The organism is Cytobacillus sp. T106 (genome assembly GCF_040492155.1).
Classification (GTDB): domain Bacteria; phylum Bacillota; class Bacilli; order Bacillales; family Cytobacillaceae; genus Bacillus_AB; species Bacillus_AB infantis.
Map to the genome: position 1 here is coordinate 1 of NZ_JBEUMK010000006.1, position 57671 is coordinate 57671.

General features: G+C 45.2%; 52 protein-coding genes, 1 tRNA gene, 1 riboswitch and 2 other annotated features (1 of these 56 running past the window's edge). Of the genes, 42 read left to right on the plus strand and 11 right to left on the minus strand.

What is annotated here, in order from left to right; translation table 11 throughout:
* Positions 1-440 precede the first annotated feature (440 nt).
* A complete protein-coding gene (locus ABU165_RS12600) occupies positions 441-1064 on the minus strand; it encodes a LysE family transporter (RefSeq protein WP_318060407.1) in 624 nt (207 codons plus the stop codon).
* Between the two features lie 148 nt (positions 1065-1212).
* Between ABU165_RS12600 and mgtE the strand changes: the two genes are divergently transcribed.
* The 4 genes from mgtE to ABU165_RS12620 all read left to right on the plus strand — a co-directional run bounded on the left by mgtE (position 1213) and on the right by ABU165_RS12620 (position 6602).
* Positions 1213-2559, plus strand: coding sequence for a magnesium transporter (gene mgtE / locus ABU165_RS12605; protein ID WP_318060406.1), 1347 nt, complete (start codon positions 1213-1215; stop codon positions 2557-2559).
* Positions 2560-2623: 64 nt separating this feature from the next.
* Positions 2624-2803 carry an H-type small acid-soluble spore protein gene (locus tag ABU165_RS12610; protein WP_022544063.1) on the plus strand — a complete coding sequence of 60 codons (180 nt, stop codon included), beginning with the start codon at positions 2624-2626 and terminating at the stop codon, positions 2801-2803.
* A 144-nt stretch (positions 2804-2947) separates the two neighbouring features.
* Positions 2948-5746 (plus strand): sensor histidine kinase, encoded by a 2799-nt coding sequence (locus ABU165_RS12615; protein WP_318060405.1) that lies wholly within the window; start codon positions 2948-2950, stop codon positions 5744-5746.
* A 64-nt stretch (positions 5747-5810) separates the two neighbouring features.
* Complete coding sequence (locus ABU165_RS12620) at positions 5811-6602, plus strand: CheR family methyltransferase (RefSeq protein WP_083783141.1); 792 nt, start codon at positions 5811-5813, stop codon at positions 6600-6602.
* Between the two features lie 168 nt (positions 6603-6770).
* Here ABU165_RS12620 and ABU165_RS12625 read toward each other — a convergent pair whose 3' ends face one another.
* On the minus strand, positions 6771-7985 hold the full coding sequence (locus tag ABU165_RS12625; protein WP_009795545.1) for a fused response regulator/phosphatase: 1215 nt from the start codon (positions 7983-7985) through the stop codon (positions 6771-6773).
* Positions 7986-8277: 292 nt separating this feature from the next.
* Between ABU165_RS12625 and ABU165_RS12630 the strand changes: the two genes are divergently transcribed.
* The 4 genes from ABU165_RS12630 to ABU165_RS12645 all read left to right on the plus strand — a co-directional run bounded on the left by ABU165_RS12630 (position 8278) and on the right by ABU165_RS12645 (position 11249).
* The gene (locus ABU165_RS12630) at positions 8278-9498 is read left to right on the plus strand and encodes an MFS transporter (protein WP_318060404.1); all 1221 of its coding nucleotides are present in this window, start codon (positions 8278-8280) and stop codon (positions 9496-9498) included.
* A gap of 197 nt (positions 9499-9695) precedes the next feature.
* On the plus strand, positions 9696-10004 hold the full coding sequence (locus ABU165_RS12635; protein WP_009795548.1) for a hypothetical protein: 309 nt from the start codon (positions 9696-9698) through the stop codon (positions 10002-10004).
* Between the two features lie 115 nt (positions 10005-10119).
* Positions 10120-10383 (plus strand): DUF2188 domain-containing protein, encoded by a 264-nt coding sequence (locus tag ABU165_RS12640; RefSeq protein WP_022544061.1) that lies wholly within the window; start codon positions 10120-10122, stop codon positions 10381-10383.
* A gap of 122 nt (positions 10384-10505) precedes the next feature.
* Positions 10506-11249 carry an SGNH/GDSL hydrolase family protein gene (locus ABU165_RS12645; protein ID WP_306010266.1) on the plus strand — a complete coding sequence of 248 codons (744 nt, stop codon included), beginning with the start codon at positions 10506-10508 and terminating at the stop codon, positions 11247-11249.
* 90 nt (positions 11250-11339) lie between these two features.
* Here ABU165_RS12645 and ABU165_RS12650 read toward each other — a convergent pair.
* Both ABU165_RS12650 and ABU165_RS12655 read right to left on the minus strand, forming a co-directional pair.
* Positions 11340-11422, minus strand: a tRNA-Leu gene (locus ABU165_RS12650).
* A gap of 73 nt (positions 11423-11495) precedes the next feature.
* Positions 11496-12584, minus strand: coding sequence for an aromatic acid exporter family protein (locus ABU165_RS12655; protein WP_306010265.1), 1089 nt, complete (start codon positions 12582-12584; stop codon positions 11496-11498).
* 158 nt (positions 12585-12742) lie between these two features.
* Here ABU165_RS12655 and ABU165_RS12660 point away from each other — a divergent pair, with 158 nt between their 5' ends.
* The 5 genes from ABU165_RS12660 (at position 12743) to ABU165_RS12680 (ending at position 19623) form a co-directional block, all read left to right on the plus strand.
* The gene (locus ABU165_RS12660; RefSeq protein ID WP_306010264.1) at positions 12743-14209 is read left to right on the plus strand and encodes a response regulator transcription factor; all 1467 of its coding nucleotides are present in this window, start codon (positions 12743-12745) and stop codon (positions 14207-14209) included.
* Positions 14210-14348: 139 nt separating this feature from the next.
* Positions 14349-16025 carry a urocanate hydratase gene (hutU, locus tag ABU165_RS12665; protein ID WP_306010263.1) on the plus strand — a complete coding sequence of 559 codons (1677 nt, stop codon included), beginning with the start codon at positions 14349-14351 and terminating at the stop codon, positions 16023-16025.
* Entirely contained in the window at positions 16022-17284 is a 1263-nt protein-coding gene (gene hutI, locus ABU165_RS12670) for an imidazolonepropionase (protein ID WP_318060403.1), read from the plus strand. Before hutU ends, hutI begins: the two co-directional genes overlap by 4 nt.
* A 1-nt stretch (position 17285) precedes the next feature.
* On the plus strand, positions 17286-18278 hold the full coding sequence (locus ABU165_RS12675) for an agmatinase family protein (RefSeq protein ID WP_148949221.1): 993 nt from the start codon (positions 17286-17288) through the stop codon (positions 18276-18278).
* 13 nt (positions 18279-18291) lie between these two features.
* Positions 18292-19623 (plus strand): YjiH family protein, encoded by a 1332-nt coding sequence (locus ABU165_RS12680; protein ID WP_318060402.1) that lies wholly within the window; start codon positions 18292-18294, stop codon positions 19621-19623.
* A 46-nt stretch (positions 19624-19669) separates the two neighbouring features.
* On the opposite strand, the gene ABU165_RS12685 is transcribed toward ABU165_RS12680, so the two are convergent.
* A complete protein-coding gene (locus ABU165_RS12685) occupies positions 19670-20779 on the minus strand; it encodes a type I phosphomannose isomerase catalytic subunit (RefSeq protein WP_306010260.1) in 1110 nt (369 codons plus the stop codon).
* 217 nt (positions 20780-20996) lie between these two features.
* Between ABU165_RS12685 and ABU165_RS12690 the strand changes: the two genes are divergently transcribed.
* The 7 genes from ABU165_RS12690 to ABU165_RS12720 all read left to right on the plus strand — a co-directional run bounded on the left by ABU165_RS12690 (position 20997) and on the right by ABU165_RS12720 (position 30512).
* Entirely contained in the window at positions 20997-22292 is a 1296-nt protein-coding gene (locus tag ABU165_RS12690) for a Gfo/Idh/MocA family protein (RefSeq protein ID WP_318060401.1), read from the plus strand.
* A gap of 221 nt (positions 22293-22513) precedes the next feature.
* The gene (locus ABU165_RS12695) at positions 22514-23455 is read left to right on the plus strand and encodes a carbohydrate ABC transporter permease (protein WP_306010258.1); all 942 of its coding nucleotides are present in this window, start codon (positions 22514-22516) and stop codon (positions 23453-23455) included.
* Positions 23456-23460: 5 nt separating this feature from the next.
* Positions 23461-24297 carry a carbohydrate ABC transporter permease gene (locus ABU165_RS12700; protein WP_224906332.1) on the plus strand — a complete coding sequence of 279 codons (837 nt, stop codon included), beginning with the start codon at positions 23461-23463 and terminating at the stop codon, positions 24295-24297.
* 41 nt (positions 24298-24338) lie between these two features.
* Positions 24339-25679: an ABC transporter substrate-binding protein gene (locus ABU165_RS12705; protein ID WP_353762663.1), complete on the plus strand. Its 1341-nt coding sequence runs from the start codon at positions 24339-24341 to the stop codon at positions 25677-25679.
* A gap of 135 nt (positions 25680-25814) precedes the next feature.
* Positions 25815-26924 carry a glycoside hydrolase family 88/105 protein gene (locus ABU165_RS12710; protein ID WP_371931636.1) on the plus strand — a complete coding sequence of 370 codons (1110 nt, stop codon included), beginning with the start codon at positions 25815-25817 and terminating at the stop codon, positions 26922-26924.
* Between the two features lie 242 nt (positions 26925-27166).
* On the plus strand, positions 27167-28969 hold the full coding sequence (locus ABU165_RS12715; protein ID WP_306010256.1) for a sensor histidine kinase: 1803 nt from the start codon (positions 27167-27169) through the stop codon (positions 28967-28969).
* Positions 28962-30512 (plus strand): response regulator, encoded by a 1551-nt coding sequence (locus tag ABU165_RS12720; RefSeq protein WP_318060399.1) that lies wholly within the window; start codon positions 28962-28964, stop codon positions 30510-30512. Before ABU165_RS12715 ends, ABU165_RS12720 begins: the two co-directional genes overlap by 8 nt.
* A gap of 140 nt (positions 30513-30652) precedes the next feature.
* On the opposite strand, the gene ABU165_RS12725 is transcribed toward ABU165_RS12720, so the two are convergent.
* From ABU165_RS12725 to ABU165_RS12735, 3 genes are all read right to left on the minus strand, one after another.
* Positions 30653-31696, minus strand: a complete 1044-nt coding sequence (locus ABU165_RS12725) for a ribonucleotide-diphosphate reductase subunit beta (RefSeq protein ID WP_022544058.1) — start codon at positions 31694-31696, stop codon at positions 30653-30655.
* Positions 31697-31713: 17 nt separating this feature from the next.
* Entirely contained in the window at positions 31714-33945 is a 2232-nt protein-coding gene (locus ABU165_RS12730; protein WP_022544057.1) for a ribonucleoside-diphosphate reductase subunit alpha, read from the minus strand.
* Positions 33946-34079: 134 nt separating this feature from the next.
* A riboswitch (cobalamin riboswitch) is annotated at positions 34080-34276 on the minus strand.
* 222 nt (positions 34277-34498) lie between these two features.
* Positions 34499-34882 carry a hypothetical protein gene (locus ABU165_RS12735; RefSeq protein ID WP_009795560.1) on the minus strand — a complete coding sequence of 128 codons (384 nt, stop codon included), beginning with the start codon at positions 34880-34882 and terminating at the stop codon, positions 34499-34501.
* A gap of 227 nt (positions 34883-35109) precedes the next feature.
* Here ABU165_RS12735 and ABU165_RS12740 point away from each other — a divergent pair, with 227 nt between their 5' ends.
* From ABU165_RS12740 to ABU165_RS12750, 3 genes are read left to right on the plus strand one after another with little or no spacing between them, the layout of a single operon-like run.
* Positions 35110-35862, plus strand: a complete 753-nt coding sequence (locus tag ABU165_RS12740) for a DeoR/GlpR family DNA-binding transcription regulator (RefSeq protein ID WP_009795561.1) — start codon at positions 35110-35112, stop codon at positions 35860-35862.
* Positions 35859-36770: a 1-phosphofructokinase gene (pfkB, locus tag ABU165_RS12745; RefSeq protein ID WP_318060398.1), complete on the plus strand. Its 912-nt coding sequence runs from the start codon at positions 35859-35861 to the stop codon at positions 36768-36770. Before ABU165_RS12740 ends, pfkB begins: the two co-directional genes overlap by 4 nt.
* A 13-nt stretch (positions 36771-36783) precedes the next feature.
* Complete coding sequence (locus ABU165_RS12750) at positions 36784-38658, plus strand: PTS fructose transporter subunit IIABC (RefSeq protein WP_306010252.1); 1875 nt, start codon at positions 36784-36786, stop codon at positions 38656-38658.
* Between the two features lie 53 nt (positions 38659-38711).
* On the opposite strand, the gene ABU165_RS12755 is transcribed toward ABU165_RS12750, so the two are convergent.
* A complete protein-coding gene (locus tag ABU165_RS12755; RefSeq protein ID WP_318060397.1) occupies positions 38712-39245 on the minus strand; it encodes a DJ-1/PfpI family protein in 534 nt (177 codons plus the stop codon).
* Positions 39246-39402: 157 nt separating this feature from the next.
* On the opposite strand from ABU165_RS12755, the gene ABU165_RS12760 reads away from it, so the two are divergent.
* From ABU165_RS12760 to ABU165_RS12785, 6 genes are all read left to right on the plus strand, one after another.
* On the plus strand, positions 39403-40200 hold the full coding sequence (locus tag ABU165_RS12760; RefSeq protein WP_318060396.1) for a DUF2935 domain-containing protein: 798 nt from the start codon (positions 39403-39405) through the stop codon (positions 40198-40200).
* Positions 40201-40291: 91 nt separating this feature from the next.
* Positions 40292-40642: a hypothetical protein gene (locus ABU165_RS12765; RefSeq protein WP_009795566.1), complete on the plus strand. Its 351-nt coding sequence runs from the start codon at positions 40292-40294 to the stop codon at positions 40640-40642.
* Between the two features lie 102 nt (positions 40643-40744).
* A complete protein-coding gene (locus ABU165_RS12770) occupies positions 40745-40981 on the plus strand; it encodes a hypothetical protein (RefSeq protein WP_009795567.1) in 237 nt (78 codons plus the stop codon).
* Positions 40982-41127: 146 nt separating this feature from the next.
* A complete protein-coding gene (locus ABU165_RS12775) occupies positions 41128-41250 on the plus strand; it encodes a hypothetical protein (RefSeq protein WP_009795568.1) in 123 nt (40 codons plus the stop codon).
* Between the two features lie 2 nt (positions 41251-41252).
* Positions 41253-42017, plus strand: coding sequence for an alpha/beta fold hydrolase (locus ABU165_RS12780; protein WP_318060395.1), 765 nt, complete (start codon positions 41253-41255; stop codon positions 42015-42017).
* A gap of 122 nt (positions 42018-42139) precedes the next feature.
* Positions 42140-43588 (plus strand): methyl-accepting chemotaxis protein, encoded by a 1449-nt coding sequence (locus tag ABU165_RS12785; RefSeq protein ID WP_224950791.1) that lies wholly within the window; start codon positions 42140-42142, stop codon positions 43586-43588.
* Between the two features lie 75 nt (positions 43589-43663).
* On the opposite strand, the gene bcbE is transcribed toward ABU165_RS12785, so the two are convergent.
* Positions 43664-44935, minus strand: coding sequence for a bacillibactin exporter BcbE (bcbE, locus tag ABU165_RS12790; protein WP_148949231.1), 1272 nt, complete (start codon positions 44933-44935; stop codon positions 43664-43666).
* Between the two features lie 168 nt (positions 44936-45103).
* On the opposite strand from bcbE, the gene ABU165_RS12795 reads away from it, so the two are divergent.
* From ABU165_RS12795 to ABU165_RS12850, 12 genes are all read left to right on the plus strand, one after another.
* Complete coding sequence (locus ABU165_RS12795) at positions 45104-45748, plus strand: MOSC domain-containing protein (protein WP_318060394.1); 645 nt, start codon at positions 45104-45106, stop codon at positions 45746-45748.
* A 59-nt stretch (positions 45749-45807) separates the two neighbouring features.
* Positions 45808-46055, plus strand: a binding site (T-box leader).
* 42 nt (positions 46056-46097) lie between these two features.
* Positions 46098-46344, plus strand: a binding site (T-box leader).
* Between the two features lie 73 nt (positions 46345-46417).
* Complete coding sequence (gene trpE, locus ABU165_RS12800; protein ID WP_094768951.1) at positions 46418-47821, plus strand: anthranilate synthase component I; 1404 nt, start codon at positions 46418-46420, stop codon at positions 47819-47821.
* Complete coding sequence (locus ABU165_RS12805; protein ID WP_318060393.1) at positions 47805-48416, plus strand: anthranilate synthase component II; 612 nt, start codon at positions 47805-47807, stop codon at positions 48414-48416. Before trpE ends, ABU165_RS12805 begins: the two co-directional genes overlap by 17 nt.
* Positions 48388-49413 (plus strand): anthranilate phosphoribosyltransferase, encoded by a 1026-nt coding sequence (trpD, locus tag ABU165_RS12810; RefSeq protein WP_318060392.1) that lies wholly within the window; start codon positions 48388-48390, stop codon positions 49411-49413. The genes ABU165_RS12805 and trpD overlap by 29 nt, the downstream gene beginning before the upstream one ends.
* Before the next feature lies 1 nt (position 49414).
* Entirely contained in the window at positions 49415-50203 is a 789-nt protein-coding gene (gene trpC / locus ABU165_RS12815; RefSeq protein WP_101548354.1) for an indole-3-glycerol phosphate synthase TrpC, read from the plus strand.
* Positions 50200-50829, plus strand: coding sequence for a phosphoribosylanthranilate isomerase (locus tag ABU165_RS12820; RefSeq protein ID WP_318060390.1), 630 nt, complete (start codon positions 50200-50202; stop codon positions 50827-50829). The genes trpC and ABU165_RS12820 overlap by 4 nt, the downstream gene beginning before the upstream one ends.
* Positions 50826-52034, plus strand: a complete 1209-nt coding sequence (gene trpB, locus ABU165_RS12825; RefSeq protein WP_009795579.1) for a tryptophan synthase subunit beta — start codon at positions 50826-50828, stop codon at positions 52032-52034. The genes ABU165_RS12820 and trpB overlap by 4 nt, the downstream gene beginning before the upstream one ends.
* Positions 52027-52815: a tryptophan synthase subunit alpha gene (gene trpA, locus ABU165_RS12830; protein ID WP_148949233.1), complete on the plus strand. Its 789-nt coding sequence runs from the start codon at positions 52027-52029 to the stop codon at positions 52813-52815. The genes trpB and trpA overlap by 8 nt, the downstream gene beginning before the upstream one ends.
* Positions 52816-53018: 203 nt before the next feature.
* Complete coding sequence (locus ABU165_RS12835; RefSeq protein ID WP_009795581.1) at positions 53019-53807, plus strand: ABC transporter ATP-binding protein; 789 nt, start codon at positions 53019-53021, stop codon at positions 53805-53807.
* Entirely contained in the window at positions 53791-54552 is a 762-nt protein-coding gene (locus ABU165_RS12840; RefSeq protein WP_094768947.1) for an ABC transporter permease, read from the plus strand. The genes ABU165_RS12835 and ABU165_RS12840 overlap by 17 nt, the downstream gene beginning before the upstream one ends.
* 11 nt (positions 54553-54563) lie before the next feature.
* A complete protein-coding gene (locus ABU165_RS12845; protein WP_009795583.1) occupies positions 54564-55559 on the plus strand; it encodes an aliphatic sulfonate ABC transporter substrate-binding protein in 996 nt (331 codons plus the stop codon).
* Between the two features lie 324 nt (positions 55560-55883).
* Positions 55884-56834, plus strand: coding sequence for a YeiH family protein (locus ABU165_RS12850; protein ID WP_232217698.1), 951 nt, complete (start codon positions 55884-55886; stop codon positions 56832-56834).
* 100 nt (positions 56835-56934) lie between these two features.
* On the opposite strand, the gene ABU165_RS12855 is transcribed toward ABU165_RS12850, so the two are convergent.
* The gene (locus ABU165_RS12855) at positions 56935-57543 is read right to left on the minus strand and encodes a methyltransferase domain-containing protein (RefSeq protein WP_318060389.1); all 609 of its coding nucleotides are present in this window, start codon (positions 57541-57543) and stop codon (positions 56935-56937) included.
* A gap of 123 nt (positions 57544-57666) precedes the next feature.
* Between ABU165_RS12855 and ABU165_RS12860 the strand changes: the two genes are divergently transcribed.
* Positions 57667-57671 carry the beginning of an MBL fold metallo-hydrolase gene (locus ABU165_RS12860; protein WP_253617320.1) on the plus strand. It continues 805 nt past the right edge of the window, so the window shows 5 of its 810 coding nt (coding positions 1-5); it begins with the start codon at positions 57667-57669; its stop codon lies beyond the right edge, outside the window.

Here is a 57671-nt window from a genome sequence, read left to right on the forward strand (position 1 = left end):
AAAAGAACAGTCTGTGGGACTGTTCTTTTTTTTGCGATTTTTTAGTGGAAAAGGAGAAGTTTATATAAACAGGATTGCTCTTGAGTAAAAATTATCGGCCGGGCGGACGAGCTGGTTTTTAGATTGCAATAATGGGGAGAGCAGCGGCTTAAAGCGTGAATCTCATCAATTGGCCCGATAATCTACCGAATTTGCGGATTATTCTACCATTTGAAAGATTAATTTACCGACTTTCCCATTTAATTTACCATATGCCTTAAATCTGACTAGTGCCAGCAGCTGCATCCCCTGCACAGTCGCGAACAGAATCACTTACACCAAACCAACCGTCCAATCTGCTATGCTTACAGCAAAATGAACGCTATTTCTGATCTCCACATCAATCACCGCTGATTTTTCAGCTTCCAGGGAGACTGCACTTTCCTGAACTTCTATGATTGTTAGAAAAACAGCTTATATGCCTCATACCCGAAATAAAGTCCAAACCCGATAAGGGAGAGTCCGGAAAAGATAGAAATGAGCGTGAGTATCCTGCTGGTCATGAACCTTCTGAAGCTGCTTGCTACCGCTGCCATTGTCAAATCCCATAACAGCAGCCCTATAAAGATTGCACAGCTGTATATCAATATCTGGCTTTTATCATATTCTGCGGCTGTTTTAGCCAATACAGAGCCATATATGCCAAGCCAAAAAAGAATGGTCAGGGGATTGGAAATGGACATAAGAAAGCCGGAAATAAAAGACTTTGCTGCCGATTCGTCTTTAAGGCGGTCGTTTGATACTACCTTTCCTGCTGTTAAAAGGCTTTCAATTCCTGTATAAACGAGCACAAAAAAACCAAAAAGCCATAAAAATGATTTTACGAAAGGAATCTCAAGAAAATTCACGACCCCCATGTAGACGGCAACCATATATACTCCATCTGCTATCATTGCTCCCAATCCGACAAGCCAGGCGTGGAAAAAGCCGTTTTTGATACCCTTGTCCAGCTGAGCTGCATTTATAGGGCCAATAGGAGCTGCCAGGGAAAGCCCTAAAAAGATATAGCTTAAAAATATGCTCAAAAAAAACAACTCCTTTTCATTTGCTGCTTGTACAATTCTATTCAGCAATATAGGTTTGTACGACAGAAAATTGGATTAAAACTGCGGCTGGCTTTGCGAAGACAGAAATGGGGAATAGTAGAAGCGAAGCCAAAGGGGTTGATAATTGATGATTGATGAACAATATTTGGTAAAATTGATCAAACATTTAAAAGAAGCGGATAAACAGCAATTCCAGGGACTGATTGCGGAATTGCAGCCTTATGATATTGCCAGGCTGTATGAGGAGCTTCCGGAGAAGCATCGCTCGAGATTCATCCTTCTGCTTGATCCCGAGCAGATTGCAGATCTGCTTGAAGAGCTTGAAAGGGACGAACAGTATGGAGTTTTAGTAAAACTTGGTGTGGAAAAATCGGGCCAGGTCATGGATCTGATGGATAATGACGATTTGGCCTTGCTGTTAGAAGGCCTTTCACCTGGAAGGATAGAGGAGCTCCTGGCTGGTATGAAGCAGGAGGAATCCCAGATTGTCCAGAGCATCATGAATTACCCGTCTGAAACAGCAGGCAGGATCATGACGAACCGGTTTGTGTGGATTCCGGAAAGCTATACGGTCAGTGAAACAGTTGCAAAAATGAAATCTTTTGCTGTATTTTCGGAAACAATCAATTACTTATATGTGATAGATGGAGACAAACGTTTGACAGGAGTTGTTTCTTACAGAGATTTGATTCTAGCAGAGCCTCATGAACAGATTAGGGATATTATGTTCAGCAGGGTGATTTCTGTTCATGCGGAAACGGATCAGGAAGATGCAGCCATGCTGATTGAACGCTATGATTTCCTGGCACTGCCTGTAGTAGAAGAGAATGATCGGCTTGTAGGCATCATTACGGTGGATGATATCATTGATGTGGTTATCAGGGAAGCTACAGAGGATATTGAAAAGCTCTCAGCTTCCGGAAAATCGATTGATTTTGACACTAAAGCTTTCGTGGCTGCCTATCGGAGGCTGCCATGGCTGATTCTGCTGCTATTTATCGGACTTGTTTCGGGATCGATCATCAGCAGCTTTGAAGAGACGATTTCCAAGGTGGTTGCACTGGCTTTCTTTATGCCGATGATAGCCGGGATGACAGGGAATACAGGAACACAATCTCTCGCAGTTGTTGTAAGGGGGCTGATCAGCCGAGATGTTGATCGGGAGCTTGCAGCAAAGCTGATTCTCAGGGAGCTTGCTGTCGGGATTATTATTGGGGTGACTTGCGGCATTCTGATATCTGTGATCGCATATATCTGGCAGGGTAATGGATTTTTGGGCCTGGTGGTTGGCGGCTCTCTTATTATCACCTTGATTATAGGAACTCTAGCGGGGACAATAGTGCCGCTTGTCCTCTATAAGCTGAATATTGATCCGGCAGTGGCTTCCGGGCCTTTGATTACAACCTTGAATGATATTATCTCGCTATTCGTTTATTTCGGCATTGCAACTGCCTTTATATCAAAGCTGATGTGAACAGGAATAAATATCTTCCAGCTGCGAAATGCTAAACCGACAAAACTTTTTTGGAGGGATTGCTTTGAACGCAAACCGTGTGAAACAGATCCTTTCTTCATCTGCAGACATTGAAGTCACTTATAATGGCGCATCAGTATGGATTGACAGCCTCAATGAAGATGGCCGGACTGCAACAGTACATTTGAGAGGTCCGCTTGAAGAAAGGTCGACAGTAGAAATTGGAGAATTACTGGAAAAATAAGATGGACGCCGCTCAAAAGTGAGCGGTTTTTTTATTTTTTTCTTAAAAAGATGTTTGAAACATAAAAGAAAGGGTATAAAAAGAGGTCGGATTCTGTCCGCTTTTCTATTTATAGGCATTCAGTGCTGAATTAGGGGGGAAATTATGAGTTTTAGAAAGAAACAGTTCCTGGGTTTTGGGATCATTATGCTATTTGTGGCAGCGATCCTATTCTTGACAGTTTATTTTATGAATGGGATGAGAAGCAACCTTAGGGAAATCACTGAGGACAGATATGAAAAAGTTAAAACAGCTGGTGAAATCAGGCAGGGATTTACCCAGTCTGACCAGGTGATTCTGCAGCTGATTAACAGTGAAAAGGCTGCCGATGCGGAAAGCAAAGAGAGAATTGAGGAAAACAGAAACGCAATTCTGCAGGGCATAGCATTTCTTGAGGACCGCCTCAATCGTGAGGAGGCACGGGATCTGCTCACGCAGATCCAGATTGAATACTCCGCCTTGATCAACACAGAGGATGATCTGATAAGGGCGCTGGATGGTGATGTACCTGCAGCAGATTTGCGGAGGCTTATGGAAAGCCGTCAGGAGCAGAGAGACAGCCTTAGTGAAGACTTATCTGACTTCAGTGCTTTTCAGGAAAGCCTGATGGGTGCTTCAGTGGAGAAGTCGCGTGATACATATGATCAAATGATAATCAGCATTATAGCAGGGTCCATCCTTTGTCTTACTGCTGTCGTGGCAGCGGCTTTCTGGGTGATTAGAAGCACATCCATGAGCCTGAAAAAGATAATCAATGTCATATCCCGGGTGAATTATGCCGATCTTTCTTCCCTTCCCAGGGTAGAAATTAATACAAAGGATGAAATAGGCGAAATCGGTCTTGCTTTCAATGAGATGGCTGCATCGCTTGAAGACTATAGTTTAAAAGAAAAAGACTATACGAAACATATATCTGAACAAAATTGGCTGCAGACGAATATTGCAGACATCGCTACGATGTACCAGGATATAACGGATATCAGGACGCTGGGAGAAAAATTTATAGCAGAAGCAGCTGTTATTCTGGATGCTTCTGCCGGGGCGTTTTATTTGCGCAATGGCGAAGGCAGGGACATGAAGTTCCTTAAGCAGGCGAGCTATGCGGGAGATGGAAAAGATGCTGGCAGGGAGGAATTCTACCTTGGCGAAGGACTCATCGGACAGGCAGCCTTGGATAAGCGGACCAGGGTGCTGAAGGAGATTCCCGACGACTACTCTCTTGTCAGTTCCGGACTTGGGGAAATGAAGCCTAAAAGCATACTGATTGCCCCGGTCCTGTTTGAAGGGAATGTCACTGCAGTCGTAGAGTTTGCTTCCATCAGGGAGTTCACAGCTCTTGAAGAGAAGCTTCTGACACAGCTGCTGGATACGCTCGGTATTACAGTCAACAGTGTGCTCGGAAGAATGGAAATCGAGCGGCTGTTAAAAGAATCCCAGATGATGACAGAAGAGCTCCAAGTACAGTCAGAAGAGCTCCAGACTCAGTCTGAGGAACTTCAGGTCCAGTCAGAAGAGCTGCAGTCGCAATCGGAAGAGCTTAGGATGATCAATGAACAGCTTGAAGAAAGAACAAGAGATGCAGAAAAAAAATCCCGGGATCTGCAGCAGGCCAATAAGGATATTGAAGAAAAAGCAGAACAGCTGTTATTGAGCTCAAAATATAAATCTGAATTCCTGGCCAATATGTCGCACGAGCTCAGAACCCCGCTGAACAGCATCCTGCTGTTGTCAGAAATGCTGTCAGAGGGGCAGGGTGAAGAGATACCTGAGGAGCAAAAGGAAGTAGCTAAAGTAATCCACTCATCAGGAAAAGACCTGCTTTCTCTCATTAATGACATCCTGGACTTATCTAAGATTGAGGCCGGAAAGCTGGATATGCTCTTTGAAGAGATGAATTTGAGCGAATTGCCTTCTTATCTGGAATATAATTTCAGCCACCTTGCACAAAAGAAGAATCTGGACTTTAATATTTCAATTGCTGAAGACCTTCCCGGAATCATGTATACTGATCAGCAAAGATTCCAGCAGATTATCAAGAACCTGCTTTCTAACAGCTTTAAATTCACAGAGAAGGGCTCTGTTTCGATCGAAGTAAATCTTGCTGATCCTGAAAAGACAAAAAATCTGCCTTTAAAATCAAAAACTGATTTTTGGACAGAGATAAAAGTGTCTGATACAGGAATAGGCATTCCTGAAAGCAAGCAGTCGATCATCTTTGAAGCATTTCAGCAGGGAGATGGTGCATCTGTAAGGAAATACGGAGGCACAGGGCTTGGCCTTTCCATATGCAGGGAATTTGCAAAGCTTTTGGGAGGCTGGATATTCGTGGATAGCGAGGAAGGGAAGGGAAGTACCTTTACACTGTTTATACCTAGCCTTCCTAATGGCCTTGAGGAAGAACAGCATACTGCAGCACACCTCGAAATAGCCGCTTCGGCTGCCGCAGAAGAAACAATTACAGACACGGGTGTGGAGGAACCGGAAGTTCCTGCGGGAATTTCAAAGGAAATCCGTCATATCTTTAAGAATAAATCTGTGCTAATATGTGATGATGACAACCGCAATATCTATGCGCTTGAAAAAGCGCTTAAAGCTGAGGGCATGGAAGTTACCACAGTGCAGAACGGGCAGGAATGCCTGGAAATGGTCGGGCAGAAAAGGGATATTGACATTATTCTGATGGATATTATGATGCCTGTTATGGATGGGTATGAAACAATGCAGCGGCTGAGATCCATGGATGGACTTGAACAAATGCCGATCATTGCATTGACTGCAAAAGCGATGAAAGGGGACAAGCAGAAATGTCTGGATGCAGGTGCATCCGATTATATCAGCAAGCCCCTGAAGCTTGATCAGCTCCTGTCCGTCATGCGGGTGTGGCTGACAAAAGCTTCAAAGTAAATTGGAAAGGGGCATATGTGTGAAAAAGGATGTGCTTAAGGCGGACGAACGGGAAAAAATTGAGATGGATCTGCTCCTTGAGGCGGTCTACCTGATTTCCGGCTATGATTACCGCCAATATATGCGCTCCTCTGTGGAAAGAAGGATACAGCATAGAATGAGGCTGGAGCAGATTCCGACAATCAGCAGGCTCACTGAGAAAGTCCTGCACTATCCAGGCTTCATTAATAGAATATTGGACGATTTATCCATCAGTGTGACAGAAATGTTCCGGGACCCGTCCTTTTTTAGAGCTTTTCGTGAAAAGGTTGTACCCCGTCTCAGAGCTCTCCCGGAAATCCGGATATGGCATGCAGGCTGTGCTACAGGGGAAGAAGCATATTCTATGGCAATATTAATGGAAGAAGAGGGACTTGGCAGCAAAACCAGGATTTATGCGACCGATATAAACGAAAATGTTTTAAAACAGGCAGAGAGCGGGACATTTTCCCTTGCCAGGATGCAGACTTATACTAAGAATTACATCCAGGCGGGAGGGAAGAGGGCTTTTTCAGAATATTATTCTACTGACGAATTCAATGCCTATTTTCACCGGGAGCTTGTAAAAAATGTGATATTTGCCCAGCATAACCTGGTGACTGACGGCTCTTTCAATGAGTTTCATGTCATCATCTGCAGAAATGTAATGATTTATTTTACACCTCATTTGCAGCAGGATGTCCTTGACCTATTTCATGAGAGTCTTTCTGTTGGCGGGTTCCTGGGACTTGGAAACAAAGAAACGCTGAGAATCGGACGTTCAAAGGAAAATTATGCGGAGTTTGATGGCAAAGAGAGATTATATACGAAAAAGTAAGGAGATTGCCTGAATCGTTAGGCAGAAATTCAGAATAAGAAGGGCGGAACCAATGATGGTTCCGCCCTTCCATTTGATATTTTACATAGTTTTGGGACAGGACAGGACATTTTGCTGCAACCCATGGTAATTTATTGGGTGCAGCCCTGCTGGCCAGTCTGCATCTCTCTAAGCAAGCCCGGCAGCAGAATATTTCTGTGCGGCTTCAATGGCCGGATGCTTCAGCACCTGTTCGCTTTCCGCCTTGGCTTGGATCATGACGACACACATATCGTCCGGCTGGCATGCTTGGAGCTCTTTTGGGATGACAAGATTAATGGGCGCATCAATTGTTTCTTTGTCCCATTTCCTGCCCGCAGCCTCTGCCAGCAAGGGAATGCCATCCTCAAACTTCCGTTCAATGGCTTCCATCACCCCGTCGGTATATAAAAGGATTTGAATGCTCTTTTCGTATTCAATGATAGATTTTTCGACTTTTATGTTTTCCCAAAAGCCAATGGCGCAGCTTCCTTTTTTCATTGGAACTGTCTCCCGACCATCCACAAGGGCAAAGCATGGCGGATGCCCGGCATTAACGTATTCTACTGTTTTTTTCTTTGTATCGATCACCAGGTATACAGCTGTAAAATAGTAGTGGAGTCCGCTCTTTTTTTTCTCAAGCATAACCATCCATTTATTCAGCTCTTTGATTACTCTTTCAGGCTCGCTGAAATTCCTGATAACGTCCCTCAGGACAGAAGAGATGAACATGCAGACAAGGGAGGCTGAAATGCCATGCCCCATCATATCCAAAACAATGGCAGCATACCTGTTCTCATCAATCTTATGCCAATAATACATATCTCCTGCCAGTTTAAAAGCCGGAATATAGGAAGCATTAATATGTATGTGATCCTCCTGAACCATTTCGCTCAAAAGATTATGCTGGACCTGCTGAGCAAGATCCAATTCATCCCTTATTTTCTTTTCGTGCTCTTTATGCCAATCTTTTTCTTCCTTAAGCCTTAAAGCTACTCTTAATCTGGCTGCAAGCTCCACTTTATTGATAGGCTTTGTTATGTAGTCAATGCCGCCTACATCCAGTGCCTCTGCTACCTTTTGGGAATCCTCAAGGGCGGTGACAAATATGACAGGGATGTCACGGTACAGCGGATTCTCCTGGAGGCGCCTGCATGCTTCGATCCCGTCCATTTCAGGCATCATAATATCCATCAGGATGACATCCGCGGTGTTTTGGGCAAAAGCGGGCCCCGCGTTTTCCAAGTGCTTGAACAGGTCTTTAGCCGAGGTAAATGACCGGTAGTCTTCATAGCCGGCATTCCTGAGAATTTTTTCAACTACAAACAAATTCACCTGGTTGTCATCCACTATTAAAATTGACATTCTCACTATCTCCTTTAGGAAAGGGAGCATTTTCAGCTCCTCATAAAACAGTTTTAATTCAGACAGGCCGGGGAAGCAATTACCTGTAAAAGTATTATGTATGACAGCGGTTCAGGAAACCGTTCCGCATTATATACCCGTCTTTTCCGGCTGCTAAACATATTTTCCCGGAATTTCCGTTATAGTTTCATGCTGCTGTACAAAATATAAAATAGAAAGGCCGTTTATTAGGCAGCTGCTCATGATTGCTGTAAAATAAAGGGTGATTTTTACATAGAGAGGAGAACCATTTATGGATGAAGAAAATAGCAAAGTGGATCTCCGGCAGGATTCAGGTGCAGATAAAATTTGGACAAGGGATTTTGTCTTGATCTGCATTGCCAATTTTTTTGTGTTTTTAGGCTTTCAGATGACATTGCCTACCATCCCTTTATTTGTCGAAGAGCTTGGAGGCAACGACCAGCTGATTGGATTCGTGGTCGGTATTTTCACATTTTCTGCCCTGCTTCTCAGGCCCTATGCCGGCCATGCTCTTGAAACAAAAGGAAGGCGCTGGGTTTACTTGCTCGGCCTTTTTATTTTTATTCTTGCAGTGGGAGCATTCGGGTTCGTACCGGGAATCATATTTTTATTTCTATTACGGATTATCCAGGGCGTGGGCTGGGGATTTTCCACTACTGCTTCCGGGACAATTGCAAGTGACCTGATTCCGCCTAAAAGGAGGGGGGAGGGTATGGGCTATTATGGCCTTTCAGGCAATATCGCCCTTGCTCTTGGACCTTCGCTGGGACTCACCCTTGCAGGAATACTGACATTCAAGCAGCTGTTTTTAATTTGTGCTGCTCTTGGCGGTGCCGCTCTTTTACTTTCATCACGGATACGCTATAAAAAAGTAGAAGAAAGCCAGGCCGCTGCAACTCCGGTAAAATGGGACTTTTATGAGAAAAGCGCCTTGAAACCATCCGTCCTGCTGTTTTTTATTACTGTCACTTTTGGGGGCATTGCTTCCTTCCTCCCGCTCTATACAGCTCAAAAGGGCATCGGCGGAATTCAATGGTATTTCCTTATTTATGCTCTATCCATTATGCTGACAAGGACCTTTGCCGGGAAGGTTTATGATTTAAAGGGACATAAAGCTATATTTGTACCAGGCGCTCTTCTGATATTAATCGCTATGGTCCTGCTTTCATGGCTGCCGGGCACCGGCATTTTATATCTCGCTGCAGTGCTCTATGGATTCGGATTTGGAAGTGTGCAGCCTGCTCTGCAGGCATGGTCGATTGAACAGGCACCAAGGAACAGGAGGGGAATGGCCAACGCAACATTCTTTTCTTTCTTTGATCTTGGTGTAGGGATTGGAGCAATGGCATTCGGGCAGATCAGCCACTGGTTCGGCTATGGCAGCATTTATTTAACTGCAGCAATATCAGTATTGCTATCAATGATCATGTATCTTATATTTCTTAAAAAAGAGGATACAGGTAAAAATGGAAAAGCTGGAGCACTGCAATAGCAGGCCCAGTTTTTTTTGTTATAAAAATAGGCACTGCTATGTCTTTTGACACTTTCCTTCAGGCAGGAACAGCAGTATGATAAAAACTTCAAAATTCATCATTATGGTTTTGGCAGCAGGAAATCAGGGAAAAGAAAAGCAGAATGCGTCAATCTGAAAATTTCTGATGCTTAAACTATGTCCATGGGGGGATACATATGGCTAAAAGATTAATTCTTTTATCACTGCTGTCTGCTGTTTTATTTGTATTGATTTCCTCATTCGATTTCGATGCAAAAAAGACAAATGCCAACGTAGAAGAGAAAAAAGACTATGTTTCTTTTGAATATAAAATTACCAAGGTTGAAGAAGGGACATACTATGGGAAGTCTGCTGATGGATTGGGCATTTCTTTTACACTGGATGACCTGGATCAGAACATCATCATAAAAAAAGAGGATACAGTAGTCTGTTATTTTGAGAAAGACAATATGAGGGACGGATTGATCCGTGTCGAAAAGAAGTAGCCAGTCTTTTGATTGGCTTTTTTCTTTTGACGGAATAGTGCCGGCTGTGTTTTTTTCAAAAATGAAAGGGTAATAGTGTAGTGGATAAAAAATTTAAATGAAAGAGGCTGATCATATGGCAGATAATAAAAACAGCGATGACCGCAATCAGTATTTCCAGGATCGTGCAGGGACAGATGAAGCGAATTTCCATGTTGTGCCAAATGATGAAGAAGGCTGGGCTGTAAAAAAGGAAGGCGAAGATGAGCCGGAATTGACAACAGGCTCCAAGTCCGAAGCTGTGGACAAGGCAAAGGAAATGGCGAAGGAAGCGGGGACAATGGCTATTATCCATAATGATGAAGGAAGGATAGAGGACCAGGAGAATTACCGCCAATAAGGATTTAAGGCTTCAGCCCCTGGCTGAGCCTTTTTTTTGAGGAATGCCCGAACACCGTATTCGTTTTAAACGGGCTAATATGCTATTCTAAAATAAAGTTTGAAATACAGAGGGTGTCCATCATGAAAATAGTTTGCTTTGGTGATAGTCTAACCCGCGGAGTGTCCTACCTAAAAGGGCGGCTGAGAATCTTAAAAAAGAATTATCCAGCGGTTCTCCAGGAGCTATTCAAAAATAATAGTGCAGGTGAAGCGGGACTGCATATTGAAGTGTTGAACAAAGGTGTCTTTAATGATAATTCGAATCTTCTGCTGTCAAGGCTTGAACGGGATGTTACTGATGAGAAACCTGATTTTGCCATCATCAGCATTGGCGGCAATGACTGCAATTTTTCATGGGAAGAGGTCGCGCAAAATCCGGGCGGCGAACATAGGGCTTCAGTTCCGCTGGACAAATATGCAGACAATCTAAGATATATGATAGAGAAAGTAAAGGACAGCGGGATCACTCCCATTCTCCTGACCCTGCCTCCGCTTGATCCGGTCCGCTATTACGAGAATATTTCAGGCAAGTTCAGTTCACAGATCAGCGGCTGGATATGCAGAGTTGGCGGGATAGAGCACTGGCATGGAAAATATAATCAGAGTCTGAATAAAATTGCGGATGAACTGAATGTGTTGAAAATCGATGTAAGATCTGCATTAAAACAGGCGGGTGACCTGGCAGAATTAATTTCGGCCGATGGAATCCATTTGACCGAATGGGGTTACAAAATCCTTGGGGCAGAGATTTACAATTATCTTGCAGCCTTTATGCAGTCCGGCAATATGGATACTATGCATTTAACTTCTGTAACAGAAAAATAAGGGCAGCCCGTGGGCTGGCCTTTATTTTTATTGTAAGAATAGAAAAAAGCGATTTGCATCTGCAAATCGCTTTACTTAGTGAATCTTTTATGCGGCTGAGAGGACTTGAACCTCCACGGGGTTGCCCCCACTAGAACCTGAATCTAGCGCGTCTGCCATTCCGCCACAACCGCTTACTAGCAACTGAATTTATTATAGCATAATAATTATGTTTGTACACTATTTTTTTATATTTTTTTTAAAAAATTATCTGCCTTCACTGGCTGTATCATTTGCCAGCTGAAGCAGCTCTTTACTCCGCTCCTCAAGTGACCTGATATGGATCAGCTCTTCGGCAAGATCATGCAACGAGAGGATCTCATATAAAACCGCAGCCGCAGGTGAGATATGATGATGCTGATGCGGTTGCAAATCAGCCGGGGCAAATGTTTCTTTCTGTTCATTGAACCATTGTGTGAGCGCATTTACTTGCTCCAGATAATCCTCAGCCGGCATAAAGCCTTTATCCTTGAAAATGAATGAAACGGTTTCCATTACCGGGATAGCCGCAGCATTGGTTTTCAGATCCAGGCTAAAGCGGGACTTTGGCAGGTAAACAAGGTTGCCAATATGATAAATCAATTGCCGGAGAATAATTAATTTCTTGTATTCAAGTCTATAGCACCGTATTTCTTTGCGGGTAAAACGGTGAAACCTCCACTCATCCTTCTGATACAGGCACAATTTTTCAATTTTGTCCGTATCCCTTGACAGGTTCTGGAAATCCTCGAGAACTCCTGCTTTATCACGGGGGGAACCTGAGATATGGGTGAATACCGTCATTAAAATAGAGGAAGCCTTTTCGAAAGCTGAGTCTATTCCCAATGTAATAGTCTTAGAATACTGCGGAGGCATGATAAAGATATTGACCAAAGTAGAGACGATCAGGCCTGTGCAGGTTGTGCCCAGACGTATGAAAAAAGAAGCTGCGTAATGGTCGTGAACAGTTGAGATCATTGCAGCTCCGGTGAGCACAGCGACAACGGTGCCCTCATAGAGCCTCAGTCTATGGCAGGCAATGATGGTTGCAAGGGAAACGAATGCATACGAAAACGGACTGTCTCCGAACAGAAATGCAAAAAAGACGGCAAAACCTGCTCCTATGGCAGAAGCGGGAAGGCGGATGAATGCCTTCCTTATCGAGTCAGCAGCTGTTGGTTCTATTGTTACTATGGCTGTTATGACAGCGAACATTGCAGGCCAATCCAGCAAATGGCAGATAAAGGCTGTTAGAAAAACAGCAATCCCGGTTTTGACAATCCTCCCGCCTGCAAAATTAAATAGATATGCTTTCATTTTTTTGCCTTCTTTAACTGTGTTGGATATTTTCATGATATATATATTATATCGCAAATCCCATGCACTATGGGGAAAATAACGAAGAGCCGGATTGCCGGCAAGTAGTCCAATCATACAAAGCAAATGTCATGAGAGGCAGAGAAGGGAGTGCTCCAATGCTCATTCACTTAGTTCCGAAAGATGATCTGGAGGCTCAGGGGATACGCTGGGTGCTGGAATCCCATTTAAGCGGGATAGATCTCAGGGTTTGGAAAAACATTCGTGATTTTTTGGCTGCCATCGAACACGGTTCACCGGGACTGGTCATTATCAATATGGACAGCTGGGAACAATTCTCCGGCGAAGAAGCGGAAGAATTCAAGAGTAAAAGATTATGCTGGCTGGGGATATCCTCTGAAAGGATTTTTCAGACAGCCTACCGCGCACTTAAATACAGGGGAGAGGATGTGCTGTTCAGGCCCTTTTCTTCTTCAGAACTGATCAGGGCTGTCCAGCAGATCAGGTATGAGCTGAGGAACTCGCCGGAGCAGGGGCAAGCCGGACAAGCGCAATTACAGGAACCCGGCTATCCGGATTTGTTTGTCACAAATGGGGAGGAGGAGAGGGGTCTGACCATGGCTGCTTTCCTGACGCCTGACAGCTCAGCGCTTGAGTCATTATACAGCTTATTGAGCAGCCGCACTGCGGCTAAAGCCGGCCAAGTGTTCGCCTTGTCAGAGTTCGTCCTATTTGTCCGCACTTCACCATATGGAGGAGAGGCATTGGACGAGTTCCACTCATTCATGGCGGTTTGGAAAAAAAGCTTTCCTGTCCCGCTTGCTGTTATCGTATATCAAACCAGGAAACCACAATCACTGAAGGATACCTACCAGCATGTACGGATGCTGACCAAACTGATCTTCTTTGAAGGCTATGACATTATCATTTCAGAAAATCATCCGTCTTTAACAAAGGAAATGGACCCTCTCCTGACACCGGTCGAGCAGAGGGAATGGATAGAAATGCTTGAAAAAAGAGACGTAAAAGCCATTCGGTTGTGGTGTGAAAGGGAGTTCCTTGCCCTTGAATCCCCATATCCTGATCCAGAGCTGGTGAGGGTCCGGCTGACAAGTGTGCTTGCTCAGGCGAGAAGATATATGAAAACCTATCAGCTGCAGTCGGATATATTGGAGGAAAATTACCACCGTGTTTTTCAGAAGATTGTCCATTCGCCGACCATCCATGAGATTGTCAATGAACTGGAGAAATTTGCGGCCAGGCTTTTTGAGGAATATAGCCGCAAAGCTATTGATCCTGTCCCGGCTGTTGAAATAGCCGAAGAACTAATAGAGTCAAATTACTGGAACGAGGGCTGGAATTTATCAGATTGTGCGGAATCCCTGGGAATACATAAAAGTACATTGAGCCGGCGGTTTGCTGCCGAGAAAGGACTGACCTTCCGCGAGAGGCTTCACCAGATCAGGATCCGTGAGGCAAAGCGGCTTCTGATTGAGACAGATCTGCCAATTGAAAGAATTGCGGCTATGTGTGGCTATTCACATCCCTCTTATTTTTCGTCCAAGTTTAAATCCATTGCATCTTCCACACCCGCTTCCTATAGGCGGAAAACTAAGTATAATTGAAATTTTTGAAATTCATCATAATTATGTCTACCTCAGTATCTTTGAACTGCAATCATTTGTAAAAATATCAACAGATTATAAATTAATTTCCTCCTGGCCAGAAGTAAAATGAAAGAAACTATAACAGGAGGGAATAGTGATGGAAACAGCTGCTGAGAGAGTGAAAAGATACCGGGGGAACCAACTGAATACAAAAGGCTGGCAGCAGGAAGCTGCCTTGAGGATGCTAATGAATAATCTGGATCCGGATGTAGCAGAAATGCCTGATAAGCTGGTCGTCTACGGGGGGATCGGGAAAGCGGCCAGAAACTGGGAGAGCTTTGATGCTATAGTAGAGACGCTAAAGAAGCTGGAAAATGACGAAACCCTCCTTGTCCAATCAGGCAAACCCGTAGCCGTCTTTAAGTCGCATAGTGATGCTCCGCGTGTATTGATTGCCAATTCTAACCTCGTGCCGGCATATGCCAATTGGGAAACTTTTCATGAGCTTGACCGCAAGGGCCTTATGATGTACGGGCAGATGACCGCCGGAAGCTGGATTTACATTGGTTCCCAGGGAATTGTACAGGGGACATATGAGACTTTTGCCGAGCTGTCAAATCAGCATTTTGGAGGTTCCCTTAAAGGCACTATTACTGTAACAGCAGGCCTCGGGGGCATGGGCGGGGCCCAGCCGCTCGCTGTTACGATGAATGGCGGTGTCTGCATCGGGATAGAAGTGGATGAGACAAGAATTGACCGAAGGATTGAAACAGGCTACACGGATATGAAAACGGATTCATTGGAGGATGCCATTTCCCTGGCTGTGCAGGCAAAGCAGGAAGGAAAAGCACTGTCCATCGGTCTTTTAGGAAATGCTGCTGAAATCCTACCGGAAATGCTGCAAAGGAATTTCATGCCTGACGTCCTGACAGATCAAACTTCTGCCCATGACCCGCTGAATGGCTATATCCCTGCCGGCATGACTATTAGTGAAGCTGAGGAGCTGAGATCAGGGAACCCCGGGGAATATGTCAGAAGGTCAAAATCTTCCATGGCAGATCATGTAAGGGCTATGCTCGATATGATGGAAAATGGCACGATTACTTTTGACTATGGAAACAATATCCGCCAGGTGGCAAAAGATGAAGGGGTGGAAAACGCTTTTGCTTTCCCCGGGTTCGTGCCTGCCTATATCCGGCCGCAGTTTTGTGAAGGAAAAGGACCTTTCAGGTGGGCGGCTCTTTCAGGAGATCCTGAGGATATTTTTAAAACCGACCGGGCTATCCTGAGAGAGTTCAGCGATAATGAGCATTTATGCAATTGGATCAGGATGGCTCAGGAAAAAATCCAGTTTCAGGGGCTCCCATCCCGCATATGCTGGCTTGGCTACGGAGAAAGAGCCAGATTCGGCAAGATTCTTAATGATATGGTCGCGAGCGGGGAACTGAGTGCACCGGTAGTAATCGGCAGGGACCATTTGGATTCAGGTTCGGTCGCTTCTCCGAACCGTGAAACCGAATCCATGCTGGACGGGTCTGATGCTGTTTCAGATTGGCCGATTCTCAATGCGCTCATCAATGCAGTTGGCGGCGCTACTTGGGTCTCCCTTCACCATGGAGGCGGAGTCGGGATGGGCTACTCCCAGCATTCGGGTGTAGTCATAGTTGCAGATGGCACGAAGGAAGCTGAAAAGCGCCTTGAAAGGGTGCTCACTACTGATCCCGGCATGGGAGTTGTCCGTCATGCTGATGCTGGATATGAATTGGCAAAGAAAACTGCGAGAGAAAAAGGTATTAGAATGCCAATGCTTGATAAGGGGAGTGACCAGGCATGAGCAGCAGGATCTTATGGATTAAAAATGCCTCTCAGCTTGCGACTCTCGCCTCAGGCGTGAAAGGTCCGCGCTCAAAAAGTGATATGTCAGAGCTCGGACTGATTGAAAACGGAAGCTTATTGATCAAGGGCAATAATATTTTGGCAGCAGCTTCAGCAGGGGAAATCGAAAAAAAATATGCTGCCATCCTGAAGGATGCAGAGATTATTGACGCTTCCGGCCGGCTTGTCACTCCGGGACTGATCGATCCCCACACTCATGCAGCATATGGCGGCAGCCGGGAACAGGAGTTTGAAATGCGCTTGGAAGGTGCCAGCTATATGGATATCATGAACAGCGGCGGCGGAATCCACGCAACAGCTAGAATGACAAGGGAGGCATCGGAAGAGGAGCTGCTGGAGCAGACTGCTGTCCGCCTTGATTCCTTCCTTGCTCATGGAGTTACAACAGTAGAAGGAAAAAGCGGTTATGGAATGGAGCTGGAAACCGAGCTGAAGCAGCTGCGGACGATGAAAAAACTGAATGAACAGCATCATGTTGATATTGTCCCGACCTTCATGGGGGCACATGCAGTGCCGCCGGAATACAAAGGAAGGGAAGATGAGTTCGTTGATTATATTATTGAAGTGATGCTGCCGGAGGTGTCTGCTGAAAAGCTCGCAGAGTTCAATGATGTATTCTGCGAAGTGGGAGTCTATACTCCTGAACAGGCAGAGCGGATTCTTGAGGCCGGGAAAAAGTTCGGGCTGCTTCCTAAGATACACGCAGATGAGATTGAGTCCTATGGCGGCGCAGAGCTGGCTGCCAAGGTGGGAGCTGTTTCGGCAGAACATCTGCTGAAGGCTTCGGAAGCTGGCATTGAGGCGATGGCAAAGGCAGGTACAATTGCCTGCCTGCTGCCGGCAACGGCTCTTTATTTGCGGGAGGAAGCTGCCAAAGGGCGGATGATGATTGACAGAGGGGTGCCTGTAGCAATCTCAACAGACTGCAATCCTGGTTCATCGCCGACAACATCCATGCCCCTCGTCATGAATCTTGCCTGTATCCTGATGAGGATGACGCCGGCAGAGGCATTGACAGCTGCAACCTATAATGCAGCATGCGCCATCAGGAGAGAAGACCGGATAGGATCATTGGAAGAAGGCAAGCAGGCAGATATTGTCTTGTGGAATGTGAAGGACTACCGGGAACTGCAATATTTGTTCGGGGTCAATCATGTCCATTCCGTCTGGAAAAAAGGCATAAAGGTGGTGGGCTAGGATGGAGACTCGCTGGCTGACGAAACCCGGCTGGTCCTGGAATACGGCTGAAGGCAGCTCCCCTGAATTCGTCCATCAATGGATCCGTCCGCTGGAACAGACAGAAGGGGAACCCAATGTCATCATTTATGGAGCACCCTTATCAAGATCATCCATCAGTGTTTCAGGTGCATCCTTATACCCGGATGAATTCAGGAAAATGTGGAAAGGATACGCAGCCTATAATCTTGATGAAGATATCGATTTGACCTCTTTAACTGCTGCTGATGCAGGAGATGTACTTATGCATACAACTGATATCCCCCTTTCCCATAGCCGTATTCAGGAGACAGCCTGTTCACTGGCAAAAGGCTTCCCTGAATCTGTCAGCTGCCTGATCGGCGGGGACCATTCAGTCACTGCCTGCTCTGTCCGCGGAATTAAGGAAGCTTTTCCTGACGAAAGGATTGGGATCCTTCAGCTGGATACCCATCTGGATGTAAGGGACCCGAAGGAGCTCGGGCCTGCGAATGGCACACCGATCCGCCAGCTTATCGATGGCGGTGCTGTGAAGGGGGAAGATATAGTCAATATCGGACTTCATGGCTATTTCAATGCAAGGCCGCTGGTTCAATATGCAAAAGAACACAAGATCCGGATGGTGACCATGAAGAATGCCCGGAGGCAAGGGCTGATCCAAACAGTGCAGGAGTCTCTGGAAGATTTGGCAGCCAGGACAGACCGTGTTTATGTAACAGTGGATATGGATGTTCTGGACATCTCCGCAGCCCCGGGCGTGCCTGCGTCAACTCCGGGCGGTATGATGCCTGGCGAACTGTTTGATGTCCTGCTCGAAATTGGCAAATGTCCGCATGTTTTGCATATTGACTTTGTCTGTCTTGACCCGACAAAGGATTCCAACGTGTCAGAAACGGTAAAAGCGGGTGTCTATGCCTGGCTGCAATTTATGACCGGCTGCACAATGCGGAAAGAAGGATTGAACATTCACTGTTAAGGGAGCGATTGATATGGAAACCAATCTGCCAAAACAGCCCGGTACAGACATAAGCATCAAAACGCCATTTATGTGGAAATTCTTCGTTTACAGTTTCATAGGCGCGTTCATTTTCTTTGTCCCCATTACAATCGGCGAAAAGAAATCCATCCTGCTTGATCATTTTGTGACCTATATCCAAACGGCAGCGGAACCTGCCATCCCTTTTTATACTCTGTTCATTTTGGCTGCAGGAGCCATATATCCTTTTTGGACAGGGAAATGGAAGAAATCCGCTACAGATATAATTTTTTCTATGTTTAAAGTGGCTGGTCTGCTGACAGGCATAATGATTCTCCTGAATCAGGGTCCAGCCTGGCTGTTTGATCCGGATATGGGGCCGTTTTTATACAACAAGCTTGTAGTTCCCGTCGGACTGCTGGTGCCGATAGGGGCTGTATTCCTTTCTTTGCTGGTAGGCTACGGCCTTTTGGAATTCATCGGGGTCCTTGCAAGGCCAATCATGCGGCCCATTTGGAAAACGCCCGGGCGTTCTGCCATTGATGCTGTCGCTTCTTTTGTGGGCAGCTATTCGGTCGGCCTTTTAATAACCAACCGCATCTATAAAGAAGGCAAGTATAACGGCAAGGAAGCAAGCATCATTGCCACCGGCTTTTCAACTGTTTCTGCCACGTTCATGGTCATTGTGGCAAAGACCCTCGGGCTGATGGAAATGTGGAATCTGTATTTTTGGCTTACTTTCTTCGTAACCTTCCTTGTAACAGCGATTACGGTCAGAATCTGGCCGCTGTCGAAAATTAAAGAAGATTATTACGAAGGATCTGTTCCGCAGCCTGAAAAAAAGGTTCAAGGAAACCTTTTCGCTGCAGCATGGGCGGAGGCCAGGCAGACAGCGGAATATTCACCGCGCCTCTTGGAGAATATATGGGTCAACTTGAAAGATGGGCTGCTAATGGCTATGGCCATCCTGCCATCCATCCTGTCGATCGGACTGCTTGGCCTGGTTTTAGCTGAGTTCACTCCGGTTTTTGACTGGATTGGCTATATCTTTTATCCGTTCACATCCGTTCTGCAGCTGCCGGAGCCAATGCTTGCTGCTAAGGCAAGCGCACTTGGCATAGCAGAAATGTTTCTCCCTGCCTTGCTGGTCACTGAAGCTGCACTGGAACTGAAGGTTGTCATTGCTATTGTCTCTGTATCAGGTATCATCTTTTTTTCGGCGCTTGTGCCTTGTATTGTATCGACGGAAATTCCTCTTTCAATTCCCGTGCTGATCGTCATATGGATTGAAAGGGTGATCTTGACGCTGGTCATTGCTGCACCTTTAGTCTATTTGCTGCTCTAGAATGAGAACAGCACGGCTTCGGCCGTGCTGTTTTTCTATACGCCATTCATACTAACGCCGGACCAAATAATCTCAAGCCTTTTAAGGGAGTTTTCCCGGTAGTTTCAATTGAAAGGGTGACTGCTTTTGCAGGAATAAAAAGCTGATCGCCTTTTTTAACATATTGCTCCATCTCGCTGGCTTTAATGACTGCATTCCCTGACAGAATATATAACCCGAAAAATACGCCGTCTCCCCCTAATGTAACCTCTTTTTCCACTTCAATAAGAGTCATTCGGAAACATGGTGTTTGCTGATAGCCAATTATTTCGGTTTCTTTAAATCCTGCAGTTTGCAATAATACAGCAGGAGGTATTTTCCACTTTTCCAAGGTTTCTTCGCTCGTATAAGTTTCGTACCGGAATATATCAAACATTTTTTCGAATCCCAGTCCCTGGTGAAGCAAGTAGTCCTCCAGCTTTAATCCGGAAGGGGAGGACTTTTCCAGGCGGATTGTATAATCAGTGGGTTCCTGGATTTCAACCAGCAGGCAGCCCGCTCCAATGGCATGGGGGATACCAGCTTCAATCAAGAAGGTATCTCCAGGGCGGACATAATACTTGTGCATGCAATCCAGCATGGCTTCAATATCTTGTTCATTAAATAACTTTTTCCATTGTTCCTTTGTGACACCGGGTTTGAAGCCTAAGTAAACATAAGGAGGCTCCCCGTTGATTTCTCTGCCTCCAATAAAATGCCAGCATTCAGTCTTGCCATAAGCGGAATTAAATAATTGCCGGGCCTTTTCCTTGTCAGGGTGGGCCTGTATGATTAAGCGCTCAGCCGAATCGATTAACTTTACGAGTACACCAGTCTGCTTTCCAAGTTTCTCAACATGCAGTTTGCCTAAAAAGTCGATGGGGTGCTCATCTACCATTTCCTTTAAAGTAATATCTATGCCAGGCAGATCCAGTTTATTTAATCCGTCCGCTTCCCGGCCTTCTGTTCGGCTTGAAACAATTGATATGATCCATTCTTCCGGGAAATGGCTATCTTCTGTATCTTCTTTACCATGAATTTCATCAATTAGTTTTCCGCCCAGGTAGGTTCGCCATGATCGTGCTGGGGAGAGTTTTATGGGAGCTGAACCATTATCAATAATAGAATGTCTATTCAAATATATTCCTCCTTCTTTTTATTATTTGAAAGTCTGTCTTCAATAATAGTAAGTGAATGCGCTTCTATTAATAATTAAAGATTTTAAGATGAATGAGTAAAATTTTAAGAGAATCCTTCAGCCGCCAAATAATTCATTGAGAGGACGCAAAGATTGATTTACACTATCGTTACCAGCCGTATGGCAGTGCTAACAATATGTGGATGGAGGATGAGGAATGAAAAAATATGCTATTTGCGGTGTCAGCAATCGGGCTTTGGAAATGTTTATGCGGCCCATGATGAATGAATTTTCCAAAGAAACCGGGATTGCAGCGATATTGGATTCCGATCCTTATCGCTTTAAGGTCTGCAAAGAGAAATTTCCGATGCTTGAACATGTGCCGACGTATGATCCGGAGCAATTTGAAGAAATGATAGACCAGACAAAGCCTGATTATGTAATTGTCGCAGGCAGGGATGATACGCATGTTGACTACATTTTAAGGTCATTGAAGAAGCAGGTTGATGTCATAACTGAAAAACCGATGGTGACGAATGCGGCAGATGCCTACAAGGTCATGAAAGCTGAAGCGGAAAGCGAAGCTAAAGTGATTGTCACATTCAATTATCGATACAGTCCATTTCACCGGAAGATTAAGGAAATGATACTGGAAAGCAAGGTCGGCCGAATTACTTCTGTGGATTTGAATTGGTATATAGATACATTCCATGGGTCCAGTTATTTCAGAAGATGGAATCGTGACAGGAATTTTTCCGGAGGCTTATCAATCCATAAATCAACGCATCATTTTGATTTGGTGAATTGGTGGCTCGATCAAAAGCCAGAAGAGGTATTTGCATATGGAAGCCTTAATTATTTCGGGCCTGAAGGAGAATTAAATCCGCGAAAAGTACCGAGCCGCTATTGCGGAACATGTGCTGATCAAAGCAGTTGTACCTATTACAGGCGCTGGAATCCCCGCAGCGGAACCAGCACTGTAAAAGACGACCATCTGCTTGCTGGAGTATATGAAGAAGTGCCTTATACTAATTACAGGCCGGATGCCTGTATTTATGATGAAGAAATCAGCATTGAGGATACCTATGTGGCTTCAGTTAGATATGAGGGAGGAAGCTTACTGAGCTATTCTATAAATTTTTCCTCTCCTTATGAGGGTTACCGATTGGCAATCAATGGGACAAAGGGGAGGATAGAAACGGCAGAATATCATGAGCCCTCACGGATTCATTTCAAATATCCAGATCAAACCATTGATTATTTTCCCCTCTTTGGTGCGAAAGAAACAATAGAGGTTGTTAAAAACCCTGGGGGCCACGGCGGCGGCGATCCCATTCTGCTGGAAGATCTTTTCCTTGGCCCTGACCCTGCAAGGAACTATCCGATCCTGGCAGGCTCACAGGCTGGTGCTTATTCAATAGCGGTTGGAGAAGGTGTCTGGCGGTCAGTGCAGGAAAAAAAGCCAATTAATATAAATGGACTCCTATTTTTCAGCGAGCAAGCCATCATCTAATTAATTCTTTAAATCGAACCTGCCTAATCCTGTTAAGGAAAGGGCAGGTTTTTTGCTGGAACATCCAAGCCATTTTATTGGGATAAATTTCTGCTGAATGGTTTCCAATAAAATCGAATTAACTAAAATATCTTAAAATTTCAACTAATCATCTTAAAATCTTTGATTATTTTAGAAAACGTTTTCATTTACAATTAACTCAAGAGAAAGGGGGAAACTAGATGAGTTACTCGCCAGGGGTTCCTGAATCAGTAATCAACAGCAAAAAGGCAGTGGAAAAAAAGAAAATTAAAAAAGAGAAATTAATTCCATATCTGTTTATACTGCCATCTTTTCTTATCATCCTGGGATTTTTGTTTTACCCGATTGCGACTGTGTTCTATTATAGTCTGCAAAACTATGACATTTCAGCACCATATTATAATGGCTTTGCGGGGCTTGATAATTTCAAACACATCTTTACTCAGGACGAATTATTTATCCCCAGCTTAATTAATAGTGTGAAATGGGTTGTTTCTGAGGTCGGCCTGCAATTAATCTTTGGGATGATCCTGGCCCTCCTGCTAAACCAGACCTTCAAGTTCAGAGGCTTCGCCCGGGCAGTTGCTTTCATCCCTTGGGCAATCTCAGGGGTATTGGCATCGGTAATGTGGTCAATGATGTTCAACGAACATATGGGTGTAATTAATGACATGCTTATGAAGGTGGGGATCATTGACGAGCCAAAGGCTTTCTTAGCCAGCACATCCACCGCTTTCGGAGCTGTAGTGATTGCTGAGCTGTGGAGGGGGATTCCTTTCTTCGCGATCACACTTTTAGCTTCTCTGCAGAGTGTACCGGACGAATTATATGAAGCAGCAAGGGTGGACGGAGCAAACCGTTGGAAATCTTTTATCTATGTTACTCTGCCTCAACTGAAAAATACGATAGTGCTGACAACCTTGCTAAGGGTAGTATGGGAATTCAATAACGTTGACCTCCTGTTCAACTTAACGGGCGGCGGTCCTGCACATGCTACAACGACATTGACGATGTATATTGCAGATTTGGCTGTTCACGGAAGCAACTTTGGATATGGTTCGGCATTAACGGTTGTTTCATTTGGGATACTTCTAATCTTTGCCATCCTTTATTTGAGGCTATCCCGTTATGAAAAGGAGTGAGTTGATTGTTTTCAAAAAATAAGAAATTAGACAAAATCCTAACCTTATATCTACCTTTAGCCATGATGCTCAGTTTTACCATCTTTCCAATCTATTGGACAATCAACACTGCATTAAAGCCGGAAGGAGATATAGTAAAGAGGCCATTGCAGTATTTCCCAGCCAACCCGACTGTTGAAAACTTTGTTTATTCATGGACCAATATCGGATTTGCGACCTTTTTCAAGAACAGCTTGATTGTTGGCATCTGCACTGTCATTGTTGTTCTTATATGCTCAACCTTATCTGGATATGCTCTGGCAAGATACCAGTTCAAAGGAAAAAAAGGGTTCTTGCTGATGCTGTTATCCACGCAGTTTATACCAAGGGCCATGATGATTATCCCGTTGTTTGTCATTTTTAAGAATCTGGGATTAATCAGCCATCCGCTCGCTTTGATCATCACATATACGGCAGTAGAAATTCCATTTACGACCATCCTGATGAGCGGATTCATCGCAAATGTACCTAAGGAACTGGAAGAGGCTGCTATGATTGACGGCTGTACAAAATTGCAATCCTTGCGCCATGTAGTTTTTCCGTTATTGCTCCCAGGCATCGTGGCAACAGGCGTTTTTACTTTCATCTATACCTGGAATGAATTTCTGCTTGCGCTGATGCTGACCAATCAGAATTCGAAGTTTACGCTCCCGGTCGGATTAAGTACGATGCTGGGCGAATTCAATGTCAATTACGGGGCTCTGGCAGCCGGAAGTGTAATCGCTTTAATTCCTGCAGTGATATTATTTGCCTACGCACAGAAACACCTTGTCAATGGCATGGGTGGGGCTGTCAAAGGCTGATTAATACAAAAAATATTAGTTTCTAAAAGGGAGGAAATATGATGTTGAAGCAAAAATGGGGGACTTCGGCACTTGCTCTTTCAATGGCTGCCGGATTAGTCCTGACAGGCTGCTCTGGCGGAGATGAGGCTTCATCTGAAGGCAAAGATTCTGGCAGTAAATCCGATGGACCTGTAACTCTCCAATTCTGGGATGAAAACGCAGGACCGGCGCGTACACCTTATTGGGAAGAAGTGATCAAGCGGTTTGAGGAAAAGAATCCTGATATTGATGTTGAATATGTCGGGATACCGAATAAATCAGCAAAATCCAAGTATGATGCAGCGATAGCGGCCGATGATACACCGGACATCGGTTCTGTCCAGACAACCTGGCTGCCGGAGTTCTCAATCCGCGAAGCACTGGCGCCGCTTGATTCTTACTTTGAGTCATCAGATATCAGCGGAAAGCTGAACAGCAATGCAATAGAAGCCAATAAATCCATTACCCAGGATGGGAAACTTTATGGCATACCCTATGCGCAGAACCTAGATGCTCTATGGATCCGTTCAGACTGGTTTAAAGAAGCAGGCGCCGCCGAACCTAAAACATGGGATGATTTCTTTACAACCATTGAAAAGATGACGGATAAAGACAACGGCCGTTATGGCTTTACAATCCGCGGAGGTGCTGGTGCATCCTTTACCATTCAGCGTGCCATGTTTGCCTACAGCGGCCTGGATTACTTTAACGAAGATGGAACAACCAACATCAATGAACCAAAGCACGTAGACTTCGTTGAGAAATATGTTTCTTATTATGATAAATTTACTCCAAAAAGCGATATTACCAACGGATACAAAGAGATGATCGCCGGCTTTGATACTGGTGTTGTCGCGATGGTCCATCACAACCCAGGTTCTTATGGAGAACATAAAAAAGCTCTGGAAGATGGCACATATCAGCTGATCCCGCTTCCAGCCACAGATGATGGCCAATATGTTGCTGAAGGCGGAAATGCAGTTAATCTGGCCATGTTTAAATCATCCGAACATCAGGACGAAGCGTGGAAATTCATTGAGTTTGTCAACTCTGAAGAAGCACAAAGCTACTGGAATGAACAAACTGGCCAAATTCCAACCAATTCAGATGTATTAGATGACCAATGGGTACAGGATGCACAGCATATCAAGGTAGCATTTGACGTCTACAATAATGAGAATACAAAGCTTTATATGCCGCCATTCTATTTGCCGGATTACCGTTCTATACTTGATAACCTGGTAGACCCTGGATTCCAGGCAGTGATGACGGGCGACAAGTCAGCTAAAGATTTCTTGGATGAATGGGCAAAAGCCATTGAAGATTCAAAGAAGAAATATGACGACACTTTTAATAAGTAATCAAATGTATCTTATGCTTGCCGGGTCAATTGGGGTGTTGCTGCTGGTTTTCAATCAGGACAAAGCGGGTGTTTAAGTTATTAGCACCCTTTTTGTTTGATTGCCTCAAATATTACAGGAAAAGGAGACAGAAAAATGGGAAAAACAATTGATAAGATTACAACTGAAACACCATTGATGATGGCAGAAAAGGCTTGCCAGGCACTTATGCAGACATTTCGTGCAGAAGAGCTTCCGCCGGTTGGTGAATTCCATTATCACCAGGGGGTTTTTCTGTATGGCATGTATCGTGTCTATCAAGCAACTGGGAAAAAAGAGTATCTTGAGTATATAAAAGCCTATTTTGATAACTTGATTGATGAATATGGAAATGTCCGCTTTGAAAGGGACCAGCTTGACTCTACAATGGCGGGCATTCTTTTATTCCCGCTGTATGAAGAAACGAAAGATCAAAGGTATATGATTGCAGCGAAGCGTTTAAGAAGCGCGCTGGAGACGATTAACAGGACATCAGAGAATGGATTCTGGCATAAGGAAAAATATCCTTATCAAATGTGGCTGGATGGTCTTTTTATGGGAGGGCCCTTCATGCTGCTTTATGCTGAGCACTTCAATGAGGAAGAATTGATCCAGCATGTCCTGCTTCAGGAAAAGCTGATGAGAAAGCATATGACAGACGAAAAAACAGGTCTGCTTTACCACGCCTGGGATGAGAAAAAAGTCCAGCCATGGGCAGACCCTGAAACAGGCCTTTCACCAGAATTCTGGGGGCGTTCTGTCGGTTGGTATGGCACAGCATTGATCGACCTGCTGGAGATCCTTGGGGATAAGAAGCGGGGCCAGGAAGATTGGATCACTTCTCTTCAAGACTTCATCCCTGCGGTTGTTAATTTCCAGGATGAAAAAACAGGCCTGTGGTATAACATCATTGATAAAGGTGACCTTGAGGATAACTGGCTGGAATCATCATGTTCCTCATTATTCCTGTATTTTATTGCAAAAGGGATTCAGCATAGCTATGTTGATGACACATACCGCGAAAATTGTGATAAGGCATATAAAGGGCTGCTGGAGCATATGGTCGATGAAAAAGAGGAAGCAATTGACTTAAAGGGTATTGTGATCGGGACATCTGCAGGTGTTTATGACTACTATGCAGAACGTCCTACATCGGTCAATGACCTCCATGGGATGGGCGCCTTTATCTTGGGAAGCATGGCATACCATGATTTGCTGAAGGCATAGAAGAAAACTCCGGACATCGTTAAGTGTATGAAATGATAAAGAAATGAACCTTTTCTTAGCCGTAATCATGTGTTATAAGAAAAGGTTTCTTTTTTCAGGGTCTTCTGACTGAGCAGCACGCATTGAAAATAGAAGAATAAATATTTCGAATTAAGAAAAAACTAATTTACCGTTCATAGAATATTAGATATTGTTTAAGCAGGGGATCTAATCTTCTATTTCTTCTAAGGGGAACAAAAAAGATGGCTATGAAAATAAAAAACTTAATTCGCAAATACTTCCTTTTCTCTATAAAATCAACAATCAACACCCTCTATTTACCGATCATTATTATTTTTATATCCGTTTCCGGGCTGGTTTCTTCCTTGCTTGCAACCGCTCAGGTTGAAGAAAATGCATATAAAAATGTCAATGATACTATTTTTCAGACAAAGAATTCATTGGATTATATGCTCACTGATGTGTTTCAGCAGATTGTGGCTGTTTCGAATGATCCAATGGTTTTAAACTTAATTGGAATGGAACAGTCTGACATTAAACCGAAGTATTATGTGGAAATAGATAAAACATTGCAGCTTGTTTATTCCCGCTATAATATCATACTGGAGTCCGTCCTGATCGATCTCAATCAAGGAGAATTTTTGCTGTATCATAGTGATTACACAGCTAACCCAACAGTTTCCTATGATCAGTATTTTAATCATTATAAAGGCAGCAAAGAGGGATTTTACTGGAGGAATATACATCAGGATCAAATTTTTGATACCAATCATGAAGTGATGTCGGTATTCAGGCTCATTGAAAAGGAATACTATTCTGAAAAAGGAATTGTATTATTTAATCTTCGCGATGAATTCTTTGAGCAGGTGCTGAACAAATCACTTATCGGTGATAACGGCTATCTGACACTGATAAGCCCGAACGGCAAATATGAATCCAAAAACGTTAAAACGGAATACAAGCTGGATAACAAAACTCTTCGTTCCCTTCAGCAAACGGAGGAAGAGGACGGGCAGTTTTTTTATAAAAGCGCTTCCGGGGAAGATATGATCGTTATCTATGATACTGTCGAACCGAACAACTGGAAGCTGGCAGCTGTAGTCCCGCAGGATGAAATATTAAACAAGGTGAATTATATAAAGCATTCTACCGTTTTCTTCATCTTATTAATGATAGTCAGTGCTATATTCCTCACCTATCTGGTAGGGAAGTACATCTCAAAGCCTTTTGAGAACATGGCGGAGCAAATGCGGACCGTTAATAAGAAAAGCCTTGATTTTTATCATGAAACATCAGGCCCGGAGGAAATGAAAATTCTTCATACCGGGTTTAAAGAACTGCTCCTGCGAATTCAATCACTGATGGACCAGATCCGCCTGGAGCAGGAAGAGAAACGGCAGCTGGAGTTTGCTATTATGCATGCGCAAATTAATCCTCATTTCCTCTATAACACGCTGTATTCCATTAAGGGATTATGTGATATGGGGCTTAATAAGGATGCAAGCAGCATGGTGAGCGCACTGTCCAGTTTTTTCCGTATTGGGATCAGCAAAGGAAAAGAAATTATTCCTATTAAAGATGAATTAGAGCATATCGAACACTATTTATTCATTCAGGAGATGCGCTACGGTGATGACTTCTCCTACATGATCGATGTAGAAAAAGAAATCCTTTCCTATAATATTGTTAAGCTCTCTTTGCAGCCTCTTATTGAAAATGCCATATATCATGGTGTAAAGCAGAAAAGAGGGCAAGGGGAGATTATAATAAGAGGTTACCAGGATAAAGGGCTCATTCACTTAGAGGTTGCTGATAATGGCAATGGAATCGAAAAAGAAAAACTTCAGGATATTCTTAATGAAATGAAGTCTTCGTTTCAGGAAACCAAGAGCTTTATCGGGATTGGGCTAAAAAGCGTAAATGAACGGATTAAAATCCATTTTGGAAACGAGTATGGGTTAAGCATAGCCAGTGAACCAGGAAGCGGAACAGTGGCGAGCATCATTATTCCCAAGACAAAAGGGGAGTTCAGCGAGAATGTATAAGGTGATTGTTGTTGAAGATGACCGTATTATCCGCAGAGGGATCTGCGAGTCCATTAAATGGGGAGCGCATGGATTCGTGGTTGCAGGGGAAGCAGGAGACGGAGAGACGGCCCTGGGATTAATTGAAAAGGAGCAGCCCCAAGTTGTCATCTCGGATATAAATATGCCCTTTATGGACGGTTTGGAGATGGGGAAGAAAGTCAGGGAAATCAGCCCGGAAACCAGGATCATTTTTCTGACAGGATATGAAGAGTTTAAATATGCTCAGCAGGCCCTTAAAATGAAAGCGTTTGATTATTTGTTAAAGCCGGTAGATTCTGAGCATCTGCTCTTAAAAGCAAAGGAAGCAGCGGCAGACTGGGAACTGGAGGCCAGAAGAGAAATGAAAGTAACAGAGTCTCTCCCCTATCTTCAGCAAAAGTTCTTTCGGGAACTGATGAGAGAGGGTCATCAGCAGGTGGATGTGGAGAAGGAATTGAATGAGCTGGGAGTTGGATTAGAGGGGCCAACCTTCGCTGCTGTTCTCGTTCATTCAACTGCCGGTCTCCATGAGAATACAATGAAAAGACTCAAAGAGGCGGCTTCCTCCCTTTTTACAGCGGGACAAATTATTGTCATGCATATAGATTCCAATGAGTGTGCAGTCCTTTTGTCACTTGATGATGAGAATGACTTAAGAAAAGGAAAGCTGGCCAATTTAATGCTTCATACACTTTATGAGCATGATGGACAGTCTGCAACAATAACGCTCGGAAGAACCTATCAGAATCTGTTTGAACTCGGAAAATCACTGCTGGAATCAAGGCTCGCGATGGATTTAAGGCATATCATGGGGAACGGGAAAGTTTTTTCTTTTGAAGATACCGTTTCAGGCGAGAAAGAAGCAAATGATTCTCTGCAAATGTTAGAGTCAGAATTAGAATGCCAAATCAAGCTCGGTATACCTGAAAAGGTTAGTGAAATCCTCGGCAGATTAAATAAGGCTATATTAGAGAGAAGAGCCCTCCCATTATCTGATTTAAAAGTTCTGGCGCTAAAATTCAGCACTTTGCTGTTCTTTGAATCTGAAAAGTGGAAAAAGGAAGAAAGCATAAGTTTTAATTCTTCAGACGTTTATGAGAGAATTATGGAAATGGAAACGCTAACCGAAATGATGGAGATTCTTCAATCACTGGTTTCACAGTGGGCAGATGCTTTGCATAGAAAACAAGACAAAAATCATTTCAGCCATGTTGACCAGGCGATAATTTACATGAAAGAACATTTTCATGACAGTACCCTGAGCCTGAAAAAAGTGGCTGAGATTATTCATGTCAGCACACCTTATTTAAGCAATTTATTCAAACTTGAAAAAGGGTTCAATTTTGGGGATTACCTGCTGGAACTCAGAATGAATAAAGCAATGGAAGAATTGCGCTTGGGGGATCTGAAAACGTATGAGATTTGTGAGAAGGTCGGCTACAGCAATCCCCAATATTTTAGTGTTTGCTTTAAAAAATATACAGGTTATACTCCTGCCGAATACAAGAAGCAGTTTGAATGAGCGATAATCCTGCCGGGCTGCTTATTAATGCCAATTCTCTGGAGCTCGTATTTTCATATAGTGTCTTCGTCCGGATTTTTGTATTATCTTCAGTAAAGAGCACCCCTGCAGACAAACAGGGGTGCTTTTTCATGAATCATTTATAAATCATCAAACCCATTATCCACTGTATTCACCTTCACATACTGCCTCGGCTTTTGTTCAAAAAAGTCCGATTTTCCAAGATCGACCTCTTCATAGGCCTTGATCCAGCGAAGGGGATTGGTCCTTGATCCTTCGAATGGGCGGTTAAAGCCCAGCTGGTTGGAGCGGACATTGGCATAGAATCTTATATATTCTTCCACATCCCCGATCAGGATGCCGCTTATTTTATCCCCGATGATGGATCGGGCCCATTCAATTTCAAGATAGGCCGCTTCCCTGAAAGTTGATTCTGCGAATTCCGCCAGCTCTTTTGTGTTCTGCTCAGGATATTCATCAAGGATTTCACGGAAAATTTTAACGAAAAGGTCGACATGCAGCTGTTCATCTCTATTAATATAGTTGATCATCGTGCTGGTAGCGACCATTTTCTGGTTTCGTGCCAGATGATAGAAAAAGGCGAAGCCGGAATAGAAGAACAGCCCCTCTAAAACAACATCAAATATGATGGACTTAAGAAGGCTGTCGACAGTGGGCGACTCTGCAAAATTTCTGTAGCCTGAAGCCACGAATTCATTCCGCTTTATTAGGGCAGGCTCGGTCCGCCAGAATTCAAATACCTCATCCTGCTTATTCTTATCAACAATACTTGAAAGCACATAAGAATAAGAATGGTTATGGATCACTTCCTGCTGGGCAAGGATGATCATCAGGGCGGAGAGGCTGGAATCTGTCAGGTAGTCAGCGACCTTACCGGCATAATCAGTCTGAATGCTGTCAAGCAGTGCCAGTAGGCCGATAATTTTTAAGAAAGCCTCCTTTTCTTCTTCTGATAAATCAGGAAACTGCTTGATGTCCTGTGACATATTGATTTCAAAAGGGGTCCAGAAATTGGCGAGCATCCGTTTATATTTAGGAAAGGCCCATTGAAACCTCACATCGTCCCAGTTCAGGATATTGGAACATTCTCCGTTGATGATTCCAGTAGAGCGGTTTGGTGCTGTTTTATTCATGATTTCTCTCTTATTGACAGGGGTTGTCATCGAATCACTCCTTTTCATTAGCTTGAGCAGGAATCGCAGTCTTCAAAGTCGGAAGAAGTAGAGCGGACATAGTATGTCGTCTTCAGTCCGTTTTTCCAGGCAGACAGATGCAAATCCAGCAGTTCCTTCGCTTTAATATTGTTCTGCACATATAAATTAAAAGAAATTGCCTGATCGATATGCTTCTGTCTTTTGCTGTTCTGCAGGATGCTCCAATGCTGGTCAATCACATAAGCCGATTTGTAGTACCAGGTTGTATGCTCATTCAGGTCGGGTGCCGTTACCGGAATCTTATAATCTTTCTTTTCCTCAGAGTAGAATTTCCTGAATATCGGATCAATGCTCGGGCTGCTTCCTGCAATGATGCTAGTTGATGCATTTGGTGCTACAGCCATCAGATATCCATTTCGGATTCCATTTTTCCTGACAGCCTGCATCAATGAATCCCAATCATGCACAGAATCCAAACTGCTGTATCCCCGGGATGTAAAATATTCGCCTGAATGCCAGTCAGAGCCCTTGAAGCCCGGGTATGATCCTTTTTCCATCGCCAGATTCATGCTTGCTTTAATCGTCAGGAAGGCAATCTTTTCGTACAATTCATCTGCCAGCCGGACGGCTTCTTCGTTTTCCCACCTGAGCTTTTTCAAGGCGAGCAAATGGTGCCAGCCAAAGGTCCCGAGTCCAATTGCCCTGTATTTCCGGTTGGTGGCCACTCCCTGCAGGACGGGAATGGTATTCAAGTCAATCACATTATCAAGCATCCTGACCTGAATGGGAATCAATCTTTCCAATACATGGTCGGCTGCTGCCCTTGCCAGATTGATAGATGAAAGATTGCAGACGACAAAATCGCCGGGAATTTTCTCTATGATGATCCGGCCATCTTCCTCGCGCTGGTCTTTTGTGATCGTTGCGCTTTGATTCTGCACGATTTCAGTGCAGAGATTAGTGCAATAAATCATCCCCAAATGACGATTGGGGTTCTTCCTGTTTACCTCATCACGGTAAAACATGAATGGAGTGCCGGTTTCCAGCTGGCTGATCATAATCCTTTTCATAATATCGATTGCCGGAACTTTTTGCTTCGACAGCCGCGGGTTTGCGACGCATTCTTCATACTTAACCCTGAATGAACCTGCACCAGGCTTTTCATCATAAAAGTCTTCAAGGGAGAAGCCCATAACGCTGCGGACCTCATGGGGATCGAACAAATGCCAGTCCCCGCGGGCTTCTACCGTTTCCATGAATAGATCCGGCAGGCAGACCCCGGTGAATAAATCATGGGTGCGGTAGCGTTCATCACCGTTATTCAATTTGCTGTCCAGGAAGGAAAAGATATCTTTATGCCAGATGTCGAGATAGACGCTGACTGCCCCTTTGCGCTGGCCGAGCTGATCGACGCTGACAGCTGTGTTATTAAGCTGCTTCATCCATGGAAGGACCCCTGATGAAGCCCCTTTAAAGCCTTTTATATCACTGCCCCTGCTTCTGATTTTTCCCAGATAGACCCCGATGCCGCCGCCGTTCTTGGAAAGATTGGCGATATCTGTGTTGCTGTCATATATGCCCTGGAGACTGTCATCTACAGTATCAATAAAGCAGCTTGAAAGCTGGCCCCAATTTTTTCCTGCATTGGAAAGTGTAGGGGTTGCTGCTGTCATATACAGATTGCTTAAAGCCCAATAGGATTCCTTAATGAGGGACAATCTGCGTTCCTTTGGCTCTGAACGGTTCAAAGTCATGCTGATGATCATGAATCTTTCCTGAGGCAGCTCAAAAAGCCTCTTTTTCTTATCCCGGCTCAGGTAGCGGTCAGCAAGCATTTTCACTGCTATATATGTAAAAAGCCTGTCCTTTTCCGGGTCAATATAAGTCCCGATTATATCAATTTCTTCTTTTGTGTAGGATTCCAGCAGGACTGGGGAGTAGACGCCGGCATCGGTTAAATCGGTGATAAGCCCATACAGTGGGCCATAGCTTTCTCCGGCAGTGGAGCGCCGGTGCTCGGCAGCCTTCTCATAAAGACTTGATAAGTACAGGCGGGCGGCCACGTATGTCCAGTCAGGCTCAGCCTCGCTGATCATGGAAAGGGAATCAAGAATCAGCTGGTTTAGCAGTTCATCATTACTTGGAGTGTGATTATCCTGAAGCTGAGTCGCCCTTTTATAAAGCGGCTGAAAATCCAAATGCGGGAAATCAGAATCAATGGATGCCAATGGCAGCGGTTTTGCGGAAGAAATGTTCATAGTCGTACCTCCTGGGTTGATCAGTATTTTGACAATAAAAAAATCCGCCCACAATTTGGGCGGATCAAACGACGGCATAAAGGAAAATAAAACGATTTATACCATCGTTTCATCTTCCCAATCCCCGAAGAACCGAAACTCGTACAAGCATGGCAGGTCTCCTGGCTTGTGCTTCATCCTACTCTGAGCCCTTCCCATATATGCGCCTATTCAGCGTTCATATACAGTGGATGCTCATTTCGTACACACTTACAGTTGCGGGGACAGCTCCGGCGTTGAACCGGATTCCCTATTATGCCCTAAAAGGGCACCATCGCTTGCGGATTCTTATTCAATTGAAGGCTGGTGCCAAAAATCGGCAGCCAGGACGATTATTCGCTAAAATCCCCGGACTCTCTGCAAAAAAAATCGCTTCCCGAGTTTCAGAAGCGAAAAAGGAAAAAGAGACCATAAACAAAATTCATTCACAAGGACAACAATATGTAGTGCTGATTCCTGGTGGATTATCAATATGTTGTACCATGATTGTAGCATAGTTAAAAACCAACAGCAATCATAAAGCGATAAAATAATAAAAATATGGAAGGAGAAGCATGGCGCTCCCTGCAATTAGCAGAATCCGAGCCGTATTTGTCGAAAGCCTGCCGCTATTTTTCCATTTTTTATACCAGCTCCACCTCTGCAGATTTGTCTTATAAAGAAGAAAAAGAAGCATGCATAAAGCAGCAGACTGAATATAGAATGGCAGACCGAACGCTTTGCCTGTTATATCTTCATCTGCCGGAACCGCAAGTTCAAGAATCTTTTCATGGAATGACCCAAAAAGGGCAAACGCAGCAACAGCAATGATGATTACTTTAATCAATTCAAGATAAAAACCGCCAATATTTTTCACTGAGACACTCTCCAAAACATTTATATATTTTTGCTCTTTCATTATAGCCTCCCTTTAGACAGCTAACAAAACATAACGATTATCAAAATAATTAAAATAAAACAAAAACATTCATAAACAATCAAATATTGAATCTATTTGATTGTTTATGAGTGAAAATGATTGATTTTTGAAATCGATTCCATTACAATTGGCTTACATAATAAATCTTAAACTTCTAAGCCAAAAGCCATGAAGCGGCAATAATAAAGAGCTGGGAGGTGACAATCTTGCTGACGCCAGAGAGACATCAGCTCATTCTGCAAATGCTTAAAGAGAAGCATACAGTTAAAATACAGGAACTTGTAGAAATGACAGATTCCTCAGAATCAACCATCAGACGGGATTTATCACAGCTTGAAAATGATAAATTTTTAAAAAGGGTGCACGGAGGCGCTGCCAGGCTGCAGGGAAAGCTTCAAGAGCCGAGCATGGTTGAGAAATCATCCATAAACCGTCATGAGAAGAAGGATATTGCCAAGTATGCAGCAGGCCTTGTAGAAGAAGGGGATTGCCTATATCTGGATGCAGGGTCAACCGTTCAGGAAATGATTCCCTTTCTGCCTCTGAAAGACATTGTTGTCGTGACAAATGGCCTTATGCATATTCAAAGCCTTATGGAAAGAGGGATTAAGACCTTCCTTGTGGGCGGGTATGCAAAGCCGCACACAAATGCCATCATAGGCAGGGGAGCCTTAGCGAGCCTTGGGCAATACAGGTTTGATAAATGCTTTATGGGTGTTAATGGAATTCATCCGCAGTTCGGCTATACCACACCGGACCAGGAGGAAGCAATGATCAAGCAGACAGCTATTTCACTGTCGAGGGAAGCATATGTACTTTCGGATAGTTCGAAGTTTTCTGAAATCGCTTTCGCAAAAATTGCTGAGCTCCATGAAGCCTCCATTATCACAAATGAACTTGATGCAGACAGCAGGGAACAATTTATAAGTAAAACAAAAATTAAGGTTGTGACAGCATGATTTATACATTGACACTTAATCCTTCAGTTGATTATATTGTCGAGCTTGACAATGTCGAGATAGGCAGTTTGAACAGGACAAAAAATGAATCTAAATTTCCAGGAGGAAAAGGCATCAATGTTTCCCGGGTCCTGAAAAGGATGGGAGTTGACAGCGAAGCAATCGGTTTTGCCGGCGGATTCACCGGCAGATATATCACAGACTCTCTCCAGGAAGAGAATATTAGAACCCGTTTTGTCCTGGTAAAGGATGACACGAGAATCAATATCAAATTGAAAAGCGGTCAGGAAACTGAAATCAATGCCAGGGGGCCTGAAATCAGCAAGGAAGACCTGGATGCATTGACTTCTGAAATCAGCCGGCTGGGACAGGGAGATATGCTTGTGCTTGCAGGAAGCATCCCTTCCACAATGCCGGACAACACGTATGAAGCATTCGCGAAGATGTGCCATGAAGCAGGTGCAGGATTTGCAGCAGACGCAGAGGGCGAGCTGCTTAAAAAGGTTCTTCCGTACCGTCCTTTCCTGATCAAGCCGAATCACCATGAACTTGGAGAATTATTTGGCACAGAGATCCACACGTGCGAAGAAGTGCTTCCATACGCTAAGAAGCTTATCGAAATGGGTGCGCAAAACGTCATTATTTCACTGGCAGGGGAAGGTGCTGTATTCGTGAATGAAGATATGGCCATCGCGGCGACTGTTCCAAAGGGCATCTTGAGAAGCTCGGTGGGAGCAGGCGACTCTATGGTTGCCGGATTTCTTGCCGAATTCAGCCGAAGCGGCAGCTATGAGGCAGCATTTAAATACAGTGTAGCTTCCGGCAGTGCAACAGCCTTTTCTATTGGCCTGTGCACGATTGAAAAAGTAGAAGAGCTGCTGCCTCAGGTAGCGGTCAGAACAATATAAAGGGGAGAGCTTTATGAAAATTACAGAGCTGTTGACAAAAGATACAATCCTACTCTCTATTAATGGCAGGGATAAGCGCGGAGCGATTGACCAGCTGGCAGAGACACTGGATAGAGCTGGAAAGCTTAATGATATTTCCGCTTTCAAAGAGGCCATTCTTAAAAGAGAAGAACAGAGCACTACGGGGATCGGGGACAGCATTGCGATTCCCCATGCGAAAACCGCGGCGGTTTCCAATGCTGCAATTGCGTTCGGTAAGTCAGCTGAAGGGGTGGATTATGATTCACTGGACGGACAGCCGTCACATCTATTCTTCATGATTGCTGCCCCTGAAGGTGCGAACAATACCCACCTTGAGGCACTTTCCCGCCTTTCTTCCATCCTTATGAGAGAAGAAGTGCGCAGGGAGCTTATGGAAGCGGATTCTGCGGAAACCGTTTTGAATATCATTAATGCACATGATGAAGAAGGCGAAGAAGAAGAGCAGAGCATGGAAAACAAAAAAGATTTCATCGTCGCCGTCACAGCCTGCCCTACAGGAATTGCACATACCTACATGGCAGCAGATTCCCTGAAAGCAAAAGCGGCTGAGCTGGGCATTGATATTAAGGTAGAGACCAATGGTTCCGGCGGAGCTAAAAATGTCCTCACCCGGGAAGAAATTGAAAACGCAGCTGCTGTTATTGTGGCAGCAGACACAAAAGTGGAAATGGAACGCTTCAAAGGGAAGCATGTCATTCAGACCGCTGTAGCAGACGGCATCCGAAAGCCTAAGGAGCTTATTGACAGGGCTGTTAAAAAAGATGCGCCGGTCTATCAGGGATCAGGCAATGCTTCATCTGAAGACAGCGGAAATAAGGAGAAAAAGGGCGGCATCTACAAGCATTTGATGAACGGTGTTTCCAATATGCTTCCGTTTGTTGTCGGCGGCGGAATCCTGATTGCGATTTCCTTTATGTTCGGCTATAACTCTGCGGATCCGAACGATCCTTCTTACAATGAATTTGCAGCGGCACTTATGACAATCGGCGGCGGCAATGCCTTTGGCCTGCTGGTTCCTGTGCTTGCCGGCTTCATTGCAATGAGCATCGCGGACCGTCCGGGCTTTGCACCTGGTATGGTCGGTGGTTTCATGGCAGCGAGCGGCGGGGCTGGATTCCTTGGCGGCTTGATCGCCGGATTCCTTGCCGGTTACATTGTTGTACTGCTTAAGAAGCTCCTATCCGGGCTTCCGGCTGCTCTTGAAGGAATAAAGACGATTCTGCTTTACCCGCTTCTTGGAATATTACTGACTGGCCTTGCCATGCTGTATGCAGTGAATGAGCCAGTCGGTGCACTGAATAATGCGATTACAGACTGGCTTGCCGGTCTCGGCACCGCCAATGCTGTACTGCTGGGTATTGTACTGGGCCTTATGATGGCCTTTGATATGGGAGGCCCTGTCAACAAGTCAGCATATGTATTTGGAACAGGCCTCCTGGCAAACGGCGTCTATGAGCCGATGGCTGCCATCATGGCGGCAGGTATGGTTCCGCCGCTTGCCATCGCTCTGGCTACTACTTTCTTTAAGAATAAATTCACGAAACAGGAAAGAGATGCAGGCACTGTCAACTATATCATGGGTGTATCTTTCATCACGGAAGGTGCCATCCCATTTGCGGCAGCAGATCCAATCAGGGTCATCCCATCTATCATGGCGGGTGCTGCCACAACCGGCGCTCTGTCCATGCTCTTTAACATCGGCCTCCGGGCACCTCACGGCGGAGTGTTTGTTTCCTTCCTAGTAGAAGGAAATGCGCTGCTGTATCTTTTGGCTATCCTGATTGGCTCGGTTGTATCTGCCGTCCTGTTGGGAATCTTTAAAAAACCTGCAGCACAAGTGAAGTAAAAATGACCGGAAAGCCTCTGTGCTTTCCGGTTTTTTCTTTTCTCAATAGTATCTCACCGATACCAGCCAGGGTTAAAATCAAGCTCCAGCACCTGGCCGAATTTAATGGCAAAGTCCACAAAGGCATTGCCCTTCGCTGTCAATATTCCCCTGTCAAACACATAAGGGGCGTCTACATATCTTTCTTCATTGAAAACCCCTAAGAACTCCCTGGACTGTTTGGAAATACCCGCTGTGTAAGAACGGTCATCCAGGATGCCGGATTTCGCCATAAGATAAGGCGCACTGGAAATTGCGGCAATGACGGCATCTTGTTTATATCCGCTCCGGATAAAGCTGAACAAGTCATCTTCCGCCAGCAGGTGCTTGAAATCATCAACACCTGGAAGTATCAGACTCTGGTATTGGGAAATCTCTGCCTCATTAAGAGAAATATCGGGATTGCACGAAAGCCCTGCTTCTCCTATTACAGGTTCATCATCAAGGCCGATGAAGACCTTTGGATGATTTGCCTGCGTCAATACAGAAATGACGGCTGATAATTCGCACTCGCTGAATCCGGGATACAGAATAATGGCTGTAGTCATCTTTCATACCTCCAATTCAAGGGAATTTACAATACTATTCGCCGCTTCTGCAGTAAACCCTTTTCAGTCCGTGCTTAATCCTGCTTCTTGGGCCAGGCATATTCTCAGTCAAGTTTAATATGAATGAGAGAAGAAGTTTTAACAGGGAGGGAAACATATGGCCAAAACATTCGAAGAAGCAGCAAAGGAAGAAAACGGATTCTGGCTGCAGATCCTCGGGGATCATGCGCGGTTCATCCATGATGCCCTGGCGCCGTCTGAAAAGGAAAATATCCGGACAGCGGAATATTTTATAACGGTCTTCGATGAATTGCTCGCACAGTCAGGAAGCGCAGATCCTATACAATTAGGCATACTGGCAGAAGGAGAGGCTGAAAAGCTGCGAGGCTTTAAGCTGAAGCTGATTGAAGAGCATCTGACCGGCAAAATCAAAATACATCTTGGCCCGACCTTCATCAACCATATGGTGAACGAGCTTGAGGAATACCTGCTTGTGCTTAGTTACTTAAAAAAAGGTGAAGCTCCGCCAGTATTTCATGAGCTTCATCATCATCTGATCTGGCTGCTTGATGCTGCGGGTCATGCTGGTGCGATATCAGACAATATGGACCGGATCGAGAAGATGATTAAAGAAAAAAGCGATGATTATACAAATCATTTTGAGGGCTTTTACTTAAAGGCTGTAGAGCTTACCGGATTTTTGAGGACGAATATCCAAAGCTTTCCGGCACTGGACCGGTTTAACAAAAACGTCAAGCTCGAGATGAAGTTATTTATGAATTTCCTGGATGAAATTGAAGAGCTTGAACTCTCAAACCAGGCCCTCGGAACGTTTGCTCCCCTGATGGCCGACCATATGTTCAGGGAAGAATGCTATTATTTGTCTAAGCTAGCCGAGGCACAGTCAGATGGGAGGCCGGACTGTGATCCAGCGAAACCCCGGCTTCAGTATTAGCAAGCATTTCCCGGGCTGATAATATTACGCATTTTAACCTTCTCTAATGTGAACATACTAAAAAAGATCACATTTTGAGGAGGAATTCTTAGTGAAAAAAAGAGCAGCATCCATTCTGGCGATATTGTCCATTGTCCTGCCTTTGTCAGCCTGCGGGACAAACAACAATCAAATGAATGAGCCGGAAGAGATGAATTATACACCAATGCGCAATAATGGCGATGGTTTTGATAACGACCAGGTCAATCAGCCTAATAATGACAGCAACAGAGTTATTCCTTCCCGCTATGTTGATCCGGCTGACATGAGGCAGCTTGATGAACAAATTGAAGAGCAAAATGAAAGCAGCGAAGACTGGAGCGACCGGGGAATGCGAAACGACGAGACGCCGAAGACTGAAGACAAACCGGATCTTGGCGGAAATTTGTCTGGTGAAAGATAAAAGGAAAAAGCACAGCCGCAGAAATGCGGCTTTTTCTGTTTATGTGATAATCCCCATAGATTAGGGTAAAGGGTAAAAAACTAATCAGATTGCAGGGATTGTATGGACATTTTAAAATGGGGCTATATGCGGAGGGGGCAAAGAAAAGCAGTCTTTGATAAGTACCCGAATACCACTGTTATTTTCCGCCGGGTCAGGGGGTATTTCCTTGTTTACAGCATCGGATGGAATGAGAAAGACGGCGTTGTGGATCGAAGTGATATAGAACAGATGGAAATCCTTCTGAATAATGAGCTGGGACTGCTGGGAAATTACAAGGAAAGAGGCGGCAGGATCTAGCCAGCCGGTAAATCAAGGCAATCCGTTTCAGGTGCATGGCAGTTCTCTAATGCGAGCCATACTATTAAGGCAGCCAGGGATATGGCTGGAGACATTACGCAGCAGTAATGGCTGTCCAATCATGCTTCAGAAGGAGACTAAATTTCATGACTAAGCGCAATAGAAAAACGAAATCCGGCCTGCAAAGCGCCAAGAGCATAAACGATATGGAGTTTTCAAAGGATATGACAGCTTCAGAAAAGAAAGCTGAGAAACAGAGGCCTCACTGACTTTGGCCAGTTTTGAATATCGGGGCGGGAGGATTTTTTATGAAGAGATGGGGAGCGGGATTCCGTTAGTCTTCATTCACCCGCCTGGTATGGGAAGCGCGGTTTTTGAATGCCAAAAGCCCCTTTCTGGATGGTTCAGGGTTATTCTTCCAGATCTCAGCGGGCACGGCAGATCACTTGTCTGTCAGACAAACATATCTATTGGCGGGTATGCTAATGAAATAGCCGCTCTGCTGGATTCCCTGAAGATTGAAAGAGCAGCAGTTCTTGGATATTCTGCCGGGGGGCTGATCGCACAGGAATTTGCCCTCACTTATCCGGAGAGGGCTGCCGCGCTCATCCTGGCAAGCGGCTACCCGGAGGTCCAGTCAGCTGCATTTAAGTATGAACATCTTGCAGGCATGTATATGATCAAGCATCATCCGGATATCCTGATCCCGCTGCTTGCGGCAAGCCATACGCGAGATCATGCTTACCGGGCCAGGCTGGCGGAGCATATGGAGCTTGCAGACAAACAGATATGGTTCCAGTTCTACGGCCAGTCACTGCATTACAGTTGCACAGACAGGCTGAAAGAGCTCAAGGCTCCGCTGCTTCTGATGTACGGTTCCCGCGATTTTGCCAATCAGCATATCAGATCATACAAAAAGCACATTGATTGTCAATCAGCTGTCATTAAAAAAGTGGCCCATCAGCTGCCTACAAAAAAATGGCAAGCTTTTAACCAGGTTATACTTGGATTCCTTTTTTCGGAGGCAAAAATTTAGAACAGCCAGAGTGCTGTTCTTTTTAGTGTAAAAAAGCTTTTCTTAGGTATTATTTCCCATTATAATAAAGTTACTGAATTTATGCTGAGTAAATTTAGGAATAGATGATCAGGAGAATATATATGACAGATTACTTGGCTGACCTGCATAAACGGAATCTATTGCTTGTCTATCTTTTATGGGCATGCGTGATACTTGGGGTTGCAGTAGCATCGGATACACCCAAAACAGTAGTGACCATATTGGCAGCGGGAGGGCCATTCTCCCTGTTTTGCAGCTTTATGATTTGGAGGAAAAAGGCCATCCCTCTTATCATGTATTTTATATCAATAGGATTGGCAGTCGTTTCTTTCTTTTTTGTCCAATCGACTGCTGAATTCACAAATTTGCTTATTTTCTTTTTAGCGCTTGGGATCATATCCCTGTATCATAATTACCGGCCGCTTCTCTTGAATGGACTGATCGCACTGGTGATGATGAACTATTTCCTGGCTGTTAAACCGGATTATGGCGAGGTTGATAAACTGGCTGTTAATGCATTTTTCATTTTGGTGCTTTCGGCTCTTACCGCCCAAAGCGTGCTGGGGAGCGGGATGCTGAAAAAAGTTGAATCAGGCAGAAAGCAGTCAGAGCTCCAAAAGCAGAAAACGGAAGTGGTCCTGCAGGAAGTTCAAAGAACAATCGAGGTATTGGGAAAGTCAAACCGAGGATTGAATGAAAATGCAGAGGTAACGGGAAAAATTACAGGTGAGGTGGTCCTCGCTTTCCAGGAGCTTGCAGGAGGGATTGAATCTCAGGCTGCAAGTATTACAGATGTTAATTCCGCTATTCAGGATGTATATGATGGAGTTCTGAAGGCAAATGAGGCATCAGGCATCATGGAAGCCTCTTCAACTGCTTCGGCTGAAATGACGCTGCAGGGTAAAGAAAAGATGGACAGGCTCTATGAAAAAATGAACAGGATTGGAATGATGGTTGAAACGACCAATTCTGTCATGGCGAAAGTCAATGAGGAAAACAAACAGATTGAGGGCATTGTCAAACTGATTGCCGGCATTGCAGATCAAACCAATCTATTATCACTGAACGCCGCAATTGAAGCAGCCCGGGCAGGCGAGCATGGCAAGGGGTTTGCCGTTGTGGCCGAGGAGGTCAGAAAGCTTGCCCAGCAGGCTCATGATGCTTCCGGCCGGATAACCGGGATACTGGAAGGGATTCAAGGCACATTCAAGGAGGCAGCGGAGCTGATCGGGAACGGAATGGCAGAGGTCTCTGATGGAAGGCAGTCAGCGGAAGAGGCGGAGAACCTGTTCTCATCTATCCAGGAACAGTCTTCTGCTGTCTTGGGACAGGCGGAATATCTTAGGTCACTCAATGAGCAGCTCCAGGAGGCTGCAGCCAGCGTCCGGGAAGAAATGACTGCTGTTGCAGCCATCACCGAGCAGTCGGCAGCTTCCGTTGAAGAAGTGCTGGCAAGCGCAGAAGTGCAGGAACAGCGGGTAATGGGAATTGTTGAGAACATCCGCGAGCTGAACGAAATGACAGGAAGCCTGGAGAAAGCGATAAAATGACTTAAAGCCCGGCTATTTTGCCGGGCTTTTGGTTTGCCGATTCATTCTTTTCCGGAAGACCCGCTATATGCTCCCCTACCCCTTTTTATCCGGCTTTATGGCAAACAGGACTGCCAGTGCAGCGAGAATGGAAACTCCGCATAATATATAAAACAAGAGCTGATCTGACTGCTTAACGATGATTGCGACAGCTGGCGGGCCTGCTGCTACGCCGATGAACCTCATCGAGCTGTACAGTGAGCTGATCGTCCCTCTTTCTTCCTTCTCAATGCCCTCAGTGATCAGGGCATCCAGGCAGGGCAGGCTGACACCGATTCCGATTCCCCCTACAGCAAACATGGCCATGAGAAACCAGAGATTGGTTGAGAATCCAAGGATTCCGACTGAGGCAGCCAGCAGGATGCTGCCGGAAAAAGTAATCCACTTCATCAGCGACTTATTCTCTTTGATCAGCTTTCCGGTAATATAGGACGATAAACATAGGGCGCCTAATGGAATGGCAAGAAACAGCCCTTTTTTCACATCTTTGATATCATACTGCTTTTCAAGGATATCAGAGAGGTGAAACAGCACTCCGAATAATACGAACATTAATATGATGCCTGCCACAAAAATGGCATAAAGCCATTTGCCATTATTTTTGAAGATTTCCTTGATTTTTTTGAAAAAAGCTTTAAAGGGAATAGGCTCTGTCCGCTTCTCAGGTGTTTTTACCAGCAAGACCATCAGAAGGATAGAGATGGCACAAAATACCGGAAAAGCAAAAAAAGGTAAAAACCATAGGAAACCTGCCAAAAAGGCGCCAAGAATCGGGCTTAATACCTTGCCAAAGGTGTTTGAAGTTTCTATCACTCCAAGAGAACTGCTGACTTCTTCCTCGTTCTTGAACATATCCCCCACCAAAGGCATGACAATAGGCGCCCCTCCAGCTGCGCCAATCCCCTGCAGTGATCTTCCAATAAGGATAAGCCAGTAGGGATCAGCCATCTTCCAGGATGCCCAGCCGGATATAAGACCGCCGACAGCAGCAATCAGGAGACTGGGAATGATAACCTTTTTCCTTCCGATATGGTCTGAAAGGTATCCGGCAAGCGGTATCAGAATAATGGCCACAATGCTGTACACCGTAATGATCATACTGGACTGGAAGGAAGAAATGCCAAGCTCCCGCTCCATGACAGGCAGAACTGGAATAAGCATGGAATTCCCCAGTGTCATAACTAGAGGGATTGAGGAAATAGAAAGGACAGCCCATTTTTGATTATGCGTGTCATTATTCTTCTGGCTTTTCTTTTCCTTTGCTTTTTTCTTGGATTTCTTTAAAACGACTTTCTCCACATGCTCCATTTGAAAACCTGCCTCCTGTGTTGATACTATTACTATTAGCAAACAGGCTGACTTCTTTCCCTGCTATTTTTTGGCAAAGAGAAGGGTTGGAACATTCCGCCAAAAGAGATAGAATAGGGAATAATGCCAGCGGGCAGACTAATTGGGTTCATGGAGGGGAAAAAAGCAATGAAAGGCCGGATTATTGAATTCAGCATAGGCAAACCAAAGCAATTTGACTGGAAAGGAAAAAAAGAAACTTCTGCAATAGGGAAAACTCCACTGGAGGAAGCCAGACTGGCGCCAGAGGGTTTTGCCGGCGACGGTGTCGCCAATCCTGATTTCCATGGCGGCCCTGACAGGGCAGTATGTTTGTATCCTTACGAGCATTACAGCATGTGGGAAAAAGAATTTGGAAAAGTATTTCAGCCCCCGGCATTCGGAGAGAATATCTGTGCAGAAAATATGAAGGAAGAAGATGTTTTCATCGGGGATATTTTCACACTGGGCGATGCGGTCATCCAAATCACCCAGGGGCGGGTGCCGTGCTCGACCATCTCTAAGTTCAATGAAGCAGATAAGCTGCTGGCAAGAATCGTGGAGACAGGATTTACAGGATATTTTTTCAGGGTGATCGAACCAGGCGTTGTCCGGAAAGATTCACAAATGATCCTTCTTGAACGGAAGCAGGAGGATATTTCGGTCTTGGAGGGAAATGAAATCTTTTTCCGGGGGCGGAAAGATGCCAAAGCAATGGAGAAGATGCTCAGTATAGAGGCGCTGGCGGATGTCTGGAAAACGAAGCTCCAAAAGGCTTTGTATAAAATTACATAAATTTATATAAAATGATTTGACAAACGGATATATCCGATTTATCATAATAATCAATATATCGCACGGCAATGACGAAGAGTAGTAACTTTTGCAGATGCTTTAGAGAGCTGATGAATGGTGGGAATCAGTGCAGATGCAATCGTGAATGGACTTCCGAGCCTCCAAACCGAACCCTTTTGAGCAGTAGGCTTTGGCGAACAGTCTCATCGTTACAAGAGACAGATGGCAGGAATATTGTCCTGCTGTCTGTAAAGTGAGCTGATTGATCAGCTAATGAAGGTGGCACCACGGGTTTCTCGTCCTTTTTATAAGGATGAGGGACCCTTTTTGTGTTATACAAAAAAGAATATAAAAATCGCTGAACAAGAGGAGTAGCAGAGCATTCGTTCGTTACAGAGAGCCGGGTGTGGTGGAAGCCGGCACGAACAGCATTGTGAATGGACTTGTGAGAGGCATCCTGAAAAAAGTAGGGATGCACGGGATTCCGCCGTTATCAGGATAGGGTCTGCAGGGCTGAAAGCTTGCGCACCCGAAAAGAGAGAGCATTTCTTGCTCTAACCAGAGGTGGCACCGCGGTCCGGAATATCGTCCTCTATATGCACAATACCTGTGCGTATAGGGGACTTTTTTTATAGGAGCCGAGCCGAGAAAAGCATAGGAGGAAAAATAATGAGCAGAGCAGAGGCAGTACCAGGCATTCTAATTGAAGAACTGGAAGGTGATATACTGACGCCCATCAGCATTTACCAGCGGATCAGCGGGGAAAAAAAATTCCTGCTTGAAAGTTCGCTGAAGCATGAGCGCTCAGGAAGATATTCGTTTATCGGTGCAGATCCTGTATTTGAATTAAAGGGGAATGGCGGCAAAAGCATTCTGATCAAGGGAGGAGAAGAAACCGAATTGGAGGAGCCTGCCCTTGAAATGGTAAAAAAACTGCTTCCTGAAATACCCATGCATGCACCCTTTCCCCTAGCAGGAGGAGCGGTGGGCTATGTCGGGTACGACAGCATCAGGCAGTATGAGGATATCGGAAGTATCCCAAAAGATGAATTGGGAGTTCCGGATGTGCATCTGATGTTCTTTGAAATCATGGCTGTCTATGACCATGCTGAACAGAAAGTTTACCTGATCGGCACCTCTCTGACACCCGATACGACAGAAGAGAGCCTAAGGCACAGGATTGCCGGACGGAGAAAGGAAATAGAAGAAGGATCTGCCGGTCCTTCTGACAGCGGTATAAAGATATCAAGGTACTCGGCTTCAGAAACGAAAGAGTCTTTTGTTGAAAAGGTAAAGAAAGCCAAAGAGTATATCATCCAGGGAGATATCTTCCAGGTGGTGCTTTCACAGCGTATGCAGGCAGACATCGAAGGAGATCCGTTCTCGTTCTACCGCAGGCTCCGTATTCAGAATCCTTCACCATATATGTATTTTCTGAATTTTGGTGAATATGCAGTCGCCGGTGCATCTCCGGAAAGCCTGATCAAGGCAGATTCTGACAAAGTAACCACGAACCCCATTGCCGGAACAAGGCCTAGGGGAAAGGACGAGGAAGAAGATGAGAGGCTGTCAGCCGACCTTTTGAACGATGAAAAAGAGCTTGCCGAGCACCGGATGCTCCTGGACCTTGGCAGAAATGACCTTGGCAGGGTTTGCGAATTCGGTTCAGTAAAGATAGAGAAATACATGCAAGCCGAGAAATTCAGGCATGTCATCCATTTGGTTTCTGAGGTATCCGGAAAGCTGAAGCCGGATTATTCACCCGCAGATTCACTTGCTGCCTGCCTGCCGGCAGGGACAGTATCAGGCGCACCGAAAATAAGGGCGATGGAAATTATTAATGAACTGGAGGAATACAAGCGGGGTGTTTATTCAGGGGCGATCGGCTATTTTTCTGCGGGAGGCAGTATGGACTTCGCGCTTGCGATCCGCACCATGCTGATAAAGGGGAATAAGGCCTACATCCAGGCTGGGGCAGGCATCGTACATGACTCGGTGCCCGAAAAAGAGTATGAAGAAACCATTCATAAATTAAGGGCATTTTTGGAGGATCAAGATGATTTTATTAATTGATAACTACGATTCATTTACGTATAACCTGTATCAGTATTTGGGAGAGCTTGGCGAAGAAATAAAGGTTGTCCGGAACGACAAGATCAGCCTTGATGAAATAGGCAGCATGAAACCTGAAGCCATTGTATTGTCTCCGGGTCCCGGCCGGCCGGAAAACGCAGGCATTTGCATAAATCTGATCCAGGAATTCTGCAGCAGAATCCCGATCCTCGGGATTTGCCTGGGACATCAGGCCATTGGCCAGGCATTTGGTGCCAGTATCGAGAAGGCTTCCAGAATTATGCATGGAAAAACATCAAAGCTTAAGCATACCGGCTCTTATTTGTTTCAATACATGGAGCAGCCCATCGATATCATGAGATATCACTCACTTGTCATCCGGACCGGAACGCTTCCGGCACAATTCAAGGTGCTGGCGAGATCGATGGATGATCAGGAAATCATGGCCATCAAACATGAAGACTACCCGCTCTTCGGCCTTCAGTTTCACCCGGAATCAGTCGGGACGATAAACGGAAAAAGGATGCTGGCAAACTTTTTATCGGAAATCAGGAAGGAGAATAGCTATGAGGCACATATTGGAACGCTTATCTGAACGGACGGAACTGACGGAACCAGAGATGATGGAGGCGATGGCCCACCTGCTGTCCGAAGAGGTGACAGACAGTGAAATTGCGGCTTTCCTGGTCGGGCTGAAAACAAAGGGAGAAACGGTTGCTGAAATCGCAGCGCTGGTGAAAGGCTTAAGGGGCAGAAGCCTTAGGTTTGAAAAGAAAATTCCCGGAGCCCTGGACAATTGCGGGACTGGCGGGGATGGATCAAAAAGCTTCAATATCAGCTCAACCAGTGCATTTGTCATCGCAGGAGCGGGAATCCCTGTTGCCAAGCATGGAAACAGGAGCGTGTCCAGTAAGACTGGGAGCGCTGATGTCCTGGAGCACTTGGGGATCAACCTGAACCTGGCGCCGGAGCGTCTTGAAGAAATCCTCCAGGAAATTGGCATTGCCTTTCTTTATGCACCGCATGTTCATCCTCAGATCAAAAGGATCATGAAGGTAAGGAAGGATTTAAGGATTCCGACGATTTTCAACCTGATTGGTCCTCTCACCAATCCGATGGAGCTTGATTCACAGCTTCTGGGGATCTACAGAAGGGATTTGCTTTCCATGTTTGCAGAGGTACTCAATGAACTGGGGCGTAAAAGAGCGGTTGTATTGAACGGTGCCGGATACATGGACGAAGCTTCCCTCCAGGGAGAGAACCATTTGGCTATCCTTGACAACGGGAAGATTACACAGCAAATCCTCCGGCCTGAAGAGACTGGGCTTGGCATATATAATAATGAAGAAATACGTGGCGGAGATTCAAAGGAAAATGCGGAAATCCTGCGGAAGGTGCTCAGCGGCGAAAAAGGGGCATATCGGGATACTGTCCTGCTGAACAGCGGGATTGGCATTTTCGCCGGCGGAAAAGCGGATACCATCCAGGAGGGAATCAAGCTTGCTGCAGAAAGCATTGACAGCGGTGCTGCAATGGAGAAGCTTGAACTCCTGGTTAACGCCGGCAGCAAGTTCAAACAAGAGGTGATATAAGATGGCGACCATTTTAGATAAAATTATCGAAGAAAAAAAACGGGAAGTTGCAAGGCTGAAAGCTTTTGGGCTGCCTGAGATCCCTGAAACACCAAAACGGTCTTTCATTTCCAGACTTGAAGCAGCCGAACATTTGAGCATCATTGCCGAATTCAAGCGGGCTTCGCCTTCAAAAGGCGATATTAGCATGGATGCATCACCGGCCGAACAGGCTGCCAAATATGTTGAATATGGTGCCGATGCTATTTCCGTATTAACTGACACGTCCTTTTTTAAAGGAAGTTTTGAGGACCTGGCAGCAGTCAGAGGCGCTGTCGATGTCCCGATTCTCTGCAAGGATTTTATGATTGATAATATTCAAATTGCCAAAGCAAAAAGTGCAGGGGCCGATATCATTCTGTTGATCGCGGCAGCGCTTGGGGAAGGGCAGATGAATGAGCTGTACCAGTATGCTTCCAGTTTGGATCTTGAGGTACTGGTAGAGGTTCACAATGAGGGGGAAGCAGAAAGAGCGATAGCAGCAGGCAGCAGGCTGATAGGGGTTAACAACCGTGATTTGCGGACATTTAATGTAAATCTCTCTGTTACAGAAAGCCTCGCTCCGGCAATTAGAGAATCAGGTGCATTTCTGATCAGCGAAAGCGGCATGAAAACGGTCGAGGATGCTAAAAGAGCAGTCTCTGCAGGGGCAGGAGGCATCCTTGTCGGGGAAACCTTCATGAAAGCCTCTGATCTTGAATCATCGCTCAGCGGCATGAAGCTTCCTTTAAAGGAGGTGCGGATCCCATGAAGGTGAAAATCTGCGGCATCACTGATCTGGAGAACGGTCTTTATGCAGCCAAAAGCGGGGTCGATGCATTAGGATTTGTTTTTGCCGAAAGCAGGCGCCGCATCGCGCCTGAGGAAGCGGCCGAAATAATAGCAAAGCTTCCCGGCGGGCCCCTGAAGATTGGCGTCTTTGTTAATGAATCGAAAGAAGTAATTGAAAAAACGGCGGAAATTGCCGGATTGGATATGGTCCAGCTTCATGGTGATGAGACTCCGGAATTCTGTGCAGGCATCAATCTGCCAGTCATTAAAGCCCTGAGTGTGCAAGGCGAGGAAGATCTTGCCCGGATTGCGGAATATCCTTGTGATTATATCCTCCTGGACAGCCCAAAGGGAAAATACAGGGGCGGGAACGGAATCGCCTTTGACTGGAGTATTCTTGAAGGCAGGGATTTTGGCGGTAAAAAAGTAATCCTTGCAGGCGGTTTGAATCCAGAAAATGCAAGAGAAGCAATCCGTAAGGCAGCGCCTTTTATGGCTGATGTCAGCAGCGGCGTGGAAAAGGACGGAAAAAAAGATCCCGCCCTGATTGCGGAATTTATAGCAGAAGCAAAAAATGCGCTCAAAAATGAGGAGGAAGTAAAATGACAGCAGTCTATACGATGCCAGATGAAAAAGGGCATTTCGGCATATACGGTGGAAGATATGTGCCCGAAACACTTATGCAGGCAGTTACAGAACTGGAGGAAGAATATAAAAAGGCCCTCCAGGATGAAAGCTTTACAAAGGAACTGAACAGTCTTCTGAAAGACTATGTTGGCCGGGAAACGCCGCTTTATTTTGCCGAAAACCTGACGAAGCATGCAGGAGGGGCTAAGATTTTCCTGAAAAGGGAGGATTTAAACCATACCGGCGCTCATAAAATCAATAATACGATCGGCCAGGCTTTATTGGCAGTCCGCATGGGGAAGAAGAAAATCGTTGCAGAAACTGGGGCAGGGCAGCATGGCGTAGCCACTGCAACCGTCTGTGCCCTGCTGAATCTTGAATGCGTCATTTATATGGGGGAAGAGGATATCAGAAGGCAGGCACTGAATGTATTCAGGATGGAACTACTGGGAGCGAAGGTCGTCGGTGTCAGCTCAGGCAGCAGCACATTGAAAGACGCAGTCAATGAAGCGCTGCGCTACTGGGTAGCCAATGTATCAGACACACACTATATACTCGGCTCTGTAATGGGGCCCCATCCATTCCCGATGATTGTTAGGGACTTCCAAAGCGTGATTGGGGCTGAAACGAAGCAGCAGTATCTTGAAAAAGAAGGAAAGCTCCCGGATGCGGTTGTAGCCTGCATCGGAGGGGGAAGCAATTCCATGGGGATGTTTTATCCTTTCATAAAAGACAAGAGTGTCCGCATGTATGGTGTGGAAGCAGCAGGCCTTGGGGTAGATACCGGAAACCATGCGGCATCATTGACTAAAGGAAAACCTGGTGTGCTCCACGGAGCCCTTATGTATCTGCTGCAGGATGAGGACGGCCAGATCCAGGAAGCACATTCCATCTCGGCAGGCCTCGATTATCCGGGAGTAGGACCTGAGCACAGCTATCTTAAGGATACTGGCAGGGCAGTCTATGAATCTATCACAGATGAGGAAGCTCTTGAAGCGCTTAAGCTGCTGTGCAGGCTAGAAGGAATCATTCCGGCACTCGAAAGCGCCCATGCTGTAGCTTTTGCCTTAAAGCTTGCAGGGACGATGAATAATAGTGAAGGAATTGCCGTCTGCCTGTCAGGGCGGGGGGACAAGGACGTAGAAACGGTGAAAGCCAGATTAGGAGGGAAGAAGGATGAATAGAATTGAAAAAGTGTTCCGCCTTTTGAAAGAAAGAGAGGAAAAGGCCTTTATCCCTTATATTATGGCAGGAGATGGCGGGCTTGCCACACTGGGGGACAAAATCACGTTTCTTGAAAAATGCGGTGCCACAGCTGTAGAAGTGGGCATTCCCTTTTCGGACCCGGTAGCGGACGGCCCGGTCATCGAAAAGGCGGGAATCCGCTCGCTGAAAGAAGGGACTACGCTTAAAACAGTCCTTGAAACCTTGAAAACGATCAGGCCGATCGTCCATATCCCTATCATTATCATGACTTATGTAAATCCTGTCATGGCTTATGGAATCGAACGGTTTACAATGGAAGCAAGCAAGGCTGGTGTAGACGGCCTGATCCTTCCAGATCTCCCTCCTGAAGAAGAAGATCTGATTGCACCCCATGCAGAAAGGGACGGCCTTGAAATCATCAGGCTTGCTACATTGACAAGCCCGATTGAGCGGATACAGCAAATTTCGGAAAAGGGAAATGGCTTTTTATATGCGGTCACAGTCAAAGGGACAACGGGTGCAAGGAGAGATTTTTCCGGAGAGCTTCAGGAGCATTTGCAAAAGGTAAAGAGTGTAAGCAGGCTGCCCGTGCTCGCTGGATTCGGCATCTCGACCCCCGAACATGTCAAGGCTATGAATCAAATCTGCGACGGTGTGATCGTCGGAAGCAAAATCGTCCAGCTTTTTGAAGAAAATAATCTTGAAGAAATCGAGAAGCTCATTAAAGCTTCCAAAAAGGAAAATGCCTTTCAGCCATAATGAAAAGCCTCTCCCGATTAAGGGGGAGGCTTATTTTTTTCCATTCTCCAGCTGCTGAAATACTCTGCCATGCTTGGTTTATGCCGTTAATTTATTATGGGTTTTAAATTTATTGTGAAAGCTTGACATGCCCGGTGAATACATTATAATTACATACTATATCCGAGTATTATAATATGATTTCTTAGAATAGGTGGTTTTCTGTGTTTATTGATGTTCAATCTGTAAATAAACAGTATTTTGATAAAAACGGCATGGCCGCAGATGTGCTGAAGGATATAAACCTGAGCATTGAAAAAGGCCAGTTTATATCGATCCTCGGTCCTTCCGGCTGCGGTAAATCAACACTGCTGAATATTGTGGCAGGCCTTACCTCAGCGACGAGCGGCAGTGTCCTGATCGATCAGCAGAAGGTGACAAAGCCGGGCAGGGACAGGGGGATGGTTTTCCAGCAGGCCGCATTATTTCCATGGCTGAATGTACTGGAAAATGTGACATTCCCGTTGAAAAAGGAAATGTCAAAGAGTGCGGCTAAGGAGACAGCACTCAGATATCTGCAGATGGTTCAGCTCGGCAAATATCCCGGCCATTATCCGCATGAACTGTCCGGCGGCATGCAGCAAAGGGTCTCAATTGCGCGGGCCCTGGCCATGAATCCTGAGATCCTGCTCATGGATGAACCCTTTGGGGCCCTAGATGAACAAACAAGATCAAGGCTTCACCAGCAGCTTGAAAAGATCTGGATGGAGACAAAGAAAACGATTCTCTTTGTGACCCACAGCATCTCCGAATCTATTAAGCTCTCTGACCGCATCATAGTGATGGGCACCAAGCCGGGAACGATCCTCCAGGACATCACGGTGGATCTCCCCCGGCCAAGAGACCAATATAAAAAGGAAATGCTTGAAATAGAAGATCATATTATGAGCTATCTAAAAAAGGAAATCGATAAAGTCGTAAGCGAGGAATTAGCCAATGAAACCAGCAATTAAACGAATCATCTTCTTTGCAATCGTCATTGGCTTATGGGAGCTGGGCTCAAGGATGGGCCTGTGGCTGCCGACCATCCTTCCATCGCCGACTGATGTGTTCCAATCACTCGTGACAGGAATCAGTGATAAAACACTTCTTTATGATCTTGCGGCCAGCTTCAGGAGACTGCTTATTGGCCTTGGCATCAGTCTAGTGCTGGGCTCGGCCCTCGGGATTCTGCTTGCCAAATCAAAGACGGCCGATGAAACACTGGGCACCGTCATCCTTGCGCTCCAAAGCGTACCGAGCATCGTCTGGCTGCCGCTTGCGATCATGTGGTTCGGCTTAAATGAAGTGTCTGTCATCTTTGTTGTCATTCTTGGCGGCACTTTTGTCATGACCCTGAATATGAGGGTCGGAATCAAGAATGTTTCACCATTGTTCATTCGTGCGGCACAGACAATGGGCTCCTCAGGGATCGACTTGTTCACAAGGGTCATCTTCCCAGCCTCAATCCCATATGTCGTGACAGGGGCAAGGCTTGCATGGGCATTCGCATGGCGTGCATTGATGGCAGGGGAACTGCTCAGCACGGGTCCGGGACTCGGGTATACGCTGAGATATGCTTCTGATTTCGGGGACATGAGCCTTGTAATCGCCGTCATGATTATTATCGGGGTCATTGGTTCCATTGTGGACCAGCTGATTTTCCAGCGTATTGAAAAATCGGTACTTGAAAGATGGGGACTTGAAAATAACAAATAGGGGGAAATAAAATGAAAAAGAAAGCCTTTATCTTCATGGCGTCATTATTGACAGCTGCTGGGATCCTCTCAGGCTGCGGATCCTCAGAAAACAGCTCGGGCTCTAAAGAAAAAATCGTTATCGGCTACTTCCCGAATATCAACCATGTGCCTGCGATGGTTGCAAAGGACCAGGGCTTCTTCCAGAAGCGCCTTGGAGATGGAACAACGATCGAATATAAGACTTTTGCGGATGGTGGCCAGTTTATGACTGCGCTCAAAACAGGTGATTTGGATGCCGGTCTGGTCGGTCCCGGACCTGCGATGAATAATTATTCTACTGGAGCAGATGTTAAGCTGATTGCCGGAGCTTCTACAGGCGGCACAGTTGTTCTGGCAAGTAAAGACAGCGGCATCAAGACAGCAGCTGATTTTGCGGGGAAAACGTATATTACGCCTGCAGTCGGATGTACACATGATGTTCAATACGAAACTTACCTGGAAGAGTCCGGCATCACATCCGAAAGGATCGGCGGAACAATGAAACACCTGACTGGAAATCCGGCACAATATGCCAATATGCTGAAATCCGGCAAGATTGATGTAGCGGTTGCTCCTGAACCATGGGCTGCAGTAATTGAAGAAGAAACCGATGCTAATGTTGTCATCGGCTGGGATGAAGTCGCTTTCGGGGAAACCCTGCCGGCGTCTGTCATGGTAACATCAGGAAAAGCAATTGAAGATAATCCTGAAGTGATCCAAAAGATTGTCGAAGCCCACAAGGATGCTGTGAAATATATTACAGAGAATCCAGAGCAGGCAAAGGAAATCACAATCAAGGATATTAAAGAGGTTACTGGCCAGGAGCTGGAAAAGTCAGTTGTAGACAAAGCCTGGGAACGCATTGGCTTTACTTATGAAGTGGATGAGGATACAGTCCAGGCATTTGCAGACTCTTCTTATGCATTAAAGTTCCTGAAAGAGAAACCTGATTTCTCGAATTTTATTGATAAGGAATTTATCAACTAAGAAAAGCTGAGGGAGATTATCGAGCGCCAAGGACGCGACTTGGATATCGACGAAGTATGCTTGAAATCCGGAAAAATATTTACCGATAAAAGGAGCATCAGGCTTTCGGGCCTGATGCTTTTTTATCGGAATTTTCTTGCTATTCCCGCAGATTTTACTAAGAGTCCTTTTATGTTAAGATTATTTGTGGATTTTAACAAAATAAGAGAAGAGCAGTTTTATAGAAGCTATAAATTTGCCTTATCATCAGGGAGTAGTGAGAGAAAGATGGAACGGCTACAGCAAGCGGCCGCCAGGCTTCCGCAATGGTTGCCGGGGGTCATTTTGGCTATTGCGATTGCAGCAGCGGCAAAATTTCTGGGCGGCATTTTTCCTTTGGTCGGCGGAATATTATTTGCCATCCTGATAGGGGCTGCCCTTCGCAACACAGCAGGCATAAACCCGGTTTTTGAACAGGGGCTTACACTGACGGTTAAAAGGCTTCTCAAAGCCGCAGTCGTATTGCTCGGGGCCGGGCTGAATATTTTTGATATTTTTGAAATAGGGAGGCAATCCCTGCTCATTATTTTTGTATCTGTTTGCTCAGGCATACTTCTGACACTTTGGTTCGGGCATTTTCTGAAGCTTGGTAAGACCTTATCACTATTGATCGGGGTGGGGGCAAGCATTTGCGGAGCAACGGCCATTTCAGCTGTAAAAGGTCTCCTGGGGGCAAAGGACGATGAAACCGCATACGCCATCTCGACAATCGTTTTTTTCAACCTGATTGCCTTTTTTCTATATCCGATCATCGGTCATGTATTTCATATGAACGAGCAGGCTTTCGGAATATGGGCAGGTACGGCAGTCCATGATACCTCCTCTGCAATTGCAGTCGGATATGTTTATGGAAATGAAGCAGGGGAAGTTGCGACCACGGTCAAGCTGGGAAGGACAATATTCCTTCTGCCGCTGATACTCATCCTCCCTATCCTGATGGGAACGGCAGATAAAAGCAGCCGGGCAGGTTCTTTCAAAAAAGCCTTTCCCTGGTTCATCGTCTGGTTTCTGGCTGTCAGCATGCTCAATTCATTCGGAGCATTTCCAGCTGCAGTCCAAGATCTGCTGAGCAGCATTTCAAAGTTTGTCATTATAATGGTCATGGCGGCTGTCGGCCTGCAGACAGACCTTAAACAGTTTGCCAAACTCGGCGTAATGCCGCTGCTTACAGGACTATTTGCATCGGCTGCGGTATCGCTCATCAGCTTTGGGCTGGTCTATTGGCTGATTCTGTGATTCTAAATATAAGAAATGAAAAAATGGAGCCCTTCACTGAAGGAGCTCCATTTTTAAAAGTATGCTTATTCTTGCGATCGAAGTTTGATTTCAGCCGTTTTTATTGCCTGCCTTTTTTGGCGGTCACACATACAGCCAGTACAGGCTGCACATCCTTAAAGGATGCCTGTATTTCTTCGTAGCCTGCAGAGGCCAGATCTGCTTCAATGACTTTTGCCAGATTTTTTGTAATAAGGGTGTCAGCATCTTTCTCGCGCGGCTGTACAGTTATGGCAATTTCTCCGCCGGCCTCCGTAATTTCATAAAGCATGCCCAGGGTTTCCCTTGGTTTAGTCCAAAGGGGATAATTGTTTATTGAAACAACTTTATGATAGGTGTCCAGGTCTGATGCAATGCTGTGTATATCTCCTGTAAACAGCCTGACCCTTCCTTCATCTATCCATTCATTATTCCTCTTTTCCGCAGATGCTGCCATGTCTGGTGAGAGATCAACTCCATCGATATAGACACAGCGGAATCGGTTCATAATATATTTTATGCAATAACCGGGACCGTATCCGACTTCAAGGATGCGGTCCTTGTTCTTAATATTAAGCTTCTTGGCCGTCCAGCTGTTGATGGTCCGATTTTCGCTGTACATAATTTTGCCTGCCAGCTTGCCGAGCATTCCCTTAGGGTTTTCAAATTGTCTTGCAAGTATATTGAACATGGGGTTCACCTCTAGAAAGAATATTTATATATAAACCACATCCGGCTGCCTGTTAAACCTTTCTATCGAAAAAAAACAAAAAAACGGGGATAGTAAGAATAATTCTTCAGTAGGAGGCACGAAATGGA

Coding starts and splice junctions, on each gene's coding strand:
- ABU165_RS12770 (WP_009795567.1), top strand. CDS start 40,745: ATGGACATTTTAAAATGGGGCTATATGCGGAGGGGGCAAAGAAAAGCA.
- ABU165_RS12715 (WP_306010256.1), top strand. CDS start 27,167: ATGGCTATGAAAATAAAAAACTTAATTCGCAAATACTTCCTTTTCTCT.
- trpC (WP_101548354.1), top strand. CDS start 49,415: ATGGCGACCATTTTAGATAAAATTATCGAAGAAAAAAAACGGGAAGTT.
- ABU165_RS12820 (WP_318060390.1), top strand. CDS start 50,200: ATGAAGGTGAAAATCTGCGGCATCACTGATCTGGAGAACGGTCTTTAT.
- ABU165_RS12620 (WP_083783141.1), top strand. CDS start 5,811: ATGGATCTGCTCCTTGAGGCGGTCTACCTGATTTCCGGCTATGATTAC.
- ABU165_RS12795 (WP_318060394.1), top strand. CDS start 45,104: ATGAAAGGCCGGATTATTGAATTCAGCATAGGCAAACCAAAGCAATTT.
- ABU165_RS12750 (WP_306010252.1), top strand. CDS start 36,784: ATGAAAATTACAGAGCTGTTGACAAAAGATACAATCCTACTCTCTATT.
- trpB (WP_009795579.1), top strand. CDS start 50,826: ATGACAGCAGTCTATACGATGCCAGATGAAAAAGGGCATTTCGGCATA.
- ABU165_RS12680 (WP_318060402.1), top strand. CDS start 18,292: ATGGAAACCAATCTGCCAAAACAGCCCGGTACAGACATAAGCATCAAA.
- trpE (WP_094768951.1), top strand. CDS start 46,418: ATGAGCAGAGCAGAGGCAGTACCAGGCATTCTAATTGAAGAACTGGAA.
- ABU165_RS12640 (WP_022544061.1), top strand. CDS start 10,120: ATGGCAGATAATAAAAACAGCGATGACCGCAATCAGTATTTCCAGGAT.
- hutU (WP_306010263.1), top strand. CDS start 14,349: ATGGAAACAGCTGCTGAGAGAGTGAAAAGATACCGGGGGAACCAACTG.
- trpA (WP_148949233.1), top strand. CDS start 52,027: ATGAATAGAATTGAAAAAGTGTTCCGCCTTTTGAAAGAAAGAGAGGAA.
- ABU165_RS12785 (WP_224950791.1), top strand. CDS start 42,140: ATGACAGATTACTTGGCTGACCTGCATAAACGGAATCTATTGCTTGTC.
- ABU165_RS12645 (WP_306010266.1), top strand. CDS start 10,506: ATGAAAATAGTTTGCTTTGGTGATAGTCTAACCCGCGGAGTGTCCTAC.
- trpD (WP_318060392.1), top strand. CDS start 48,388: ATGAGGCACATATTGGAACGCTTATCTGAACGGACGGAACTGACGGAA.
- ABU165_RS12730 (WP_022544057.1), bottom strand. CDS start 33,945: ATGAACATTTCTTCCGCAAAACCGCTGCCATTGGCATCCATTGATTCT.
- bcbE (WP_148949231.1), bottom strand. CDS start 44,935: ATGGAGCATGTGGAGAAAGTCGTTTTAAAGAAATCCAAGAAAAAAGCA.
- ABU165_RS12855 (WP_318060389.1), bottom strand. CDS start 57,543: ATGTTCAATATACTTGCAAGACAATTTGAAAACCCTAAGGGAATGCTC.
- ABU165_RS12625 (WP_009795545.1), bottom strand. CDS start 7,985: ATGTCAATTTTAATAGTGGATGACAACCAGGTGAATTTGTTTGTAGTT.
- mgtE (WP_318060406.1), top strand. CDS start 1,213: ATGATTGATGAACAATATTTGGTAAAATTGATCAAACATTTAAAAGAA.
- ABU165_RS12690 (WP_318060401.1), top strand. CDS start 20,997: ATGAAAAAATATGCTATTTGCGGTGTCAGCAATCGGGCTTTGGAAATG.
- ABU165_RS12760 (WP_318060396.1), top strand. CDS start 39,403: ATGGCCAAAACATTCGAAGAAGCAGCAAAGGAAGAAAACGGATTCTGG.
- ABU165_RS12720 (WP_318060399.1), top strand. CDS start 28,962: ATGTATAAGGTGATTGTTGTTGAAGATGACCGTATTATCCGCAGAGGG.
- ABU165_RS12840 (WP_094768947.1), top strand. CDS start 53,791: ATGAAACCAGCAATTAAACGAATCATCTTCTTTGCAATCGTCATTGGC.
- ABU165_RS12845 (WP_009795583.1), top strand. CDS start 54,564: ATGAAAAAGAAAGCCTTTATCTTCATGGCGTCATTATTGACAGCTGCT.
- ABU165_RS12695 (WP_306010258.1), top strand. CDS start 22,514: ATGAGTTACTCGCCAGGGGTTCCTGAATCAGTAATCAACAGCAAAAAG.
- ABU165_RS12805 (WP_318060393.1), top strand. CDS start 47,805: ATGATTTTATTAATTGATAACTACGATTCATTTACGTATAACCTGTAT.
- ABU165_RS12705 (WP_353762663.1), top strand. CDS start 24,339: ATGTTGAAGCAAAAATGGGGGACTTCGGCACTTGCTCTTTCAATGGCT.
- ABU165_RS12710 (WP_371931636.1), top strand. CDS start 25,815: ATGGGAAAAACAATTGATAAGATTACAACTGAAACACCATTGATGATG.
- ABU165_RS12725 (WP_022544058.1), bottom strand. CDS start 31,696: ATGACAACCCCTGTCAATAAGAGAGAAATCATGAATAAAACAGCACCA.
- ABU165_RS12630 (WP_318060404.1), top strand. CDS start 8,278: ATGGATGAAGAAAATAGCAAAGTGGATCTCCGGCAGGATTCAGGTGCA.
- pfkB (WP_318060398.1), top strand. CDS start 35,859: ATGATTTATACATTGACACTTAATCCTTCAGTTGATTATATTGTCGAG.
- ABU165_RS12675 (WP_148949221.1), top strand. CDS start 17,286: ATGGAGACTCGCTGGCTGACGAAACCCGGCTGGTCCTGGAATACGGCT.
- ABU165_RS12615 (WP_318060405.1), top strand. CDS start 2,948: ATGAGTTTTAGAAAGAAACAGTTCCTGGGTTTTGGGATCATTATGCTA.
- ABU165_RS12755 (WP_318060397.1), bottom strand. CDS start 39,245: ATGACTACAGCCATTATTCTGTATCCCGGATTCAGCGAGTGCGAATTA.
- ABU165_RS12655 (WP_306010265.1), bottom strand. CDS start 12,584: ATGAAAGCATATCTATTTAATTTTGCAGGCGGGAGGATTGTCAAAACC.
- ABU165_RS12735 (WP_009795560.1), bottom strand. CDS start 34,882: ATGAAAGAGCAAAAATATATAAATGTTTTGGAGAGTGTCTCAGTGAAA.
- ABU165_RS12775 (WP_009795568.1), top strand. CDS start 41,128: ATGACTAAGCGCAATAGAAAAACGAAATCCGGCCTGCAAAGCGCCAAG.
- ABU165_RS12635 (WP_009795548.1), top strand. CDS start 9,696: ATGGCTAAAAGATTAATTCTTTTATCACTGCTGTCTGCTGTTTTATTT.
- ABU165_RS12660 (WP_306010264.1), top strand. CDS start 12,743: ATGCTCATTCACTTAGTTCCGAAAGATGATCTGGAGGCTCAGGGGATA.
- hutI (WP_318060403.1), top strand. CDS start 16,022: ATGAGCAGCAGGATCTTATGGATTAAAAATGCCTCTCAGCTTGCGACT.